Annotated in this window: 57 protein-coding genes (1 of these 57 only partly in view); 21 read left to right on the top strand and 36 right to left on the bottom strand. The window is 70.5% G+C overall.

Annotation, left to right across the window (positions count from 1 at the left end):
- The 4 genes in view from ACZ4TV_RS01935 to ACZ4TV_RS01950 are tightly spaced (at most 14 nt apart) and all read right to left on the bottom strand, a layout consistent with a single transcriptional unit that may run on beyond the window.
- On the bottom strand, positions 1-1286 hold the 5' portion of the coding sequence (locus ACZ4TV_RS01935) for an NADH-quinone oxidoreductase subunit D (RefSeq protein ID WP_468129597.1). 58 nt of this gene lie to the left of the window's left edge; only the first 1286 of its 1344 coding nucleotides appear in the window; its start codon is at positions 1284-1286; its stop codon lies beyond the left edge, outside the window.
- Positions 1286-2020, bottom strand: coding sequence for an NADH-quinone oxidoreductase subunit C (locus ACZ4TV_RS01940; protein ID WP_468129599.1), 735 nt, complete (start codon positions 2018-2020; stop codon positions 1286-1288). The genes ACZ4TV_RS01935 and ACZ4TV_RS01940 overlap by 1 nt, the downstream gene beginning before the upstream one ends.
- A complete protein-coding gene (locus tag ACZ4TV_RS01945) occupies positions 2017-2571 on the bottom strand; it encodes a NuoB/complex I 20 kDa subunit family protein (protein WP_328300246.1) in 555 nt (184 codons plus the stop codon). Before ACZ4TV_RS01945 ends, ACZ4TV_RS01940 begins: the two co-directional genes overlap by 4 nt.
- 14 nt (positions 2572-2585) lie before the next feature.
- Positions 2586-2945 carry an NADH-quinone oxidoreductase subunit A gene (locus tag ACZ4TV_RS01950; protein ID WP_468129602.1) on the bottom strand — a complete coding sequence of 120 codons (360 nt, stop codon included), beginning with the start codon at positions 2943-2945 and terminating at the stop codon, positions 2586-2588.
- Between the two features lie 781 nt (positions 2946-3726).
- Here ACZ4TV_RS01950 and ACZ4TV_RS01955 point away from each other — a divergent pair.
- Complete coding sequence (locus ACZ4TV_RS01955) at positions 3727-4566, top strand: C40 family peptidase (RefSeq protein WP_468129604.1); 840 nt, start codon at positions 3727-3729, stop codon at positions 4564-4566.
- A gap of 106 nt (positions 4567-4672) precedes the next feature.
- Here ACZ4TV_RS01955 and ACZ4TV_RS01960 read toward each other — a convergent pair whose 3' ends face one another.
- Positions 4673-5644 carry a hypothetical protein gene (locus ACZ4TV_RS01960; RefSeq protein ID WP_468129606.1) on the bottom strand — a complete coding sequence of 324 codons (972 nt, stop codon included), beginning with the start codon at positions 5642-5644 and terminating at the stop codon, positions 4673-4675.
- Between the two features lie 54 nt (positions 5645-5698).
- Positions 5699-6112, bottom strand: coding sequence for a peptidase inhibitor family I36 protein (locus ACZ4TV_RS01965; protein WP_468129608.1), 414 nt, complete (start codon positions 6110-6112; stop codon positions 5699-5701).
- A 247-nt stretch (positions 6113-6359) separates the two neighbouring features.
- Between ACZ4TV_RS01965 and ACZ4TV_RS01970 the strand changes: the two genes are divergently transcribed.
- From ACZ4TV_RS01970 to ACZ4TV_RS01990, 5 genes are read left to right on the top strand one after another with little or no spacing between them, the layout of a single operon-like run.
- Positions 6360-6848: a hypothetical protein gene (locus ACZ4TV_RS01970; protein WP_468129610.1), complete on the top strand. Its 489-nt coding sequence runs from the start codon at positions 6360-6362 to the stop codon at positions 6846-6848.
- A complete protein-coding gene (locus ACZ4TV_RS01975; protein ID WP_468129612.1) occupies positions 6845-8428 on the top strand; it encodes a peptidoglycan-binding domain-containing protein in 1584 nt (527 codons plus the stop codon). Before ACZ4TV_RS01970 ends, ACZ4TV_RS01975 begins: the two co-directional genes overlap by 4 nt.
- Positions 8425-9144, top strand: a complete 720-nt coding sequence (locus ACZ4TV_RS01980; protein ID WP_468129614.1) for an ABC transporter ATP-binding protein — start codon at positions 8425-8427, stop codon at positions 9142-9144. Before ACZ4TV_RS01975 ends, ACZ4TV_RS01980 begins: the two co-directional genes overlap by 4 nt.
- Complete coding sequence (locus ACZ4TV_RS01985) at positions 9141-10364, top strand: ABC transporter permease (protein WP_468129616.1); 1224 nt, start codon at positions 9141-9143, stop codon at positions 10362-10364. The genes ACZ4TV_RS01980 and ACZ4TV_RS01985 overlap by 4 nt, the downstream gene beginning before the upstream one ends.
- A gap of 46 nt (positions 10365-10410) precedes the next feature.
- Positions 10411-10713 (top strand): hypothetical protein, encoded by a 303-nt coding sequence (locus ACZ4TV_RS01990; protein ID WP_468129618.1) that lies wholly within the window; start codon positions 10411-10413, stop codon positions 10711-10713.
- A gap of 78 nt (positions 10714-10791) precedes the next feature.
- Here ACZ4TV_RS01990 and ACZ4TV_RS01995 read toward each other — a convergent pair whose 3' ends face one another.
- Positions 10792-12075, bottom strand: coding sequence for a geranylgeranyl reductase family protein (locus ACZ4TV_RS01995; RefSeq protein WP_468129620.1), 1284 nt, complete (start codon positions 12073-12075; stop codon positions 10792-10794).
- Positions 12076-12173: 98 nt separating this feature from the next.
- Here ACZ4TV_RS01995 and ACZ4TV_RS02000 point away from each other — a divergent pair, with 98 nt between their 5' ends.
- Positions 12174-12710, top strand: a complete 537-nt coding sequence (locus ACZ4TV_RS02000) for a GNAT family N-acetyltransferase (RefSeq protein ID WP_468129622.1) — start codon at positions 12174-12176, stop codon at positions 12708-12710.
- 71 nt (positions 12711-12781) lie between these two features.
- Here the strand turns inward: ACZ4TV_RS02000 and ACZ4TV_RS02005 are convergent, their stop codons facing one another.
- Together ACZ4TV_RS02005 and ACZ4TV_RS02010 are read right to left on the bottom strand one after the other, a co-directional pair.
- Complete coding sequence (locus tag ACZ4TV_RS02005; RefSeq protein ID WP_468129624.1) at positions 12782-13693, bottom strand: glutaminase; 912 nt, start codon at positions 13691-13693, stop codon at positions 12782-12784.
- A gap of 4 nt (positions 13694-13697) precedes the next feature.
- A complete protein-coding gene (locus ACZ4TV_RS02010) occupies positions 13698-14390 on the bottom strand; it encodes a demethylmenaquinone methyltransferase (protein WP_468129626.1) in 693 nt (230 codons plus the stop codon).
- Between the two features lie 281 nt (positions 14391-14671).
- Between ACZ4TV_RS02010 and ACZ4TV_RS02015 the strand changes: the two genes are divergently transcribed.
- Positions 14672-15580 carry a DUF3152 domain-containing protein gene (locus ACZ4TV_RS02015; protein WP_468129628.1) on the top strand — a complete coding sequence of 303 codons (909 nt, stop codon included), beginning with the start codon at positions 14672-14674 and terminating at the stop codon, positions 15578-15580.
- A 51-nt stretch (positions 15581-15631) separates the two neighbouring features.
- On the top strand, positions 15632-16060 hold the full coding sequence (locus ACZ4TV_RS02020) for a response regulator transcription factor (RefSeq protein WP_468129630.1): 429 nt from the start codon (positions 15632-15634) through the stop codon (positions 16058-16060).
- 16 nt (positions 16061-16076) lie between these two features.
- On the opposite strand, the gene ACZ4TV_RS02025 is transcribed toward ACZ4TV_RS02020, so the two are convergent.
- The 13 genes from ACZ4TV_RS02025 to ACZ4TV_RS02085 form a co-directional block, all read right to left on the bottom strand.
- The gene (locus tag ACZ4TV_RS02025) at positions 16077-16721 is read right to left on the bottom strand and encodes an imidazolonepropionase-like domain-containing protein (protein ID WP_468129632.1); all 645 of its coding nucleotides are present in this window, start codon (positions 16719-16721) and stop codon (positions 16077-16079) included.
- Between the two features lie 13 nt (positions 16722-16734).
- The gene (mqnC, locus tag ACZ4TV_RS02030) at positions 16735-17934 is read right to left on the bottom strand and encodes a cyclic dehypoxanthinyl futalosine synthase (RefSeq protein WP_468129634.1); all 1200 of its coding nucleotides are present in this window, start codon (positions 17932-17934) and stop codon (positions 16735-16737) included.
- Positions 17935-18039: 105 nt separating this feature from the next.
- Positions 18040-18825 (bottom strand): prepilin peptidase, encoded by a 786-nt coding sequence (locus tag ACZ4TV_RS02035; RefSeq protein WP_468129636.1) that lies wholly within the window; start codon positions 18823-18825, stop codon positions 18040-18042.
- 3 nt (positions 18826-18828) lie between these two features.
- Positions 18829-21813 carry a BTAD domain-containing putative transcriptional regulator gene (locus ACZ4TV_RS02040; protein WP_468129638.1) on the bottom strand — a complete coding sequence of 995 codons (2985 nt, stop codon included), beginning with the start codon at positions 21811-21813 and terminating at the stop codon, positions 18829-18831.
- A 48-nt stretch (positions 21814-21861) separates the two neighbouring features.
- The gene (locus ACZ4TV_RS02045) at positions 21862-22326 is read right to left on the bottom strand and encodes a pilus assembly protein TadG-related protein (protein WP_468129640.1); all 465 of its coding nucleotides are present in this window, start codon (positions 22324-22326) and stop codon (positions 21862-21864) included.
- Entirely contained in the window at positions 22323-22754 is a 432-nt protein-coding gene (locus ACZ4TV_RS02050) for a TadE/TadG family type IV pilus assembly protein (RefSeq protein ID WP_468129642.1), read from the bottom strand. The genes ACZ4TV_RS02045 and ACZ4TV_RS02050 overlap by 4 nt, the downstream gene beginning before the upstream one ends.
- A gap of 7 nt (positions 22755-22761) precedes the next feature.
- Positions 22762-23139, bottom strand: coding sequence for a TadE family protein (locus ACZ4TV_RS02055; protein ID WP_468129912.1), 378 nt, complete (start codon positions 23137-23139; stop codon positions 22762-22764).
- 105 nt (positions 23140-23244) lie between these two features.
- Positions 23245-23490 (bottom strand): hypothetical protein, encoded by a 246-nt coding sequence (locus ACZ4TV_RS02060; protein ID WP_468129644.1) that lies wholly within the window; start codon positions 23488-23490, stop codon positions 23245-23247.
- A gap of 50 nt (positions 23491-23540) precedes the next feature.
- The gene (locus ACZ4TV_RS02065) at positions 23541-24476 is read right to left on the bottom strand and encodes a type II secretion system F family protein (protein WP_468129646.1); all 936 of its coding nucleotides are present in this window, start codon (positions 24474-24476) and stop codon (positions 23541-23543) included.
- Complete coding sequence (locus ACZ4TV_RS02070) at positions 24473-25414, bottom strand: type II secretion system F family protein (RefSeq protein WP_468129648.1); 942 nt, start codon at positions 25412-25414, stop codon at positions 24473-24475. The genes ACZ4TV_RS02065 and ACZ4TV_RS02070 overlap by 4 nt, the downstream gene beginning before the upstream one ends.
- A 7-nt stretch (positions 25415-25421) precedes the next feature.
- The gene (locus ACZ4TV_RS02075) at positions 25422-26729 is read right to left on the bottom strand and encodes a CpaF family protein (protein WP_468129650.1); all 1308 of its coding nucleotides are present in this window, start codon (positions 26727-26729) and stop codon (positions 25422-25424) included.
- Positions 26726-27664, bottom strand: a complete 939-nt coding sequence (locus ACZ4TV_RS02080; protein ID WP_468129652.1) for a hypothetical protein — start codon at positions 27662-27664, stop codon at positions 26726-26728. The genes ACZ4TV_RS02075 and ACZ4TV_RS02080 overlap by 4 nt, the downstream gene beginning before the upstream one ends.
- A gap of 27 nt (positions 27665-27691) precedes the next feature.
- The gene (locus tag ACZ4TV_RS02085) at positions 27692-28408 is read right to left on the bottom strand and encodes a CpaB family protein (protein ID WP_468129654.1); all 717 of its coding nucleotides are present in this window, start codon (positions 28406-28408) and stop codon (positions 27692-27694) included.
- A gap of 252 nt (positions 28409-28660) precedes the next feature.
- Between ACZ4TV_RS02085 and ACZ4TV_RS02090 the strand changes: the two genes are divergently transcribed.
- The 3 genes from ACZ4TV_RS02090 to ACZ4TV_RS02100 all read left to right on the top strand — a co-directional run bounded on the left by ACZ4TV_RS02090 (position 28661) and on the right by ACZ4TV_RS02100 (position 30760).
- Positions 28661-28969 carry a hypothetical protein gene (locus ACZ4TV_RS02090; RefSeq protein ID WP_468129656.1) on the top strand — a complete coding sequence of 103 codons (309 nt, stop codon included), beginning with the start codon at positions 28661-28663 and terminating at the stop codon, positions 28967-28969.
- Positions 28970-29069: 100 nt separating this feature from the next.
- Positions 29070-29726 carry a hypothetical protein gene (locus ACZ4TV_RS02095; RefSeq protein WP_468129658.1) on the top strand — a complete coding sequence of 219 codons (657 nt, stop codon included), beginning with the start codon at positions 29070-29072 and terminating at the stop codon, positions 29724-29726.
- Positions 29714-30760, top strand: coding sequence for a hypothetical protein (locus ACZ4TV_RS02100; protein ID WP_468129660.1), 1047 nt, complete (start codon positions 29714-29716; stop codon positions 30758-30760). Before ACZ4TV_RS02095 ends, ACZ4TV_RS02100 begins: the two co-directional genes overlap by 13 nt.
- Positions 30761-30837: 77 nt before the next feature.
- Here the strand turns inward: ACZ4TV_RS02100 and ACZ4TV_RS02105 are convergent, their stop codons facing one another.
- The 6 genes from ACZ4TV_RS02105 to ACZ4TV_RS02130 all read right to left on the bottom strand — a co-directional run bounded on the left by ACZ4TV_RS02105 (position 30838) and on the right by ACZ4TV_RS02130 (position 36678).
- Positions 30838-31629 (bottom strand): hypothetical protein, encoded by a 792-nt coding sequence (locus ACZ4TV_RS02105; protein WP_468129662.1) that lies wholly within the window; start codon positions 31627-31629, stop codon positions 30838-30840.
- Positions 31630-31666: 37 nt separating this feature from the next.
- Positions 31667-32257, bottom strand: coding sequence for a hypothetical protein (locus ACZ4TV_RS02110; protein ID WP_468129664.1), 591 nt, complete (start codon positions 32255-32257; stop codon positions 31667-31669).
- Positions 32258-32347: 90 nt separating this feature from the next.
- Entirely contained in the window at positions 32348-33565 is a 1218-nt protein-coding gene (locus tag ACZ4TV_RS02115) for a mucin-2 (RefSeq protein ID WP_468129666.1), read from the bottom strand.
- Between the two features lie 96 nt (positions 33566-33661).
- A complete protein-coding gene (locus ACZ4TV_RS02120; RefSeq protein ID WP_468129668.1) occupies positions 33662-34012 on the bottom strand; it encodes a hypothetical protein in 351 nt (116 codons plus the stop codon).
- Positions 34009-34368, bottom strand: coding sequence for a hypothetical protein (locus ACZ4TV_RS02125; RefSeq protein ID WP_468129670.1), 360 nt, complete (start codon positions 34366-34368; stop codon positions 34009-34011). Before ACZ4TV_RS02125 ends, ACZ4TV_RS02120 begins: the two co-directional genes overlap by 4 nt.
- A gap of 117 nt (positions 34369-34485) precedes the next feature.
- Complete coding sequence (locus ACZ4TV_RS02130; protein WP_468129672.1) at positions 34486-36678, bottom strand: alpha/beta hydrolase; 2193 nt, start codon at positions 36676-36678, stop codon at positions 34486-34488.
- Between the two features lie 102 nt (positions 36679-36780).
- Between ACZ4TV_RS02130 and ACZ4TV_RS02135 the strand changes: the two genes are divergently transcribed.
- Positions 36781-37002 (top strand): hypothetical protein, encoded by a 222-nt coding sequence (locus ACZ4TV_RS02135; RefSeq protein WP_468129674.1) that lies wholly within the window; start codon positions 36781-36783, stop codon positions 37000-37002.
- Between the two features lie 5 nt (positions 37003-37007).
- Here the strand turns inward: ACZ4TV_RS02135 and ACZ4TV_RS02140 are convergent, their stop codons facing one another.
- The gene (locus ACZ4TV_RS02140; RefSeq protein ID WP_468129676.1) at positions 37008-37514 is read right to left on the bottom strand and encodes a hypothetical protein; all 507 of its coding nucleotides are present in this window, start codon (positions 37512-37514) and stop codon (positions 37008-37010) included.
- A gap of 275 nt (positions 37515-37789) precedes the next feature.
- Here ACZ4TV_RS02140 and ACZ4TV_RS02145 point away from each other — a divergent pair, with 275 nt between their 5' ends.
- Positions 37790-38050, top strand: coding sequence for a WXG100 family type VII secretion target (locus tag ACZ4TV_RS02145; RefSeq protein ID WP_214955193.1), 261 nt, complete (start codon positions 37790-37792; stop codon positions 38048-38050).
- Positions 38051-38134: 84 nt separating this feature from the next.
- Here ACZ4TV_RS02145 and ACZ4TV_RS02150 read toward each other — a convergent pair whose 3' ends face one another.
- The gene (locus tag ACZ4TV_RS02150) at positions 38135-38395 is read right to left on the bottom strand and encodes a hypothetical protein (protein WP_468129678.1); all 261 of its coding nucleotides are present in this window, start codon (positions 38393-38395) and stop codon (positions 38135-38137) included.
- 157 nt (positions 38396-38552) lie between these two features.
- Here ACZ4TV_RS02150 and ACZ4TV_RS02155 point away from each other — a divergent pair, with 157 nt between their 5' ends.
- Genes ACZ4TV_RS02155 through ACZ4TV_RS02165 form a run of 3 tightly spaced genes read left to right on the top strand, consistent with a single transcriptional unit; the run spans position 38553 to position 40810 of the window.
- On the top strand, positions 38553-39245 hold the full coding sequence (locus ACZ4TV_RS02155) for a hypothetical protein (RefSeq protein WP_468129680.1): 693 nt from the start codon (positions 38553-38555) through the stop codon (positions 39243-39245).
- Positions 39233-40243, top strand: a complete 1011-nt coding sequence (locus ACZ4TV_RS02160) for a hypothetical protein (protein ID WP_468129682.1) — start codon at positions 39233-39235, stop codon at positions 40241-40243. Before ACZ4TV_RS02155 ends, ACZ4TV_RS02160 begins: the two co-directional genes overlap by 13 nt.
- A gap of 42 nt (positions 40244-40285) precedes the next feature.
- Entirely contained in the window at positions 40286-40810 is a 525-nt protein-coding gene (locus ACZ4TV_RS02165) for a hypothetical protein (protein WP_468129684.1), read from the top strand.
- Positions 40811-40856: 46 nt separating this feature from the next.
- Here the strand turns inward: ACZ4TV_RS02165 and ACZ4TV_RS02170 are convergent, their stop codons facing one another.
- Positions 40857-41603 (bottom strand): hypothetical protein, encoded by a 747-nt coding sequence (locus ACZ4TV_RS02170; protein ID WP_468129686.1) that lies wholly within the window; start codon positions 41601-41603, stop codon positions 40857-40859.
- Positions 41604-41686: 83 nt separating this feature from the next.
- On the opposite strand from ACZ4TV_RS02170, the gene ACZ4TV_RS02175 reads away from it, so the two are divergent.
- Positions 41687-43078, top strand: a complete 1392-nt coding sequence (locus ACZ4TV_RS02175) for a PE-PGRS family protein (protein ID WP_468129688.1) — start codon at positions 41687-41689, stop codon at positions 43076-43078.
- A 72-nt stretch (positions 43079-43150) separates the two neighbouring features.
- Here the strand turns inward: ACZ4TV_RS02175 and ACZ4TV_RS02180 are convergent, their stop codons facing one another.
- The 3 genes from ACZ4TV_RS02180 to ACZ4TV_RS02190 all read right to left on the bottom strand — a co-directional run bounded on the left by ACZ4TV_RS02180 (position 43151) and on the right by ACZ4TV_RS02190 (position 49772).
- On the bottom strand, positions 43151-44002 hold the full coding sequence (locus ACZ4TV_RS02180) for a hypothetical protein (protein WP_468129689.1): 852 nt from the start codon (positions 44000-44002) through the stop codon (positions 43151-43153).
- Positions 44003-44259: 257 nt separating this feature from the next.
- Positions 44260-48708 (bottom strand): FtsK/SpoIIIE domain-containing protein, encoded by a 4449-nt coding sequence (locus ACZ4TV_RS02185; RefSeq protein WP_468129691.1) that lies wholly within the window; start codon positions 48706-48708, stop codon positions 44260-44262.
- 200 nt (positions 48709-48908) lie between these two features.
- Positions 48909-49772 carry a menaquinone biosynthetic enzyme MqnA/MqnD family protein gene (locus ACZ4TV_RS02190; protein ID WP_468129693.1) on the bottom strand — a complete coding sequence of 288 codons (864 nt, stop codon included), beginning with the start codon at positions 49770-49772 and terminating at the stop codon, positions 48909-48911.
- A 237-nt stretch (positions 49773-50009) separates the two neighbouring features.
- On the opposite strand from ACZ4TV_RS02190, the gene ACZ4TV_RS02195 reads away from it, so the two are divergent.
- Entirely contained in the window at positions 50010-50213 is a 204-nt protein-coding gene (locus ACZ4TV_RS02195; protein ID WP_030012116.1) for a cold-shock protein, read from the top strand.
- A 160-nt stretch (positions 50214-50373) separates the two neighbouring features.
- Here the strand turns inward: ACZ4TV_RS02195 and ACZ4TV_RS02200 are convergent, their stop codons facing one another.
- Positions 50374-52035, bottom strand: a complete 1662-nt coding sequence (locus ACZ4TV_RS02200) for a lytic transglycosylase domain-containing protein (RefSeq protein WP_468129695.1) — start codon at positions 52033-52035, stop codon at positions 50374-50376.
- Positions 52036-52335: 300 nt separating this feature from the next.
- Between ACZ4TV_RS02200 and ACZ4TV_RS02205 the strand changes: the two genes are divergently transcribed.
- The gene (locus ACZ4TV_RS02205) at positions 52336-52947 is read left to right on the top strand and encodes a dihydrofolate reductase family protein (protein ID WP_468129697.1); all 612 of its coding nucleotides are present in this window, start codon (positions 52336-52338) and stop codon (positions 52945-52947) included.
- A 32-nt stretch (positions 52948-52979) separates the two neighbouring features.
- On the top strand, positions 52980-53492 hold the full coding sequence (locus ACZ4TV_RS02210; RefSeq protein WP_468129699.1) for a hypothetical protein: 513 nt from the start codon (positions 52980-52982) through the stop codon (positions 53490-53492).
- Positions 53493-53579: 87 nt separating this feature from the next.
- Here the strand turns inward: ACZ4TV_RS02210 and ACZ4TV_RS02215 are convergent, their stop codons facing one another.
- Entirely contained in the window at positions 53580-54614 is a 1035-nt protein-coding gene (locus ACZ4TV_RS02215) for a S1C family serine protease (protein ID WP_468129701.1), read from the bottom strand.
- Positions 54615-54748: the final 134 nt, after the last annotated feature.

Below are 54748 nucleotides of genomic sequence, written 5' to 3' on the forward strand. Positions count from 1 at the left end.
GCGAACATGCCGCCCTCGCACATCGCGGCCATGGCCTGCAGGTTGGTGAAGGACGGGTCGCGGAAGTGGACCCGGTAGGGGCGGGTTCCGCCGTCGGAGACGACGTGGACGCCGAGCTCGCCCTTGGGTGACTCGACGGCCGCGTACGCCTGCCCGGCCGGCACCCGGAAGCCCTCGGTCACCAGCTTGAAGTGGTGGATGAGGGCCTCCATGGAGGTGCCCATGATGGTGCGGATGTGGTCGAGCGAGTTGCCGAGCCCGTCCGGGCCCATCGCCAGCTGCGCCGGCCAGGCGATCTTCTTGTCGGCGACCATCACCGGTCCCGGCTCCAGGCGCTCCAGGCACTGCTCGACGATCCGCAGCGACTGGCGCATCTCCTCCAGGCGGATCAGGAACCGCCCGTAGGAGTCGCAGGTCTCGGTGGTCGGCACGTCGAAGTCGTAGGTCTCGTAGCCGCAGTACGGGTCCGACTTGCGCAGGTCGTGCGGCAGGCCGGCGGAGCGCAGGATCGGGCCGGTGGCGCCGAGCGCCATGCAGCCGGTGAGGTCGAGGTAGCCGACGTCCTGCATGCGGGCCTTGAAGATCGGGTTGCCGGTGGCGAGCTTGTCGTACTCCGGCAGGTTCCTCTTCATGGTCTTGACGAACTCGCGCAGCTGATCGACGGTGCCCGGGGGCAGGTCCTGCGCGAGGCCGCCGGGGCGGACGAACGCGTGGTTCATGCGCAGCCCGGTGATCAGCTCGAAGATGTCGAGGACCAGCTCGCGGTCGCGGAAGCCGTAGATCATGATCGTCGTCGCGCCCAGCTCCATGCCGCCGGTGGCGATGGCCACCAGGTGGGAGGAGATCCGGTTGAGCTCCATCAGCAGCACGCGGATGACGGTGGCGCGGTCCGGGATCTTGTCGGTGATGCCGAGCAGCTTCTCGACGCCGAGGCAGTACGCCGTCTCGTTGAAGAACGGCGTCAGGTAGTCCATGCGCGTCACGAAGGTGGTGCCCTGCGTCCAGTTCCGGTATTCGAGGTTCTTCTCGATGCCGGTGTGCAGGTAGCCGATCCCGCAGCGGGCCTCGGTGACCGTCTCGCCGTCGATCTCCAGGATCAGGCGGAGCACCCCGTGCGTGGACGGGTGCTGCGGGCCCATGTTGACGACGATCCGCTCGTCGTCCGCCTTGGCCGCGGACTGGACGATCTCGTCCCAGTCGCCGCCGGTGACGGTGTAGACGGTGCCCTCGGTCGTCTCGCGCGCGGCGGCGGGATCCGAAGCGGAGGCGTGGTTCGAAGTGGACATCAGCTGTACGACCTCCGCTGGTCGGGAGCCGGGATCTGGGCGCCCTTGTACTCGATGGGGATGCCGCCGAGCGGGTAGTCCTTGCGCTGCGGGAAGCCCTGCCAGTCGTCCGGCATCATGATCCGGGTGAGGGCCGGGTGCCCGTCGAAGATCAGGCCGAAGAAGTCGTACGTCTCGCGCTCGTGCCAGTCGTTGGTCGGATAGACGGAGACGAGCGACGGGACGTGCGGGTCGCTGTCCGGGACGGACACCTCCAGCCGCAGGATCCGGCCGTGGGTGAGCGAGCGCAGGTGGTAGACGGCGTGCAGCTCGCGGCCCTTGTCGCCGGGGAAGTGCACTCCCGAGACGCCGGTGCAGAGCTCGAAGCGCAGGGCCGGGTCGTCGCGCAGGGTGCGGGCGACGCGTACGAGGTGCTCGCGCGCGATGTGGAGCGTGAGCTCCGCGCGGTCCACGACCACCTTCTCGATCGCGTGCTCCGGGACCAGGTCCTGCTCTTCCAGGGCGCCTTCGAGCTCGTCCACGACCTCGTCGAAGTACGAGCCGTACGGGCGGGTGGCGGGTCCTGGCAGGCGTACGGAGCGTACGAGCCCGCTGTAGCCGGAGGTGTCGCCTCCGTTACTGGCGCCGAACATGCCGCGCTGGACGCGGATCTGCTCGCCGTGGTCACCGCGCTGGCCGGGCAGGTTCTGCGCGCTGAGTTCCTTGTCGGGGTTGGGTTCGCGGGTCTCACTCACCGGAGCAGCCCCTTCATCTCGATGGTGGGGAGGGCCTTGAGGGCCGCCTCCTCCGCCTCACGGGCCGCTTCTTCCCGGTTCACGCCGAGCTTGGAGCCCTGGATCTTCTGGTGGAGCTTGAGGATCGCGTCCAACAGCATCTCGGGGCGCGGCGGGCAGCCGGGCAGGTAGATGTCCACCGGGACGATGTGGTCGACGCCCTGGACGATCGCGTAGTTGTTGAACATTCCGCCCGACGATGCGCAAACCCCCATGGAGATCACCCATTTGGGAGCGGGCATCTGGTCGTACACCTGCCGCAGTACGGGCGCCATCTTCTGGCTGACCCGTCCGGCCACGATCATCAGATCGGCCTGGCGCGGGGAGCCGCGGAAGACCTCCATGCCGAAGCGGGCCAGGTCGTACCGGCCCGCTCCGGTGGTCATCATCTCGATGGCGCAGCAGGCCAGGCCGAAGGTCGCGGGGAAGACTGATGCCTTGCGCACCCAGCCCGCGGCCTGTTCGACGGTGGTCAGCAGAAAGCCGCTCGGCAGCTTCTCTTCCAGTCCCATGGGAAATCAGCCCCTCAGTCCCATTCCAGGCCGCCGCGGCGCCAGACGTAGGCGTAGGCGACGAAGACGGTGAGCACGAAGAGCAGCATCTCGACGAGCCCGAAGATCCCCAGGGCGTCGAAGGTGACGGCCCAGGGGTAGAGGAAGACGACCTCGATATCGAAGATGATGAAGAGCATCGCCGTCAGGTAGTACTTGATCGGGAAGCGGCCGCCGCCGGCCGGCATCGGTGTCGGCTCGATGCCGCACTCGTAGGCTTCGAGCTTTGCCCGGTTGTAGCGTTTTGGGCCGATCAGCGTGGCCATGACCACGGAGAAGATCGCAAACCCTGCGCCGAGGGCGCCGAGCACGAGGATGGGCGCGTACGCATTCACGCTCCTCGCTCCTTCCAGTCGTCCTTGACCGTTGGACCGCTGCACCGGCGCCGCGCCCCGCCTCGCGAAGATCACGCTTTTGATCGAGCGCTTGCATGTGAGGCAGTTCACAAGCCGGACTGCTGCGCATCCTATGCCCGCTCGTCTGTGATCTGCGACACGGGTTGCAACACCGAGTTTGTGATCTCCACCACCTGCCGAACGATCATGAAGTCCAATGAGTGGTGATCTTCATACGCGAAGCATCCACATGATCACCAAAGGTGACATCCGACCCCGTTACCGCAGGTGGGAGGCGCGCCGCCTTATCAAACGATGGCCTTTGCAGGCAAATTGGCGAGACGGGCGCGGCGGTGATAAGGGGATCCGCGTCGCCCGGTCGGGGGAGCCCACGTGTACGGAGGTGGACACGGGGCAGGAGCGGGTCCGGCGACCTCCGTGATCGCGTGCATCCGTTCACGAACCTCTCGGCTCCTTCACAGGAAGATCACGGCCGGACCACAGCGTCCGCATGACGTGATGCTCCTGTGACCTGCACCACTCTGAATCGAAGCTTCCGAAACAGGGCTTGGCCATCTGTGCGGAGTGATGGTAGGTCGAGGATCAATACGGACTTATTGCAGAAACCCCGTGATCACAGCCTTGTGAAGCCCTGTCCGTTTCGCCCGTTACGGCGTCAATAAGTGGCCTGGCGTGCCCGGTTAGGGCCCCTTCGCGCGCAACTGTGGCGCAAGCCACGTTTCTTGAAGGGAACCCCGCACCCCTGATAGCGGTTGTCCTCATGTCCCACACCGCTCACATACCCAGCCACCGGAAGCCCCGCCGCAGCGCCTCGAAGCTCGCGGTCCGCGCCGGAGTTGCCGGTGGCGTCCTCAGCACCCTGGCCATGGCCGGCACCGCGAGCGCGTCCCCCGCCGAGCCCGTGGCCGAGACGACGCTCGAAATGCCGGTCCTCGACCTGGACCTGGCCGCCGACGTCTCCTCCGCCGTCCTCACGGCCGCCGAGAACACCCGCCTGGCCGCCGTCGAGGGCGAACTGACCGCCCAGGAGGAGAGCGCCCGCACCGGCGCCGCCGCCGAGGCGAAGCAGGCCAAGGAAGAGGCCCAGAAGAAGGCCGACGCCGAGAAGAAGGCGAAGGAGGAGGCGGACCGCAAGGCCGAGGCCGAGCGCGCCACCCGCGCCTCCGCCCGTACCACTCTGGCCGGCACCTCGGCCTCCGGCTCCGGCAGCTCCCAGGGCACGGGCACCGTGACCGCCCCGGCCACCGGTTCCGCCGCCGCCATCGTCAACTTCGCCCGCGCACAGGTCGGCAAGGCGTACGTCATGGGCGGCACCGGTCCGTCCTCGTTCGACTGCTCCGGCCTCGTCCAGGCCGCCTACCGCCAGGCCGGCATCTCCCTGCCGCGCATGTCCCAGGCGCAGTCCTCGGCCGGCAGGTCCGTCTCCCTGAGCGCCCTGCAGCCGGGCGACATCCTGTACTGGGGCTCCAAGGGCAGCGCGTACCACGTCGCCGTCTACGTCGGCGGCGGCAAGTTCGTCGGCGCGCAGAACCCCAGCACGGGCATCGTCGAGCGCAGCCTGAGCTACGACAGGCCGACGGGCGCCGTCCGCGTCCTCTGAGCACCGCTCGGTCGCGGCAACAGACACGGCTGAGGGCCGGTACTCCCCCGCTCGGGGGCGGAGTACCGGCCCTTCGGCGCGCCGCCGGGGATGACGTCGCCGGCGGTCAGGAGAACGATGCGGCGAGCTTCAGGCGTGCGTCGCGCTGCTTCTTGTACAGGGCGAGGGTCTCGGCGTGCTCCTCGACGAGCTGCTTCTGGTACGCCTCCTCGGCGGCCGCCCAGATCCCGACGAGGTTCACCTCGCGCTTGCACGCCACGTCCTTGGTGGCGACCGCGACCGCCCTGGGACCGGCCTTGTCGTTCTGCAGGCCCAGCTTCTCGATCACCTCGTACGGGGTCTTGACGCCGCTGTACCCAGCCTTGGCCATGCATTGCGACCACTTCGCGAGCACGTCCCCGACCCTGGAGTCCTCCTGCGCCCGGGTGTGCGCCTCCGAGGCGAGGCCGAAGGGGAGCAGCAGGTCCACACTGTCCTTCGTCGGCGCGTAGAGCTTGCGGTAACCCTCCCGCTGGCAGCCGCCCGCAGGCACCTTCTGCCCGCCCACGGTGAGACGACTGTCCGCCGTCCGGGCCTCCTCGTCACTCACCGGGCCCGGGTCGGCCTGACCCTTGTCCTCGGGGTGCTGCCCGAACAGGACGGTGGACGCGCTGTCGCTGAGCTGCGGCACCGACGGTCGCGGCGTGCGCTCCCGCCCCGCGTCCGGGGCGTACCCGTACGTCGCCGCATACGCGGGATCGACGATCCCGAAGAGGTTCCGATGCCGGTCCTCCTTCGAGGTGGCGCCGTCCGCAGCCGGCTTTGACGGCTGCTCGTAGGAGAACCCGAAGCGGGCCATGCACTGGGCGGTCAGTCGGTGCTGCGCGGCGTCCATCCGCCCGCGCTCGCCGTCCGTGTCCGTGTACGCGTCCATCGGGAGCGAGAGCGAGATCGTGGCGGGGTTCACGGCGACAGGGCCGAGGGCGGGTTCGCCGCCGCTCTTGCCCTTCGCCCCACCGGCTTCCGCGCACCCCGCCAGGAGGGTCGCTGCCAGCAGGGCGGCTGCCGCGGTGGACCGGCGGCGCTGTGCGGATGGCATCTGGTGGGTTCCTTCGGTACGGGGGCGTTCCTACTGACCTGCGGGTCCGAAGGCCTACTGAACGTAGAACCGCGACGAACTGATCTTGTTCTTGAAGTTGCTGGACGCATTACCGATGTGACCGATGGGGATGGAGCCCTTAATTCCGCCGTAGTTCCAGTCCGTGTAGACATGCCACCCGAATGCGTCACGGTTCCAGTAGGACTCCGTGTTGTCGTTCACCCCGCTCGTGCGACCGTGGCAACCGGTCGGACCGTAGAACTTGTTGTCCGTGAAGGTCTCATCGTCGTTGTTGTAGTCGAAGACGCAGCCGCCGCGGTCGACCAAGTAGTAAAGCCCCATCTCGTACTGCTCGAGATAGCCGTCATGCACGGACGCCGAGGCGGGGGCGGCCGTTGCCACCAGCAGAGCGGCCGCGATGGCCGCAGGGGCGGCCGCGAGACGCAGTCCGCGCAGGTTCTTGTTCATTCGCACATTCCCCACCGTAGAAATAGACAGCACGGGATTCCCCGACTGCCTGAGGTCAAGCGGGATTTAAACCCAGACGACATGCGCACACAAGGAGCAATCTCAGCCTATGGGAAGTCAAAAAGCCGCCACGGGGCGGGGGTTGTAGCGAAAGGAAACTCTCTCTAGGATCACGAACCGCGTTCACAAGCATTCCCATCATGCGGACGCTCCCATTCCACATTCCCACCCCGAGGGAAGCGCCAGCATGCGCAAGTACGCCACCGCCCTGTTTTTCGCCGCCTCCCTCGCACTCACCGCCTGTTCGGGCGATGGCGAGCCCAAGGCCAGTGACAGCCCCCCGCCCACCGCGGCGGACATCGCTTACCACGACTGCCTGAAGGGACAGGGAATCAAGATCGTCCACCTGGACTACGGGGCTCCCCGGGTGGACAAGGAGGATCCGTCCGCGAAGAACCTCTCCGCGGCCCAGGAGGCGTGCAAGGACAAGCTCCCGCCGGAGCCCCCTCCCGTGCAGGCCGCCCCGAAGGCACTCGACGCCGCCCGCAAGGAGACCGCTTGCATGCGCGCGGAGGGCGTCACCTGGTATCCGGAGCCGGACCCCGTGACCGCCGAGTTCGACGACAAGGGGCTCACCGTCGAGCAGCGGGGCGAGCTCAGGACCAAGCACCGCGACGCCCTGCTGAAGTGCAAGGGGAAGGCCGAGGGTGCGCCCGACGGCGTGGTCGGCGGATGAACGAGCTGCAGGACGTCGTGGAAGACGTGAGCAAGGACGCCCAGGACGACACGGCTGCCGTCATGGCAGCCGCGCCCGCATCCTCCACGCTCCACCGGGGACGGCGGGTGGTGCTCGCGGTCGTCGCCGGGGCCGCGTTGATGGCGATCGGCGGTCTGCTGGCCACCACGCTGGTGAAGTCCCCGGCGCAGGTGGCCGCGGAGACCGGACCGCCGGCGCAGGGGGCGCTGACGGCGGAGGTCGAGCAGCGGGTTCTCGCGCAGAATGTGGTGATGCGCGGGACCGTGGTCGCCGACCAGAGCGTCGAGGTGGCCCCGCAGCCCCGCGCCGGCGACGGCACGGGCCCGCCCGTCGTGACCAAGCTCCCGCTCCGGGCAGGAGACGCGGTGGGGGCCGGGCAACTGCTGGCGGAGGTCTCCGGGCGACCCGTCTTCACGCTCAAGGGGACCCTGCCCGTCTACCGCGACCTCAAGCCGGGTGCCACCGGAGACGACGTGGCCCAGTTGCAGCAGGCGCTACGGGACCTCGGGCACGGCACCGGCACCGACGCGAAGGGCGTCTTCGGGCCGGGGACCAAGGCCGCCCTCGCCGCACGCTACAAGGCCATCGGGTACGACCCGCTGCCCGCTGTGGCGGACGGCGGGGACGCGCTCAAGGCCGCGCGGGAGGCCGTACGGTCGGCAGAGTGGGCCCTGGAGGATGCCCAGGCCCCCCGCGGGGGCGAGGCGACGACTCCCGGAGCCACCGCCGCCGCCTCCGCCTCCCCGGGCACGACGAACGGCGGCAAGACCGACGGCGGATCCAGCGGATCCAGCGGATCCGGCGACACCGGCGACTCCGCCCGGGCCGTCACGCGCGCCCGCCAGGCGCTCACCGACGCCCAGGCCAAGCTGGCGACGGCAGAGGCCGCCGACGGGCCGATGCTGCCCGCCGCCGAGACCGTGTTCGTCGCGGCCTTTCCCGCCCGGGTCAGCGGTGTCGGCGGCCGAGTCGGCGGCCCCGTGTCCGGATCGGTGCTCACCCTCTCCGCCGGGGAACTCGTCGTCGAGGCCTACCTCAAGGAGGACAAGAAGCAGCTGCTGCGCGCCGGCATGGCCGTGGTGATCTCTTCCGAGGTCGCCGGCACCGACGTCCGGGCCAAGGTCGCCCTGGTCGCCACCGAGCGGTCCACCGGCCGGCCGTCCGGACAGCAGTCCGACCCGAACGGCCAGAACGGCCAGCGTGAAGGCCGGGACGGCAGCCAGGGCAAGGGCGGTGGAGCCGATCTCGGCTACCGGATGGTGGTCCGCGCCGACCAGCCGCTGGCCGCCGGTTTCGCCGGGCAGGACGTCCGGCTGACCATCGAGTCCGCCGCCACCGACGGCGAGGCGCTCGTGGTACCGGTGACCGCCGTTTCCGCGAGCCCGGACGGCCGGACCCTCGTCACCGCGGTGGCCGACGACGGCACGCAGCGGCGTATCGCGGTCCGGACCGGCACCAGCGGCGACGGCTACGTGGCCGTGACCCCCGTCCGGCCCGGCGACCTCACCGCCGGTACCAAGGTCGTCATCGGTGCTGCCCCCAAGAGGACGGGCAGGTGAGGTTCCCCCGCCCGCGCCGCCCCCGAGGGGACGAGGTCCCGGAGCCCGACGCCCCCGTCATCGAGTTCCGCGGGGTCGGCCTCACCTATCCCGGTCCGCCGCCCGTCGCGGCCCTGCACCCCTGTGAACTGGTCGTCGGACGCGGAGAGTTCATCACTGTCGTCGGGCCGTCCGGCTCCGGGAAGTCCACCTTCCTCAACGTCGCCGGACTGCTCGACTCCCCCACCAGCGGCCGCTACCTCCTCGACGGCATCGACACCGCCGCGCTCCCCGACCGGGAGCGCACCGCCCTGCGCGGCCGCCGGATCGGCTTCGTCTTCCAGTCCTTCCACCTCCTCCCCCACCGGTCCGCCCTGGAGAACGTCACCCTCGCCATGCTCTACACCGGAACACCGCGCGCGCAGCGCCTCGTACGGGCCCGCGAGGCACTGGACCAGGTCGGTCTCGGGCACCGCGCCGACGCCGTGCCGGGGCGGCTCTCCGGCGGCGAACGCCAGCGGGTGGCCATCGCCCGCGCCCTCGTCGGACGGCCCTCGCTCCTCCTGTGCGACGAGCCGACCGGCAATCTCGACTCCGCCAACGCCACCTCCGTCCTCGGGCTGCTCGACGAACTGCACGGCTCCGGTATGACCGTGCTCGTCATCACCCACGACCCCGAGGTAGCCCGGCGCGGCGCCCGGACCGTCACCATCCGCGACGGGCGGCTGCGTACGTGAGCACCGTCCAGCCGACCCGGCTGTCCGTGCGCGACGCCCTGGCCGAGGCCGTCGCCGGCATGCTGCGCCGCCCCGGCCGGTCCGTGCTCACCGCCCTGGGCACCGTCCTCGGCGTCGGCAGCTTCGTGGCCGTGCTCGGCCTCACCGCCACCATCTCCTCGCAGATCGACGGTCGGTTCAACGTCCTGACCGCCACCGAGGTGACCATCGAGGACGTCGCCTCCCAGCAGGGCGAGTTCACCGGACTGGGCTTCCCCTCCGACGCCGAGCAGCGGCTGCGCGCGGTCGCGGGCATCGAGCACGCCGGGGTGCTGTGGACGGTGCGGCTGGATCCGGGGACGTCCCTCAGCTCCCTGCCATCCGGCGACGGCGGCGCCTCCACCACCGGCACGTCCGTGGTCGCGGCCTCCCCCGGGGCCGTCGCCGCTCTGGTACCCACGCTCCAAGAGGGCCGGCTCTACGACGATTTCGCCGAGCAGAGCGGACAGCGCGTCGTCGTCATCGGCGGCGGACTCGCCGCTCGCCTCGGGATCACCACCCTGGCCACCCGACCCGCGCTCTACATCGGTCGGGAGCCCTTCACCGTGGCGGGCATCATCTCCGACGTGGAACGCAAGCCGGAGAACCTGCTGTCCGTGCTCGTGCCCCGAGCCACCGCCGAGCAGCTGTGGGGGCCTCCCCCTCCCGGCGGCGCGACCATGCTGATCGCCACCGAGCTCGGCGCCGCCCGCCAGGTCGCCGATCTCGCCCCGCTCGCGCTGCGCCCCGACCACCCCGAGTACCTCAAGGCCGTCCCGCCCCCCGACCCACGGACGCTGCGCTCCGGTGTCACCTCCGACCTGAGCGCGCTCTTCCTGCTGCTCGCCGGGATCTGCCTGGTCATCGGCGCGGTCGGAATCGCCAACACCACTCTCGTCGCCGTGCTGGAGCGGACCGGGGAGATCGGACTGCGTCGTGCGCTCGGCGGCCGGGGGCGGCACGTCTCGGCCCAGTTCCTCACCGAGTCCGCGGCGCTGGGCGCGCTCGGCGGCCTGGTCGGCACGTCGCTGGGCGAACTGACCGTGGTCGCCGTCAGCGTCGCCCGCGACTGGACCCCGGTGATCCACCCGGCCACCGTCGCCGCGGCGCCGCTCGTCGGTCTGGTCACCGGGCTGCTGGCCGGGCTGTATCCAGCCTGGCGGGCAGCCCGTATCGAACCGGCCGAGGCCCTGCGAAGATAGCCGCGGCACACCCTGACCGTCCGACGACCCTGGAGGTGGTGGTCCCGTGAAGCCGAAGTCGTACGAGGACCACGGCACCGGCGACCCCACCGCCGTCCCGGCCGCGCTCGGGCTCGGCCTGCTCGCCGTCGCGGGCTGGCTGCTGACGACCACCCGCCCCTGGCAGAAGCCGGGGCACGCCCTCGCGCTGGGGCTCGGCTGGACCGCCTCGGGGACGCTGCTGGTGTGCGGGCTCGTGCTGCTGGCGCGGTGCGTGCGTACCGTGCACGGCCGGCCGGACGCCCACACCAGAACCGACACCGGAACCGACAGCGGAACCGACACCGACGCGAGCACGCACGGCAGCTGAGGGAGCGGCTCCCCCGCAAGTGCTGTGGCCGGAAAGGTGAACCTTGCCGGTCACAGCACTCGGAGGCCGCCGCCCGGTTCAGGCCTTCGGGGCCACCTTTGACAGGCCGTTGATGATGCGGTCCATCGCGTCGCCGCCCGTCGGGTCGGTCAGGTTGGCCAGCATCTTCAGCGTGAACTTCATCAGCACCGGGTGGGTCAGGCCGCGCTGCGTGGCGACCTTCATGACCTTCGGGTTGCCGATCAGCTTCACGAAGGCGCGGCCCAGCGTGTAGTAGCCGCCGTAGGTCTCCTTGAGCACCTTCGGGTAGTTGTGCAGCGCCAGCTCGCGCTGCGCCGGGGTGGCCCGGGCCTGTGCCTGCACGATGACGTCGGCCGCGATCTGGCCCGACTCCATGGCGTACGCGATGCCCTCGCCGTTGAACGGGTTGACGAGCCCGCCCGCGTCACCGACGAGCAGCAGGCCCTTGGTGTAGTGCGGCTGCCGGTTGAAGGCCATCGGCAGGGCCGCGCCGCGGATCGGCTGGGTCATGTTCTCGGGGGTGTAGCCCCAGTCCGCCGGCATCGAGGCGCACCAGGCCTTGAGGACCTCGCGCCAGTCCAGCTCCTTGAAGGCGGAGGAGGAGTTGAGGATGCCGAGGCCGACGTTGGACGTGCCGTCGCCCATGCCGAAGATCCAGCCGTAGCCGGGCAGCAGCCGGTCCTGGGGGCCGCGCCGGTCCCACAGCTCCAGCCAGGACTCCAGGTAGTCGTCGTCGTGCCGCGGCGAGGTGAAGTACGTACGCACGGCGACGCCCATCGGGCGGTCCTCGCGCCGGTGCAGGCCCATCGCCAGGGACAGCCGGGAGGAGTTGCCGTCGGCCGCGACGACCAGCGGGGCGTGGAAGGTGACCGGGGTCTTCTCCTCGCCCAGCTTCGCCTGCACGCCCGTGATGTGGCCGGTGCGCGGGTCGCGTACGGGCTCGCCGACGGTGCAGCGCTCGTACAGCCGGGCGCCGGCCTTCTGCGCCTGGCGGGCCAGGGTCTCGTCGAAGTCGTCGCGCTTGCGGACGAGTCCGTAATCCGGGAAGGAGGCCAGTTCCGGCCAGTCCAGCTGGAGCCGCTGGCCGCCGCCGATGATCCGCAGGCCCTTGTTCCGCAGCCAGCCGGCCTCTTCGGAGATGTCGATTCCCATCGCCACCAGCTGCTTGGTGGCACGCGGGGTCAGTCCGTCGCCGCAGACCTTCTCGCGCGGGAACGCCGTCTTCTCCAGGAGCAGGACGTCCAATCCGGCCTTGGCGAGGTAGTAGGCGGTGGTCGAGCCGGCGGGCCCGGCCCCGACGACGATCACGTCCGCGGAGTGTTCGGAGAGGAGCTCGGTCACTGCGGGGTCTCCCGAAGGCTCGATAAAGGGTGCCCAACGGCACCGGACATGTGCAGTCTATGCAGCGAGAGAGAACGCGATCAGAAGGGCCACCCACGTTGACAAGCTCGCCGACCTCGCCGACCCGGCCGCTCCCCGCCGTACAGCTCCGCGTGCCCACCGACGAGGACGCGCACGCCTGGCACCAGGTGTTCGCCGACCCCGACGTCATGGAGTTCCTCGGCGGTCCCGCGGAGCTGTCCGCGTACGAGGAGTTCACCGCGCGCCAGCGCATGCACGACGCCCAGCTCGGCTACTGCCTGTGGACCCTGCTGGACGGGGAGGGCGCGGTGATCGGCTTCACCGGCGCGCAGCCGTGGCCCCGGGAGAAGGAGTGGGGGCCGGTCGGGGAGATCGAGATCGGCTGGCGGCTGGGGCGCTCCGCGTGGGGGCAGGGCTACGCGTACGCCGCTGCGCTGGCCACGCTGGAGCGGGTCCGCGAGGCGGGTGTGCCGTCCGTGGTGGCGATGATCGACGCCCGCAACGCCCGGTCCGTCGCGGTCGCGGAGCGGCTCGGGATGGAGCTGGCCGAGGAGTTCACCACCCCGGCAGGCAACCCGGCCCGCCGCTACGCGCTCTCCTTGGGCCGGGGCTGAGGAAGGGGCGTGGGCGTACGGGTCCACGCGGGTACGGGGCCGCGCGCGTGGCCCCCGTACGCCCCCGCCCCCTAGAACACCGAAAGGCCCGTCAGGGTCGTGAAGCGGTCCAGGGCCGCCACGCCCGCCACCGAGTTGCCGCGGGCGTCCAGGCCCGGGCTCCATACCGCGAGGGTGCACTGGCCCGGGACCACGGCGACGATGCCCCCGCCCACGCCGCTCTTGCCGGGCAGGCCGACGCGGTAGGCGAACTCGCCCGCCGCGTCGTACGTCCCGCAGGTCAGCATCACCGCGTTGATCTGCTTCGCCTCGCTGCGCGTGAGCAGCCGCGTGCCGTCCGCCCGGAGCCCGTGCCGGGCCAGGAAGCGCCCGGCGCGGGCCAGGTCGGCGCAGCTCATCTCGATCGAGCACTGCCAGAAGTAGTGCTCCAGCAGCGCGGGCACCGGATTGTCGATGTTCCCGTACGAGGCCATGAAGTGGGCCACGGCCGCGTTGCGGTCGCCGTGCTCCTGCTCGGAGGCCGCGACGTCGGCGTCGAAGCCTATGCCCGGGTTCTGGCTCTCCTGCCGCAGGAACTCCAGCAGTTCGCTGCTCGCGTCGCCCGTCAGGGTCTGGAGCCGGTCGGTGACCACGAGGGCGCCCGCGTTGATGAACGGATTGCGTGGAATGCCGTTCTCGTACTCCAGCTGCACGAGGGAGTTGAACGGGTTGCCGGAGGGTTCCCGGCCGACCCGCTCCCACAGGCTGTCGCCGCCCTCGGCCAGGGCCAGGGCGAGCGCGAAGACCTTGGTGATGGACTGGGTGGAGAAGGGGACCCGCCAGTCCCCCACCCCGAAGACGTTGCCGTCGAGGTCGGCGACGGCCATCCCGAACTGCCGCGGGTCCACGGCGGCGAGCGCCGGGATGTACTCGGCGGGCGTGCCGGCGCCCACCAGCGGGGCGGTGTCCGCCGCGATCCGCTCCAGCAGGGCTTGGTAGTCCACCGGGTCAGGCCTTGGTACCCCGGTGCAGCGCGACGATGCCGCCGCTGAGGTTGCGCCACGCGACCTTGGACCAGCCGGCCTTCTGCAGCAGGGCGGCGAGCGCGGGCTGGTCGGGCCATGCGCGGATGGACTCCGCGAGGTACACGTACGCGTCGGGGTTGGACGACACGGCGCGGGCCACGGGCGGCAGGGCGCGCATCAGGTACTCGGTGTAGACGGTACGGAAGGGCGCCCACGTGGGCTGCGAGAACTCGCAGATGACGACCTGGCCGCCGGGCTTGGTCACCCGGTACAGCTCGCGCAGGGCCGCGTCGGTGTCCTGGACGTTGCGCAGGCCGAAGGAGATCGTCACGGTGTCGAAGACGCCGTCCTTGAACGGCAGCTTCGTCGCGTCACCGGCGGTCAGCGGCAGCCAGGAGTTCTTCTTCTTGCCCTCCAGCAGCATGCCCAGCGAGAAGTCGCAGGGGACGACGTACGCGCCGGTGGCGGCGAAGGGCAGCGAGGAGGTCGCGGTCCCGGCGGCCAGGTCCAGGACCGTCTGCCCGGGGCGAGCGCCGACCGCCTTGGCGACCTCCTTGCGCCACAGCCGGGCCTGGCCGAGGGAGAGGACGTCGTTCGTGAGGTCGTAGTTCGCAGCGACTCCGTCGAACATGGAGGCGACTTCGTGCGGCTGCTTGTCCAGGGAAGCGCGTGTCACTGGCGTTGGCCCCTCGGTGTGCGGTGCGATGCGGATCGGCGTATACCGCCCCATCCTCTCAGGCCTGCCCATCCTCTCAGGCCCGCCCACCCGCTGCGGCGCCGGCTCCGCCCGGGCGGCGCCGGCGGGGCTGTCCCTCACAACTGGTCCGAAGGACAGTTACGCCCGGCCCCCGCCGCCGCGTTCACTGGGCGGGTGCGGCCCGGTGAGGGTCACCCACCGGATCAGGGCCCGAGTCGTGGCCGGTCCGGCAGTGGCCGCCGCGAACAGAAGGCTTCACGATGCCGGCAGGCCATTCCACCGGTCGTTCCCGCCGCAGCGGCCCGCGCGCCAGGCGCCGGGCCGAGCGGCGCAGGCGGCTGCGGCGCACGATCCTCCTCGGCTCGGCGGCGCTGGTCGCGGTCTCGGCGACCGCGTACGCGCTGATGCCCCAGGACGAGTCCGCCACGGTCGCCGGGGGCCGGAGCGCGGTCCAGCCCGAGCCGCAGGACGGGGAGTCCGCGGGGGGCGCCGGGGACCCGGTCCCGCAGGGTGGCAAGCGCTCCCCCGCGCCGGCGAATTCCTCCGCCGCGCCCTCGCAGCAGCCGCCGGGCTCGCCCGCGCCGTCCGCCAGCGCCCCCGCGAAGCCCGCCCGGCCGGGCGTCTTCACGGCTTCCACCGCCTCCGGCACGGCGCAGGGCAAGGGGCCCGCGCTCCGCTGGCGGATCGAGGTCGAGGAGGGCAGCGGGGTCGACCCGGACTCGGCCGCCCGCGCCGTCGAGACGATCCTCGGGGATCCGCGCGGCTGGACCAGGGATCCGGCGTACGGTTTCCAGCTCGTCGGAGCCGGCCAGCCGGTGGACTTCACCGTCAAGATCGCGACGCCCACGACCACCGACCGCCTGTGCGAGGTGGTGACCCCGGAGCTCATCGGCGAGACGAACTGCCGGGCCGGCCACACCGTCGTGGTGAACCTCAAGCGCTGGCAGGAGGGTTCGCCGCAGTTCAGCGGCCCGGTGGAGGAGTACCGGGCGTTGATCGTCAACCACGAGGTGGGCCACGAGATCGGCCGCGAGCACGAGACCTGCCCGGGCCCGGGCAAGCCCGCACCTGCGATGATGCAGCAGATCAAGGGCCTGCTCGGTTGCACGTCCAATGCCTGGCCGTACGACGCCAGTGGAACTTATCTGTCCGGTCCGCGCGTCCCTTAAGCGGGAGAGCCGGCCACAGGACGGGCCGGCCGGGGGCTAGGAGTGGAAACCGTGCGCGTCGTCAGCTTCAGCGTCCCCGCGTGGTTTCCCTCGTACGAGGAGCCGGGCCGGCCGCAGGTGACGCGCGAGGACCACCCGGCCGGGGTCCAGCCGGGCAAGGTCCAGCCCGGCAGGGTCCAGCCGGCCGAGGCGCTGCTCACCGAGCAGGAGTCGGCCGTGTTCCTGTGCCTGGCCACCGGCGCCTCCAACCGCGAACTCGCCGTCGAGCTGCAACTGTCCGTCAGCACGGTCAAGTTCCACGTGGTGAACATACGGGCCAAGCTGGGCGGGATCAGCCGCCTGCAGGCCTGCCTGCTGGCGGCCCTCGCCCGGGAGGACACCCGGCGCGGCGAGGACACCGGGCGCACCGAGGACACCGGGCGGCCGAGCGGGGACGCGGGATCCAGCGGGGACACCGGGCCGAGCGACGGCACCGGATAGAGCCAGAGCGCCCCGCTCAGCGGCGGCGGTGCAGCAGCCGGCCCCCGATGACCGTGGCCACGCACGTGGTCGCCCCCCGCTCCAGCAACTCGGCCTCGTCCGCCACCGCGAAGACCACGAAGCGGGCCGGCACGCCCGGCTCCAAGGCCCCGTGGAAGGCCTGTCCGACCGTGTCCCGCCCCGCGAACGGATCCAGCGCGGGCGCTCCCTCGTAGGGGGCCGACGGCAGGATCGTGAGCCCCGAGCGGACCACCGCCGTGCGCACCGCCGCGCTCGTGAAGCGGCCGCACACCGCCACCACCCCGCGGGCGAGGAGCCGCTGGGTGCCCCGGCGGGCGCTGTTGCCCCACCGCGACTCGGTCATCTTCAGGGCCTCCAGCGCGGCCTCCCCGCTGATCGGGTCGGCGCCGAGCTCGGTGACCTCGTAGGGGTCGTCCGGGTAGTACGTCCGCTCCAGCAGCTCGTCCGCCCCGCGCACCTCCAGCCCCGGGGTGAGCACCCCGGGCCAGCGCCGGGTCCGGGCGTGCGGACAGGCCGCGCCGAGGTCCGCGTACGGCCCCACGCGGGCGATCCGGTCGCCCTCGACGAGGACGGCGCCGCCCGGCAGCGGTGCGGACCCCGGCCCGGCGACGAGGAGTTCGGCGGTGTGCAGCGTCAGCATCGGTTCGAACGCGTCAGTTCGTGGAGATGAGCTTCAGCTCGGGGTGCGCCGTGCCGCCTTCGATGGCGGTGGAGGAGATGTGCGAGACGACGCGGTCGTCGACCGGGTCGTTCGCCGGGTCGTCGTGCACCAGGAGGTGCTCGTACGTCGTCGCGCGCTGCGCCGGGGTGCGGCCCGCCTTGCGGATGAGGTCGATGATCTCCTGGCGGTTGGAGCGGTGCTTGGCACCGGCCGAGGAGACGACGTTCTCCTCCAGCATGATCGAGCCGAGGTCGTCCGCGCCGTAGTGCAGCGAGAGCTGGCCCGCCTCCTTGCCGACGGTCAGCCAGGAGCCCTGGATGTGGGCGATGTTGTCGAGGAAGAGGCGCGCGATCGCGATCATGCGCAGGTACTCGAAGATCGTCGCCTGGGTGCGGCCCTTGAGGTGGTTGTTCTCGGGCTGGTAGGTGTACGGGATGAAGGCGCGGAAGCCGCCCGTACGGTCCTGCGTGTCCCGGATCATCGCGATGTGCTCGATGCGCTCGGCGTTGGTCTCGCCGGTGCCCATCAGCATGGTGGAGGTGGATTCCACGCCCAGCTCGTGGGCGATCTCCATGATCTCCAGCCAGCGCTCTCCGGACTCCTTGAGCGGGGCGATCGCCTTGCGCGGCCGCTCCGGCAGCAGTTCGGCGCCGGCGCCCGCGAAGGAGTCCAGGCCGGCCGCGTGGATGCGGCGGATGGCCTCCTCGGCGCTCACGCCCGAGATGCGGGCCATGTGCTCGACCTCGGACGCGCCGAGGGAGTGGATGACCAGCTGCGGGAAGGCCTTCTTGATGGCGGAGAAGTGGTGCTCGTAGTACTCGACGCCGTAGTCCGGGTGGTGCCCGCCCTGGAACATGATCTGCGTGCCGCCGAGCTCTACGGTCTCCGCGCAGCGGCGCAGGATGTCGTCGAGGTCGCGGGACCAGCCCTTCTTCGCGTCCTTGGGGGCCGCGTAGAAGGCGCAGAACTTGCACGCCGTGACACACACGTTGGTGTAGTTGATGTTCCGCTCGATGATGTACGTCGCGATGTGCTCGCTGCCGGCGTAGCGGCGGCGGCGCACCGCGTCGGCCGCCTGGCCGAGCGCGTGCAGCGGCGCGTGGCGGTAGAGGTCGAGCGCCTCTTCCTTGGTGATCCGGCCCCCTGCGGCGGCGCGGTCGAGGACAGACTGGAGAACGGCCTGGTCGGTCACCGGTGCGTCACCTTTCGGCGGTGTGTCTGTGTCAAGGTCCGGACCGATCCAGCCTACGCCAGGGCTCGGACACGTTTCGGGCACACCCCCCGGAGAACCCTCGGCTCAGCCGAGCGCGCCGTAGACCACGCCCGCCAGCGCCCCGGCGAGCATGAAGGGGCCGAAGGGCATCGCGGTCTTGCGGCCGGCCCGGCGCAGCAGCATCAGGCCGAGGCCGTGGACCGCGCCGGCGAGGAAGGCCGCGAAGGTCCCGGCGAGCAGCACGGGCCAGCCGTACCAGCCCAGGACCTGGCCCAGTGTGAGCGCCAGCTTGACGTCACCGAAGCCCATGCCGCGGGGGTTGATGAGGAAGAGCGTGAAGTACCAGCCTCCGAGGGAGAGACCGCCGAGCAGGGCCGTCGGCCACGAGCCGGCCGTCCCGGGGAGCAGCGCGGCCAGGCCGAGGCCGGCCGCCGTCGCGGCCGCCAGTGGCAGCGTGAGGACGTCGGGCAGCCGGAACACCGCCCGGTCGACGAGGGCGAGCAGGACACCGAAGGGCGTGAGGGCCAGCCACACGAGCAGTTCGGGGCGGGCGCCCACGGCCGCGGCGAGGGCCGTGCAGGCCGACGCGACGAGGAGCACCACGACCGGGGCGGGTGCGTAGGCCCTGGGGTGCGCCCCGGTGTGCGCCGCCCCGGTGTGCGCAACGGTGTGCGCGCCGCAGGGCAGGCACACCCCGCGGCCGAGCCATCCTCCGGCCGGGCCCGTCAACGGGTGCCCGGACGGGCACCGCGTACGCCACGCGTCTTCGAGGCCGACGGAGAGCCGGTACGCGGCGCGCGGCACGAGGAGGCCGGTGGCGGCGCCCCACGCGGCGGCGCCGGCGGACACGAGCGCCTCCGTGACGTCCATCCGTCAGCCCGCCGCCGCGCTGTCGCCCCGCCAGGTGGGCAGCAGCTCGTCGAGGAGGGCCGTCGTACGCGGCGGCAGGCCCCGGCCGCCGCCGAGTTCGGCGGCGCGCGTGGTCAGCGAGGCGGCGAGGGAGGTCAGGCGCCCCATGTCACCGGTGGCGTGGGTGGCCCGCAGGAGCTCGTTCCACAGCCGCTCGTCGGAGGGCGACACGGCCAGGGCGCTGGAGAGCGCGGCAATGGCCTGCTCGGGCTGGTGGTTGGCCAGCTGGTGCTCGGTGAGGGCCAGGGCGACATCGGTGACCAGCAGCGGCAGCTGCGCGTCGATGATCTCGTGGGAGAGCCATCCGTACCGTCCCGCGGGGCGGTCCGGGAGCAGGCCGCCCCGTACGAGGTTCAGCGCGTCGCTCAGCAGACGCTCGCGGATGCCGGCGTTCCGGGCGCCGCGGCCCTGCGTGGCCTCGTGGTGCAGTGACCGCACCACGTCGAGGTCGCAGACGACGGAACGGGCCAGGCTGAGCCGGCCGGCGGCCCCCTCAAGGAGCCGGGCAGTGCCGTCGGGTTCAAAACCGAGCCACTCCCGCAGCCGCTCGATCAGCGCGTCCCGGACGTCGTCGGTCACACCGCGGGGCCACAGCGCGGCGGCGAGCACCCGTGGGTTGACGCCTTCGCGGTGCAGCAGGAGCATCGCCAGCGCCTCGTGCATCAGGGCCGAGCGGTCGGGATCCGGGGACTCCAGGCCGATGACCTCGAACGGGCCCATGAGCCGGGCGTAGACCGCCGGGCGGCCCTGCTCGGTGACGTCCACGAGGAACGGCGGAGCACCCGGGTCCGGGTTCGGGTCGTGCCCGGCCTCGCCGTCGGCTTCCCGGAAGAGCTGTACGACGGCCTCGTGCTGGGCCCGCGGCAGCGTCTGGGCCTGGATTTCGAGGCCCAGCACCGGGGCGAGCAGCCGGCCGTCGGAGGTGACCTCCAGCTCCCAGACCGCGCCGGGGAGGTTGTTCGTGGCCGTACCGACGAGGTAGCCGATGCCGAGACGGGCCGCGCCCGTACCCAGTGCCGTGAGCTCGGCGGCCTGGGCTTCGGTCGGTTCGGCGGCGAGCAGCACGAGGTGCGGCGCCCACCGGTTGTTCTGCGCGTGGCCGCTGCGGCCGGTGAGGACGGAGTCGTGGCCCGCCGCGCCCAGCGCGCCGGCCCGCTGCCGGGTCTCGGCCTCCATGACGGGCAACAGGTCCTCGATCGTGGGCAGGTGGCGCAGCCGGGAGGGGGCCAGCGCGCTGAGCTCCTCACCGAAGCCGACCAGGGTGATCGCCAACCGGTCCGACCAGCCGTTGGTGGCGAGTTCGGCGGCGATGGAGGACATGACCGCGGCCCTGTCCTCGGGGCCGCCGGTCAGGGTGACCACGCCCGGTACGGATTCCAGGTTCAGCAGCAGCCGGTTCCCGTCGACGGTGCCGAGGCTGACCAGCCCGGGGTACGGGGCCGCCGTGTCGCTGGCCGGGGCGGAGTCGGCGGCGGTCTCGTCCAGCCGCCACACCGTCTGGTCCTGGCCCAGCTGCCACGGCGCGGGCGGGGTGGCCTCCCCGTCGCCGAGCTGGAGGTGGATCTCGCCGCCGACCAGCCAGGCCGCGTACACGGTCGGCAGCGGGCGGGAGGCGGCGGTGAGTGCCTCGGACAAGCCGCGCAGGGAGCGGTCGAGGCGGCGTACGGCCTCGGGGTCGGCGCCGACGAACAGCGCGTCCTGCACGTTGGCGGCTTCACCCGTGGGGACGGGCGGCGGCGTGGCGCCGCGGCCGGTGACCGCGCCCATCGCGGACTGCCACAGGGCGGTACGGCGACGGCGGCCGAGCGCGGCCAGCAGGCCCGCGGCCAGCAGCGGGGACGCGAGGAGGGCCTCGGGGAGGCCGAAGGAGGAGTCGTCGGCGGCCGTCGCGTGCGCCTGGTCGCCGGCTTCGGCGGCTTCGGCGGCAGCGGCGGAGCCCTTCGCGGCGTCGGCGTGGCCGCCCGCGGCCCCCGACTTGTCCTGCGTGGCCCAGTCCCGGGGAAGGACGATCTGCGTGGTGTCGGTGTCCACGGCCCCCGGGGAGGCGGCCGCGCCCTTCTCGGCCGTGTGGCCCGAGGGCAGCGGGTGGTCGCCACTCTTGGCGTACTCCTCGATCTGCCCGCGCACCTTCTCGGACACCTGCGGCGCCTCGTCCGGCATCTCCACGAGATCGCCGCCGTACGCGTCCGCGGGCATCTCCATGATCCAGCCGGGCCGGATCAGACTGGCCTTCGACAGCTTCTCGCCGTCGGGCTGCACCCGGTCCTTGTTGAGCTCGTAGATCTCGGAGTAGCGGCGGCCGTCACCCAGGTGCCGCTCCGAGATCTCCCACAGCGAGTCGTGGTGGCGGCCCTGCGGAGGCTGGATCCGGTAGAACTTCGTACCGTCCTCCTTGGCCTGCTCCGCCGCCTTCCGGTCGGACTCCGCCTGCTCCGCGGCCTGCTCCTGGGCCGCCTGCTGCGCCTGCTGCCCGGGGGTCTGCTGCGCGGACGCCGTCACGCCCGGGCGGTGCTGGTCCTCCAGGGACTGGCCGAGCTGCGACAGACCGGGGGCGAAGCTCGCCGCTCCGGCGGTCACCAGGAGCAGGGCCGCGACCAGTTGCCGGGCGAGGGCCTGGCTCGCCCCGGCGGCGGGCACGCGCGCCGGCATCCCGAACCCGGACACGGCGGCCTTGACCTCGACCAGGACGCACGCCGTGAACTGTGCCCAGGCCAGCCACACGACCACGGACAGCACGTAGATGAAGGTGTCGACGGTGATCTGCTGCTGGAGCATGTCCAGCGACGGCACCTCGTCGGGGAACGGCCACCCGATCTGGGACGCGAGCGCCACGGGGACGCCGAGCACCAGGGCGGCCAGCGCCAGGAACGCGAGGAACGCCTTGACGAAGTCGCCGAAGGTCCGTCGTGGTCTCGGTGCGGCGCTCGTACGGGAGGTTCTGCGTGCCATGGCGGCTTCCTGTGTGGAGAGGTGCGGTGGGTGGGACGGGTGGGCGGACTATCCGGTCAGGGACTCGGCGATCGCTCTGCCGCGTACCGTGACCGGTCCGCGGTGGTACAGGCCGAGCACGGGTCGGTAGGTGAGCTGGATCTCGACCTGGACCTGCTGTGCGTTGGCGGCGACACAGCCGGACGCCATCCGGTCGGGGAGGGACATCTCCGCCTGCGTGGTGAATTGGCGCACCCGGGCGTCGCAGTTCTGGTACCTGATCGGGGCGCCGCCCGTGCCCGCGTAGAGGGCGGCACGGTCGATGTCCTGCGCGGCGTACCGCGCGGCCTGCTCGGCGATGTCCGCCGCCCGCTCGCGCTGGGAGATCGCCATGCCGCCGTCGACGACGAAGGCGGCCAGGGCCAGGAAGAGGATGCTGAAGATGATCAGGGCGCCGGCGCCGGAACCGCGGTCGTCCAGGGCAGCCCCGCGCGCCGCGAGGCGGGCCCGCAGCCCGTCCAGGAGGCTTCTCATGCCGCCCTCCGGTAAGGGTCGAGCGGCGAGGTGGCCTTGCCGCTGAGCCGGGTCGGGACGTCGAGGCCGAGCATGGCGAGGCCGCGGATCTCGCAGGCGACCTCCACCGTGAAGAACCCGCCGGGTTCGAAGCCCGCGCTGGTCTTCGTCACCGTCACCGGGCCCGAGCAGACATCGTCCAGATCGGCCTCCGCCGCCCTGCGGGCCTCGGCCATCGCGGTGTTCTGGTCCCGCTGGATGGAACCGGCCCGGGCCGCGTCGCGCGCGGCGCCGTCGACCGCCCCGCGCCCGTTCGCCAGCTGGCCGAAGGCGACGAGGACCAGGATGAAGAGGAAGAAGACGGGGGCGATGATGACCACCTCGATGGTGGAGATCCCCCGGTCTCCGGCCACGCGGTCACGTGCCCACTGCTCTGTCCGCACGGTCAACGGACCGTCACCCCCCGTCCTGCACGAAACGCTCGACCGGCCCGCTCGACTGCGCGTGGATGGTCAGGTTGAGCCCGGGCACGATGCTCGGCGCCTGGGCCGTGATCTCGACGCGCACAGTGTTCGGCGCCGGCTGGTCGGTCACCACGACCGGCCTGAGGACCAGCTGCGGCCCGAGCTGCTCGATGTAGCTGTTCACCGTGGCACGCGCCTTGCCCTGCCAGCCGCCCGGGTTGGCGTCCGCGCTGGCCCGCGCCTCGCGGGCACCGGCCTGGGCCGCTGCCTGCGCCACCTGGTCCGCGAAGGAGTACATGGCGAACTGGACCGCCGCGAAGATCATGAAGAACAGCAGCGGGGTGAGGAAGACGAACTCGATCGCGGACATGCCGGAGTCGCCCCGGGCGGAGGCGGCCTCCGTCCTGCGGCGTACGGCGCCGCGCAGCCGGGCTGCGCAGCGGGTCACGGCTTCGGTCACGGGAAGGGACTGCTGCTAGCAGGTCTTGGACTGGTTGGCGCCCGCGATGCAGTCGCCGACCTTGTCGGCGCCCTCGCTGAGCGCGGTGTTGAGGATCGCCGCGACGACGCCGACGATCGCCACGACGACGGCCGAGATGATCACCCACTCGACGGCGGACGCGCCGCGTTCCGCCTCGCCCGAGCGGGCGCGCTGCACACGGCCCTGCAGGAAGGTGACCAGGAAGTCGAGAGCCGGGTGGCTACTGCGGAATCCGTTCATGGTGGGGGAGGTCCTCTCGAGGAATGGGAAAACGGAAGGGGGTCGGGAGGTCAGGCGCCCTGGAACACGCGCATCGCCGCCGGGTAGATCAGGAAGACGAGGAAGCCGGCGCAGAGCAGGAGCTGGGCCACGAGCATCGACTGCGACTTCTCGCCCGCGCTGCCCTCGATCTCGGCCATCTCGCGGTGCCGCATCGTTTCGGCGCGGGAGGCCAGGGAGTCCCGTACCTTCGCGCCGTCCTCCGCGACGAGTCCGAGCGCGCTCGCCAGGTCCTTCAGCTCCTCGACGCCCAGCTCCTCGCCGAGCGTGCCGAGCGCCTGCCACTGGCTGGTACCGGTGATCCGGGCGTCCGCCAGGGTGTTGCGGATGCGTCGCAGCGCCCAGCCGTCGCTGATCTCGGCAGCGGCCATGAGCGCCTCGGGCAGACCGCGGCCGCCCGCGAGGTTCATCGCGACCAGGTCGAGGTAGGCCCCGATGACACGCCTCAGGTCACGGCGCCGCTCCGCCGCGTCCCGTCGTACCTCCAGGTCGGGGAGGAAGAAGAAGACGGCTCCGAAGACCAGCGCCATCCAGACCGGGATGACGGGTCCGCTGCCGAGGCCGAGCTGCCAGACGATCGCGAAGAGGAACGGGCCGAAGAACAGGCCGGCCGCCCCCAGCAGGATCTTCGTCGCCAGGAAGTTCTCCCAGCTGCGCTCCAGAACGTTCAGGTCGGCCCGCAGGGACCGCTGTTCCCAGCCCTGCTGCCGGTAGAAGTCGGCGATCCGGACGCCGATACCGGCCCGGAGCGTGCCGAGCCGCCCGGAGTCCTCGTTCTGTTGGGCCGCGCGCGAGGGCGACTCGTACAGCGCGCCGCGCGCCCGCATCGCGTCGATCCGGGCCACGGTCGCCACCGCGCCGCTCTTCGAGGGCACCAGGGCCCGTACGAGCGCGTAGATGCCGAGACCGAGGATCGCCCCGATCACGACGGGAAGGGTGAGGTTCACCTCGGACCGACCTCCTCACGTTCGGACGGGGGCTGCACGAAGCGCACCGGCTGTGCGTCGTGGACCAGGAAGCGTTCGGGCGTCTCGATCGTGGACAGCTTGCGCAACCACCAGAAGCCCAGGGCGAACAGGCCGCACACGCAGGCCAGGACCATCTGGCCCACGGGCGAGTTGTACGGGGACACGAAGTCCGGGTTGAAGATCGACAGGCCGATGACGAAGGACACGCTGACGCCGACGACGATCTGCACGCTGCGCCGGGTGCTGGAGCGCTGGGCCATCACCCGCTGGCGCATGTCGACCTCCTCGCGGGCGGACTTGGCCAGCGCGCCCAGTACCTGGCGCAGACCGGGTCCCCGGAGGCGGGCGTTGAGGATCAGCGCGGCGACGATGATGTCGGCGGACGCGTCGTTGATCTCGTCGGCGAGGTGCTGGAGCGCGTCCGGCAGCGGCATACGGGCCCGCAGCCGGTCGACCAGCGTGTCCAGGTGGGGGCGCAGGGCAGGGGCCGCGGCGCGGGCGGACGCGGGGATGGCCTGTTCCAGGCCGACCGCCCCGGCGATGGTGTCGCGCAGCGACTCGGTCCAGGACGCGAGGGCCTCGACGCGACGCATCGCGGTCCGCTCCTCGGCGGCGCCGCCGAAGAGGCGGTCCCAGAAGAACACGAGCACACCGGTGGCGATGCCCGCCACCGCCCAGCGGGTCAGCAGCAGGATGGCCAGGCCGGCGCCGACCGCGAGGGAGCCGCGCCGGCCGGCGAACCGGGCCAGTTCGGCGAAGCGCTCGCGCGAACTGGCCTTCTCGTGTTCCGCCTTGACCGGGAGGCCGCGGATCGCGGCGGTGAGCAGGGCCAGCCCGCCGCCGACGACCAGGCCGCACAGGAGCGCGTACAGGACGGGCAGCGAGAAGAGGCCGCCCATGGAGGTGATGCCGTTCATGTCCGCCTCACCCCCAGGATCCGCTGGGGCGGTAGCCGAAGGGAACGAGCTCCTCGATGCAGGAGATCGGTGCGTGCGGGACGACCCGGCCGTCGGCGGTCTCCGCGAAGACCTCGCTGGAGAGCACCCGGCCGTCGACCCCGTTCACCTCACGCACGGAGGTGACCACGCGGCGGAGCCTGCCGCCGCTCTGGAAGGCGTTGCGACGCTCGACGAAGACCACGAAGTTGATGGCTCCGGCCACCAGCATCTGACTGGCCTCGATGGGCAGCCGTTCGGCCGCCTGGAGCGCGTAGGTGGAGATGCGGCTGAAGACCTCGCTGGAGCTGTTGGCGTGGATCGTGGAGAGGGAGCCGTCGTTGCCCTGCGACATCGCGTTGAGCATGGTGACGATCTCGTCGCCGAGGACCTCGCCGACGATGACCCGGGACGGGTTCATGCGCAGCGAGCGGCGGACCAGCTCGGACATCATGATGGCGCCCTGGCCCTCGGAGTTGGGCAGCCGCTCCTCGAAGGCCACGACGTTGGGGTGCAGCTCCGTGAAGGTGTCGAGGCCCAGCTCCAGGGCCCGTTCCACGGTGATCAGTCGTTCGCTCGGCGGGATCTCGTTGGCGAGCGCGCGCAGCAGCGTGGTCTTTCCGGCGTTGGTCGCGCCCGCGATCATGATGTTCTTGCGGGCACGGACCGCGCAGGACAGGAAGTGGCCCAGCTCGGGGGTGAGCGTGCCGTTGCCCACCAGGTCCGACATGAAGACCTTGCCCATGCGGGCCCGCCGGATGGAGAGCGAGGGCCGCCGGGTCACGTCCATGACGGCGGACAGGCGGGAGCCGTCGGGCAGCCGCAGGTCGAGCTGGGGGTTGGCCGAGTCGAAGGGGCGCGAGGAGAGGCCGGAGTAGGCACCGAGGACCTGGATCAGCTCGATGAGTTCCTCGTCGGACTCGGCGACGGGATCGACGCGGACCTCGTTGCCGTTCGCGTATCCGACGAAGACCTGGTCGCAGCCGTTGATGTCGATGTTCTCGACTTCGGGGTCGTCGAGCAGGGGCTGCAGCCGGCCGACGCCGAAGAGCGCGGCGTGCACGGCGGAGGCGAACTGTTCCTCGGTCTCCGCGTCGAAGGGGGTACGGCCGGCGTTGATCTCGCCGCGCGCGTACTCCTCCAGTATCTGGGCGATGACGGCGCGGGCGTATTGCCGCTCGTCCTCGCCCGACATCTGGGGGAAGCCCGACAGCTGGTCCACCCGGCGCTGTTCGGCGATGCGGTCGCCCGCCTCCTGCCGGAACCGCTTGACGAGCTGATGGTCGACGGCGCTCATCGGACCGTGCCCGGGACGGGTCCGGAGGCGGGACCGCGGTGGTCGGCCGGACCACCGTGGCCGCCGGGACCACCGTGGCCGCTGAGACCACCGTGGCCACCCGGACCGCCGTGGCCGCCGGGACCGGTGGGAACGGCCCACGCGGCCCCGTACTGCTGGTTCAGATCGAAGGAGATCTGCCGGGCGGACCGGATCAGCAGGGACTTGTCCAGCCGGCCTCGCCGACGCCCGGCCAGCTGCTCCGCCCCCGTGGGGTCGTACGCGAGGGTGCCCATGACGCGGACGCCCGAACGCGACGCGACCAGCATGTCGTTGACCTGGTTGGACACCTTCGACGAGTCCTTGGGCTCGGCCACCAGCAGCACCCCCAGGAGCGGGGTGCCGGGCTGTGCGGGACCGCGCTGCTGGCCGTGCAGCCGCGCGGAAAGGGCCAGGGCCCTGTCCCGCACACGGGCGATGCTCTCGGGCTGCGTGCGGGCCACCAGCAGCACCAGGCTCGCGTGGGCGAACAACTCCAGCGCGGGGCCGTCACCGGCGATCCGCCCGCAGTCGGCGATGACGTCCGCGGGCGCGTGCGGGGACTCCGCGAGCGTGGCGAAGGCGCGGCCCAGCAGGGACCACTGGCCGACGAGGCCCGCGGACTGCTCGGACGAGCCGAGCCCGACGAGTACGTCGAGGCCGCCGGACATGGTCTGCGCGTGGTCCCAGAGCTGGTCCGCGGCGAGGCCGCGACGCGCGGTCGCGGCGATCGACAGCATGCCGGTGTTGGGGTTGAGCGGTCCGCCGTGGGCTGCCGAGCCGCGGTAGACGAGGTCTCCGCCCGCTGCGTCCGTCTCCGCGAGCAGCGCGCGACGCGGCCAGACGGCCGCGAGCGCAACGGCCGTGGTGGTCACGCCGGGTGACCCCTTGTCGGCGGCGAGTGCGATGAGCGCCATTTCTTCTGCTTCCTGTGCGCTCGTGAATCAGCCGGAGGCCGACGGGATCAGCACCAGGGCGACCTGGCCGGCCGCGGCCGCCTGGGTCAGTGGCGCGATCTCGTTGGCGCTGACCATGACGGTGACGGGCAGGTTCCCGCTGCCGATGGTGTCCTTGTCGCCGACGACGACGTCGTTGACCCTGGCGTCCTTCACCAGCAACGTGTTGGCCTCGGCGGCGGCGCCCGAGCCGTTGCCCGCGGGCTTGGCGGCATCGGAGCTCACGCGGTAGGCGGAGACACGGTCGCCGACCTTGATTCCGGCGGGGTACTGGCCCTCCTTGAGGGAGAGTCCGACGTACGCCTTGCCGTCCGGCAGGCCCTTGCCCTCCGAGAACATCTCGCCGACCGCGATGGTGCCCTTGACGAGCGTGTTCTTCGCCTGGAGCTTCATCAGCGCTTCCCGCTGCTCCCAGCGGATGTAGTTGACGGCGGAGTCGTCCGCCACCATCACGGGCGTCACGTTGTCCTTGGTGACGGACTTGCCCGCGGGGATGTCGGCCGAGATCCGCACGACCTCGATGCGCTCACCTGCCCGCAGGACGAGCACGGTGGCCCCGAGGGCTCCGACGAGGATGAGCAGAACCGCCAACGCGGCCAGCGCCGGCTTGCGTTCGCGTCCCGTAGAGGGCAGTCGCTCGCCGGCGCCCTGAGCGGACCCGGGACCCCTGTGGTTCGCCGCGCCCGAACGTTCCTGGACCTTCACTCCAACGCTCCCCCGTGCACTGCGACAGACAAAACCGGTCATTCAAGAACAGAACGTCGCCTGTTGATGAGCTGACCGGACTATTAAAAAGTAAGGTGATCGCACGGTAGCAGTAGCACATAGGCACCTCAAGGCGAGTCCGCCGCCGGGGGGACACCACGCTCATAAATGAGTACGCGTACTCAGACAACGTTCCCTCCCTGCGGGGAGGATGGGGGCCACGACCGCCGCCACGAGCCGGAGGAGCCCGCGATGCACACCCCGTCAACCGGCCCGCCCCGGCCACGCGTCCGCCCCCACGGAGCCTGGTACGCCGCACCGGCGACACTGCTCCTCGCCGCCCTCGCCCTCGCGGGAATCGGCGTGACGACAGGCCTGTTGCTCACCGCGGGCAAGCACTTCGTGTGCGACGCCACCACAGAATGTGCGCAGACTCCTCACGAATCGGGCTACCAGCCCCCCGCCTGGCCGCACGGGCCCTTCATCGCCGCGGCGGTGTGCGCGTGCGTCGCAGGCGTCACATTCCTCGCAATCCTGGTCGCCCGGCGGCGCACCCGCTGATCTCCTCGGGATCCACGCGCGTTCGCCCTGGCGAAACCATTCTCCACACGGGTAGCGTCGTACAGCTTCAGATGACCCCCGCCCCACCAGGAGCCGCCCAGTGAACCGCCGCACTTTGCCCGTTGCAGTCGCCGCAACGGCAACTGCCCTGCTGCTGACCGCATGCGGCGGGGGCAACGACAAGGGCAACGACAAGGGCAACAGCAAGATCGCCGGAGCGGAGGAGAGCGGCGCTCCGGCATCCGCGTCGCCGAGCGTGAGCCCGTCCAACACGGTGGAGCGCCCGAAGATCACGCTGCCCGCGGACTACAAGAACGAGTTCGAAGGCTGGACCACGGGCGATCCCGTGAAGGACGCCGTCCTGACGGACGTCACCCACCGCATCAACGCGACCGACGCGGCCATCGCGAGCGATGAGGCCGAGCCGCCCGCCATCCCGTTCTACTACCAGCGCGACGCACTGATCGGCGCATCCAAGTGGATCGCCGACTACAAGAGGGACGGCCTCACCGTCACCGGGACGATGCGCTTCTTCAATCCGAAGGTCGAGATCCTCAGCGACAAGTCCGCTGCCGTCACGTACTGCTCGGACGACACCAAGGCCTTCAACAAGGACCGCAAGACAGGCAAGGTGAACATGAGTTCATCGAGCAACCCCTACGTCACGTTCAGCACCAGGCTGGACAAGAACGACAAGGGGGTCTGGCAGACGACCAGGCTCGATTCCAAGAGGGGGGACAAGACATGCGCACCGTGACCGCTGCCGGCCGGTGGGTGATGGTCGGGATCACCGCTACGGCGGTGGCTCTCATACCGACCGCCGCAATGGCCGGAACCGAACGGCCCGGAGGTGAGCAGGGCGGCACCCAGACCGGAGGCGGACTGAAGGGAAGCACGCTCACGTCGGTGATCACGACCACCGGCGACAAGAAGCAACCCGGCACGAAGACCGGAGGCTTCACCGCGGCCAACAACTGGACCCCGCCGGCCTGCTGGTACGAGCCGCGGACGCCCGCCCAGCTCAAGACGTACATCGAGGCCCTCTACAACGAGACGGTGAACTACCCCGGCCAGATGCCCCACGCCGGCAGGGCCGTGGCGGAGTTCAAGAAGATGTACGAGGACGGCGAGTACAAGAACTACAACCTCGACAAGGCCGACCAGGGTGCCTTCTGGGTCGGCGTCCGGGCAGAGGGCCGCGAGCTCGAGCCGGCCGCGCAGGCGTGCAATGAACTGCCCCGCTGGGTCGAGAAGGGCGTCACTCCTCCGCTCCAGAACGCCGTCACGCCGGCGATGCTCGCGCAGATCGCCTACGGCGAGATCCAGCTGCCGACGACCAAGGTCAATCTGGCGCCCGCGAACAACACCAAGGTCAACCTGGGTACGTGGGCCTGGCTCGACAAGGCCGTCTTCGAGGAGAAGAGCGTGACCGCCACGCTCAACGCGGGTGGGGTGACCATCACGGCCACCGCCACCGCCACACCGGCGTCCGTCCTCCTGAAGCCCGGGACGAAGGACGCCACGCTCCACCCCGGCGGCGGCGAGTGCGCGTTCAACCCGGGCGGCGGGGCCGGCGCCCCCTTCACCGCCGGTTCCGAGAACCAGACCCCGCCCTGCGGGGTCACGTACCTGCGCTCCTCGGGCAACGGGACGTTCCCGCTCCAGGCCACCGTCACCTGGACGGCTTCCTGGAAGGGCAGCAACGGCACGGGAGACGTACTCCCCTCCGGCTACATGGAGGGCGAGCCCCAGAACGTGACGGTCCAGGAAATCCAGGCCGTCAACCGCTGACCGACCGCTGCTGCCACCGCCCGCCGGGGAGACCCATGCCCCGGCGGGCGGAGGCACGGCATCCGCACCCTCGCGGGTCAGCCGAGTTCCGAGCCCTCCGGAAGGAGGTCGGCGATCGCCTGCCACAGCTCCTTGGCGTTGGTACGGCGAACCCGCAGCGGGCTCTCCAGGGTGACCTCACCCTCGCGTACGGGCTCTGCGGGCAGCTCGCGAACCCAGTAGCCCGCCATGCCGCAGTCCCAGACCGCCAGGCCCTTGAAGGTCGGCTCGGGGTTCTCGACGTGGGCGTTCTTCCACACCACCGTCATCCGCCACATGCAGTTGAGCTGCGCGAGCACCTCGACCAGCCGCGCCGGGGCGCCGGTCTGCCGTACGACCTCGTCGGTGTCCACGCTCCCCCGGCTGGCCTCCATGCGCACCATCAGCGCGTCGAGCTCACCGGTCGTCGAGGTGATCACCTCGGTGAAGTCCAGGCCGTCCAGGACGTCGTCGTGCAGGTCGACACTCCGGGCCAGGGCCGGGACGAGCAGGGGCGCCTCCACCGGGAGGTACTCGGACTCGGTCTCACCTGGCCAGCCCTCGTGCACGAAGACGAAGTCGTTGCCGATCACCGCGCCGCTCTCCAGGACGCCCTGGGGACCGGTTATCTCGGTACGGACGATGACGCGCGGCGCCAGCAGGGTGGAGACGAGCGGGTAGAGGTCCCCGATGATGGATCCGTCTTCGCCGACTATTCCGGCCGCGCGGAGTTCGTCCAGCGCGGTATCGAGCTCGCCGGGGACCTCGCTCTCTTCGACGAGGATGCCGAGCACGCTGATGTGCGAGTCCGCGAGGCGCAGCCGGCGGCGGGCTGCATCGATCGAAGGCATTTCAATTCCTTTGAGAAAACAAAATGGTTCGGGAAGATCAGAAGTCGGGCAGATCCATACGGCTCAGGAAACGGCCGGGCCCGGAATACAGAGCGCCGCCGAAGGTGAGATTCCGGGTGTACATGCTCTGCAGAGCCACCGCCAGGGCGACGTCGACGTTGTCGATGTCGCCCTGTGCCACGCCCGAGATGGTCCGCGGGTGTCTCCACTCCGAACGGGTCGTGGTGACGGTGGCACCGTCCCGTATGAGGATGTGCCGGCGCTTCCCGTCGAGTACCTGGTAGCGGTAGTCACGCCCGTAGACGTTGATGCGCAGCGCGCGTCCTCGCCGCGTCACGGCGAAGCGCCGTCGCTTGAAGACCGCCGGCCACTCGTTGACGGTCATCTCCATCATTGCCATCCGCAGGTGATGACGGAAGCCGACCCCGGCGAAGGTGACGGTCGGGAACTGCTCTCCCCAGGCCGCGGAGAGCAGGGTGCTGTGCACCTGGGAGGTCACCTTGATCGGAAATTTCATCTCGATCAGCCCAAACCCGGGCACGTCTCCGGACCACGCGTGCGTCACCACGCGATCGATGTATCCCTCGGCGGGTCCTCGATAGGTGAGTTCGAACGGGATGTTGTGCATTCGGCGCCCCTCGGTCGAATGGGTCGAGTTTACTGCCCGGCCATTTCGCGGGCCCCGCCGCGGTTGCGGCGGCGGCCGGGATCGGCGCCCTCAGTCGAACGGGTTGTATTTGCTGACCAGCTTCTTGGCCCCGTCGGCCAGCCTGCCTGCGCCCTTGGAGATGGCCTCGCCGGCCTTCCCCGCCGCGTCGGCCACCTTGCCCGGCCATTGCTTGACCGTATCCCAGTTGTCGACAATCGAGGCCACGCCGTAGACGACGCCGGTCACCACGACGGCACCAATCGTGATGGGGTTCGGAGCGATCATCGCCGCGGTCAGCGAGGCGTTGAAACCGACCTCCGCGACGTCCGCGACGTAGCCGGCCCCGTCCCTCTTGAAGGCCTCGACCGGGTTGCCCTTCTGGTACAGCTCGAAGGCCCCCACACCGGTCGCGGCGGCGCTGCCCAAGACACCCGCCCCGCGCCAGAAGCCGGCGGTCTTCAGCATGGCCCCGGAGCCCGCGCCGAACCGCGCGAGGGCGCCTCCGCCCATCGCCCCTTCCAGGCGCGCCGCCGGGCCCGCCACCTTGAGGAGGTTGGCTTCCCACGCCCAGTTCTTGCCGACGAGCGCGGCGTACGAGTTGTTGCCCGCCAGGAAGTTGAGCAACGGGGGCGGGATCAGCCGGCCGATCCGGGCGCCCTGCCGGGCCAGCGCCATGGTGCCCGTCGAGCCCTGCCCGCGCAGCATCTGCGCGAGGAAGGTGCCCGGGGCCTTCAGATTCTTGGCGTCCGGCCCCCAGTATTTCTTGAGGTCCCAGATCCCCTTGCCCGCCTTGAACAGGGCGCCGGGGGCGGTCGAGATGAAGTTCACCAGGTCGTAGTAGTCGGCGACGACCTCGCCCATGTTCTTGTCACCGGTGATCTTCGCGACGGCGTCGCTCTTCATCCGGTTCTGCCACTCGGTGTACGTCTCGTGCGGCTTGCGCTTCACCCAGTCGAACTTGCCGTCGTCGGCCAGCGAGGCCGCGCCCGCCAGGATCGCCAACTGCGGGTTGAGCGCCAGCAGTGCCGCGTCCTCGGCAGAGAAGCCGGCCCACAGGAAGCCGCCCGTCGGGTCGCCGTTCTCCGCACGCAGGATGCCGGCCCGCTTGCGCAGGTCCGGCGCGGTTTCGGTGGTCCAGGTCTGGATCGGCCTCAGAGGGCCGAGCTTCGCCGTGACGCCGAGCGACGCGGCGCGCGTGAACGCCTCGGCGATCTTGTCCTGTGATCCGCCCCGGCCGTCCAGCAGCTTCGCGAGCTGCTCGAGGTCCTGCGGATTGGCTTTCCTCATCGGCGAACTCCCCCGTGCGAACATCCGTGCAGTCCTACAAACTGCCCAGCATATAGGCGAGTTCGAGCCAACTCGACCCGGGGGCCCGGTCCCGCGTCACCGCGGCGGCGTCACGCTCCCGGTGAACGTCAGCCCACGGTTCGACGCGTACAGGCGGCCCCGCCCCACGCCCGCCTTGAAGACCCGGGCGGACCGGTCGTCGCTGTCCGTCGCCTCGGGAGCCACCCGCCAGCCGCGTCCCGCCAGGTACTCCGTACTCGCTCGCAGCAGTGCGCCGTTGGACGCCGTCTCCTGCGGGTCCCAGCCCGCGATGCGGGCGGAGTCCCCGTCGAACTCGTCGTCCGGGTACACGGCTCGCGGCGAGGCCGCCCTGATCGCGGCCCGGATCTCGGCGGCCAGGACCGCCGCCGGGGCGGTCTCCCGGCCGGACTCCGGCGTGCCGGTCACGCGTCACCCTCCAGCACGCCGGCGAACGAGATCGCGGGAGGCTGGACGGCGAAGGAGCCACTGCCCAGGCCGGGCAGGACGGCGTACAGCGCGGGGCCGACGGAGGGGGCGGAGAGGCCGGAGGACGAGCCGCTCCCGCCCTCGCCCTCGCTCTCGCTCTCGCTCTCGCTCTCCTGGATCGTCCAGCCGGCCTCGCCCAGCGCCGCCACGAGGGCGGCCGTCAGGTCCTCGGACGACCGGGTCTCGGACTCGTCGAAGGCGGTGACCGAGACGGCCTCCGGTGCCACCGGCGAGGGCAGGTCCATCAGCGTGGCGTCCGCGAGGACCGTCTTGAGAACCGCCCTCGCCTCCTTCACCAGCCGACGCCGCTCCCTCTGGGCCCGTCCGTCGTCATGTCCGTTGTCCTGCCCCATGCGCTGTCCCACCAGTCCTTCCCGATTCCCCGCACACCCCCGCACGCCCCCGCCATGAGCCTAGCCAAAGACGAACTTGACCACGCTCTTCCCGATGTCCTTGCCCTTGTCGAGCGCCGCGCCACCGGTGTTGGCCGCGGACCTGGCGATGTCGCCGCCCTTGTCCACGATCGTGTTCTTGGCGTCGTTCAGGCCCCCGGCTATGTCGGGCACCTTGTCGTAGATCTTGTCCATCGCGCCGTTCGAGATCTTCCAGATGTCCCCGGCGTTCTCGCCCGCCCTCCAGGGCCGCACGAAGGTGTCACCGAGCTCCAGGGCGACGTTCCCGCCGTCCTTGAAGAGCCCTCCCGTCAGGTCCTTGGTGTCGTTGAAGATCTGGGCGCCGTCCTTGCCCAGTTCCGTCCCCAGTTCCTTGACGTGCCCGCCGATCTCGGTGGCCCCCTGCTCGACGATGTCGCCGAACTGCTGGACGTTGTTCGCGATCCGGTCGATCTCCAGGAGCTTGACCACCGGCCACGTGGTCACCTGCAGCAGCTTCTCCGAGGCGATCTCCGCCGCCTTGCCCGCCGCGGCGGCGACGAAGTCCGGCGCGCCCTTGTCCTTCGCCGCCTGGTACGCCTGCTTGTACGCGATGTTGCCGGCGAGGTCGTTGATCTTGCCGAACAGCTGGTCCGGCGGCACGCGGTCCCACATGTTGTGCTTGCCCAGCACGGAGTGGACCTCGACCAGGAGGTCCTTCACCCCCATGCGTCCCGCGAAGTGCGCCTGCACCGCCGCGTCGAGGTCGCCGCCCATCTTCACCACGACGTCCGGCGGGATCTTCCCGTGGAGGAAGCCGACCAGCTCTCGCGCCTCGGCCGCGCCGACCTGCTCGTCGTCGAGGGAGGTGTTCGTGCGGGACAGGGGCTTGGCGTCGCCGCCGAAGAAGATCCGGTGCATGTTGGCCAGCGACCCGGTCTTCGAGTTGTAGTACTGCGAATGGCCACTCGCGCCGTCGGTCGCGAGGCGGGTGATGTCCTTGAAGTCCGCCGGGTCCTTGCCGTGCCCCTGCGTGTACGACACCCAGTCCCCGGGCGCGCGCATCGCGTAGAACTTGGTGTTCGGCATCTTGAAGTCGGCGACGGAGTTGATGTTGGGGCCGAGGCCCGGACTGCCCATGAAGGTGACGTTGTCCACGTTGGTCAGACCCGCCTGCAGCGCCTTGCTCGTGACCAGCGTCCCGTAGCTGTGGGCGAAGATGTCCAGCCCGGCGTTCGGCTTCAGGTTGACGGATATGCCTTGGCGGAAGGCATTCAGGGCCGTGCCGCCCGCGAAGGCCTTGGCCGGGTCCACGGAGTCGCCGAGCTCCGGGGTGTCGTAGCCGAGCCAGCTGACCACGGCCGTACCCGGCTGCTCGACTCCGTTCTCATCGGCGACGAGCTGGTACCCGCCGTCCGAGAAACCATTGAAGTTGTCGAGACGATTGGTAATGCCCGGAACCCGGAAAGCGACATTGTCCGCGTTCTCCAGGTCACCCACCACTTCGGCGATCCGACCGTCCGGGAAGGGTGTCGCCTTGGCATCGGCCGTCGAGCCGAAGTGAGGATCGAAGACCAGGAACTGCCGCGGAACCTCGACCTGTATCTTCTGGCCGGTGTTCGGGTCGAGGGTGGTTTTGACGCGCGGGTTCATGAAGCTCCGCAGCGTGTCCACACGCTCCTTGGTGCGCTTGTACGCGGCGTCGGTGGGCTTGAGCGTCGCCAGGTAGGCGGCTTCCTTGGTGTATTCCGACTGGATCGTCAGCCGGTTCGCTGCGAAGCGGACATTGACCGGGACTCCGTCCAAGTTCCCGACGAGCAACGGATCCGTGGTCGCGAGCGCCGCCTGCTGTGCGGGGGAGAGCTTGGCGAAGTAGTCCTTGACCGCCTGGGCACGCTGCTGCGGAGTGCCGTTCTTCTGCTCTGCGAGAAGTGCCTTCAGGTCGGTCTGGAGCTTCTTGCCCGCATCCGGGTCGCCGGCCACGCCCGGGGGCAGCCCGAACGCCGCGAGAGTGTCGAAGGGCGATTCCGAGGGGGACCGCATGATCTTCGCCCGGCGCCGCAGGTCTTTGGCCGTGTCCCCGAGCCAGGAGGCGATCGCGGGCAGACCGGCCACGAGTCCACCGGCTTCAAGTGCGGTTGCTCTGCTCTTCAGTTGGGGGATCGCGCCGGCCTTGCTGTCCAGCGATTTCGCCAGCCGGTCGAGCATCTCTGGATCCGCGAAAACCATGGCCATGGCCGCGTATCGTAGTACTGCGAACGATTGTATGACCAGCGAAACGATCAACTAGGCAGAGATACGGGGCGATTTGCCATGGGGGCGAACGATGCGGTCGATTTGCGCAAGTTGGCCGCCGACATCAGGGTCTTGCTCGACGAGTCCATAGAGATCGCGGCGGACCGCAACGCCAAGCCGGGTGAGCAGTGGCAGGGGCCCACCGCGACCAGCGTTCGCGGGGAACTCGCCACGCGCAAGACGCGCCTGGGCACGATGGCCGCCGACTTGGAGAAGGAGGCCGGCAACCGGAAGGAGAAGACCTCCCCGAGCCAGCCCAACTGACCTTCTCACTCCTTCATGTACTGCGGGTTCCGGAGGCAGTCCGTCACGATGACGGCGGAGAGCTTGGGGATGACCGCACCCGATGTCGTCTTGAACGGGTACGCGATGACCATGACGGTTCCGGCGCCGGGCTTTTCCACGTACTTGATCACCCCGTCCGGCTTGCCGACAGGCGTGCTGTCCTGCCGCTGACCCACCTTCCAGCCGCCCTGGCTTGTGAGCCGGGTCACGACGCCGCTCGCCAGCTCCTCCGGCGAACGGCCGTCAGAGGCCACTCCGGTCAGGTCGACATCGAACGTGGACTTGACCTTGCTGGCGTCCTTCCCGTCGGTGAAGTCCGGACCACCGCAGTCCGCGTTGCTCCGCAAGCCCTCCTGGGGCTCGACCCCTGGCATGGCCGGCTTCATCGCCTCCCGGACGCCAGGGAGCATGGCCTCCAGGGCGTCCTGGTAGGTGAGACCGCTCTCGTCGCCCTTCTTCGGCCCCGATCCCGACCCGGAACCGGGCAGCATCGAGCAACCGGAGAGCGCCGCCGCCACGAGGACGGAGCACGAGATCTTCCGAATCTTCCGAATGGTTCCGATACGCAACTCTTCGCCACCGCCCTGGTTCCGTCGGTCACCGGCACCCGGTCGAGGCAGTGCGGGGCCGCCCCTCTGGTCCCTACGGGCTCAGCATAGTCACGGATGCGCGTTCGGAAGGGGGATCCATTTCGCATAGGGTTGCGATAGCGTCCGTTGATGCGAACGGAACGTCCGTCGTTCACAGTTACACGGGGAGGGCCGCCATGGATCGTGGCGCAGATATCAAGCAGCTCAGGGAACTGGCCAAGCTGTTCAGCAACAAGGCCGGCGACCTGCAGACGCTGATCAACAACCTGAACTCTTCGACCTCCGGTAGCACCGGCTACTGGAAGGGTCCGAAGTCGGACCAGTTCCGCCAGGAGTGGGAGACCGCTCGTGGAACGTTCACCAAGTGGGTCGACACCCTCAACGACGCCAGCAAGTCGGCGTCCACCAGCGCCGACAACATCGAGCGCGCCACCTGATCGGTCCTGCGGACCGTCAGGCACATACAGCGGCGGGGCGTCCATCGTGAACAGATGGGCGCCCCGCCGTCCGTGGGTCGTGGGTCACGGCTTGGGCTTCTGAAGCTCCTTCGCCGCATCCGAGCTCTGCTGGGCCTCTTCGCGGAGCGACTTCGCCACTGTGCCGCACGTCGCGTGCCAGGTGCTCAACTTGCCCCGCACGTCCGTGGCGTTCGGACCTTCCCAGGTCTTCATCTTTCCCGTGCTGAAGTTGCGCGGTTGCTCCATCATCTTCTCGATGTGGTCGGCGAGCGACCTCAGAGCGCCAGCGCGCTGGTTGAGTTCTTGGATGTCCGGGTTACCCATGGCAGCCTCCCCCGCTGTCTCGACAACCGTCCCAGCATATCGATGGGACGGGTCCGGCCGAGCCGTCCCCCCGAGGGCTTCTTGCGGTTCGTGAACGCCCTCCCGACCGTCGGAGCTGTCAGGGGGCATGACTACGCTGCCACTGTCCGATCAACCTATGACCGAGTCGCAACAGACGTTACGGATGTCAACTATGCATGCGCGAACCCGGGTCGGCCTCGGCCTCCTTGCGGCCACGCTCTCCCTGACGATGACGGCGTGTGGCGGAGACGCCAAGCCGACGGCGAACGACAAGATCCCCGGTGCGGACAGCAACCCGTCCGTCTCCGCTTCGGCCTCTCCCAGCCCCTCCGCGCCAGGCAGCGCTGACCGCCCTAAGATCAGCCTGCCGGCAGACGATGTGCTCGTTTTCGAAGGCGAGAGCAGCGGCGATCCGAAGGTGGACGCGGTTCTTCGCGATAACGCCGAACACGTACGCGCGGTCGATGACGCGATCGCCCGCCGGGACCCCAAGTCTGAGGCGCTGGCGTTTTACACCAAGGACGCGGCGCTGGTGGATTCGACCACCTGGATCAACGGCTTCCTGAAGGACGGGAAGACGGTGACCGGCACGGTCAGGTACTTCTCCCGGAGGGTCACCTTCCTCAAGGACGGCGCCGCGGCAGTCACCTACTGCGCCGATGAGACGAAGGGTTACACGAAAGACGTGAAGACGGGCAAAGTCGACATGACCCCCGCCACCAAGAACTCCTACGTCTTCTACAACGAACGCCTTGAGCAGAACGACAAGGGTGTCTGGCAGACCGCCAAGACGGTCTCGGAGCGAGGATTCCAGGGATGTCAGCCGTGATGGTCAGGAGGGCAGCGGCCCTGCTCCTCCTGGGTGGGTTCGCCGTGACCCTGACCGTACCTGAGGCGCATGCGGACCGCGGCGGCAGCAGCAAGGGCGGTCAGAGCGGCCAGAACATCACGGCCGAGACGAAGATCCAGGTCACCTCTCCGGGCCAGACCGGCCCCGCCAAAACTGGCACGCTGAGCTCCGAAGACGGCAACTGGACGCCCCCGGCCTGCTGGTACGAGCCCGCCTTCTCCCCGAAGGAGATCGAGTCCACGGTCAAGGCCATCAACGGCCTGCCCCTGTTCGGTAGCGCGTTCGCCGCGATGCTCAACGGCTACTACAAGGACGGCACGCCCTACAAGGACTACAACCTGGACAAACAGGGCCAGGGCATGTTCTGGGCGTCGGTGGTCAACCCGAAGCGCAAGGACGACCCGGCGGCCGCTTCCTGCGACAAGCTGCCCTTCTGGGTGCCCAACGGCCAGACTCCCCCGGAGCCGCTCGCCGTCAGCCCCAAGGTCCTCGCCGAGTACGCGTACGACGAGCTGCGGCTGCCCGACGCTCGGATCACCATGAAGCCGGGCGACAAGTCCGTTGTGAACCTGCCCACATGGACCTGGCTCGACAAGTCGACGTTCAAGGCCGTCTCCGTGACGGCGAGCATCCCGAACTCCGGCCTGTCGGCGACCACCACCGCCACTCCGGTGTCGCTCCGCCTCGATCCCGGTACGCCCGACGCCCAGCTCCACCCGGCGGGCGGCGTGTGCGCCATCGCCGCGGACGGCAGTATCGGAGCCCCGTTCAGTCAGGACAAGGCGAACCAGGCCCCGCCCTGCGGCGTCACGTACCTCCGCTCCACCACCGGCACCGGCCCGTACAAGCTCCGGGCGACGGTGACCTGGAAGGTCGAGTGGAGGAGCAGCACCGGCCAGGGCGGCCAGCTCCCCAGCGGGACCTTCGGCACGACCCAGGACGTGACGGTCCAGGAGATCCAGGCCATCAACCGGTAATCGTCAGCTCCCCGACCACCCGAGACGAACTGAGGGACCCGTATGTACGTCGAGAAGCTCCCCAAGACCTGGTCCGCCCTGTGCATCGGCCTCTACCTGGCAGGTGTCGCCGCCATGGGCGTGGACTCGATCCCCCAGGACACCGGGGCCTGGCTCGCCGTCTCGGCGCTCTTCCTGCTGCTCCTGCTGCCCTGCCTCGGCGTACCGATCTCGAAGCGCATCTACAACCGCATTCGAATCGACCCCTCGAAGGACTCCCTGCGCGTCGGCCGTGAGCGGTTCGCGCTCTCGGCCATCCATCCGGGGTCCGTCCAGGTGGCCCTCCAGCAGGCAGTGCCGGGGATGGCCACCCGCTACGCCGTGTCGGCATCGACCATCGACGCGATCCCCGGCCTGCGGGAAACGGAGTGGAACGTGCCGCGGCTCGTCGGGGGCGGCTGGGCCGTCCCGATGGGCATGGACACCCTCGTGCTCACCACCCGCGACGGCAAGGGACTCAAGATCGCCACCCACGACCGGACGGCATTCCTGACGGCCCTGGCCCAGGCGACCGGCGCCGCCTACTGAGACCGCTCCGCTGAGCGGTGGGCAGGAAACTGTTCACCGCTCAGCGCTACGGCGCGGAAGTGCCCGGGGCCGTGTCCTCCGCCGGCTTGCGGTTGCCGTCGCGGAGGACAGCGAGGGCGAAGCCCAGCCGACGGTCCAGCCAGGGCGCCTCGATGGCGTACCAGCGCGCACCAAACTGGCTCTCGGACGTGATCACGGTGGTGTCCCCCGAGCGCCAGGTGGCCGGCTTGGGGGGCGGAACGTCACCCTCGCTGGCACCTCCCAGTGTGACCACCGACTCCAGCACGAGATACGGGACTTTGATCACCTGGAAAGCGGCCCGCCCTCCGACATCCGCGGCCGTACCCTCGGCCCAGTGGTAGCGTGCCGCGATCTCGGGGTGCTCGGGCGTCTGGAGCCACCAGCCGTGTTGCACCGACCGCTTGGCGACCGGAGTCCGCACCACCGCCCCCAGCTCCACGCCCTCCGCGTCCAGGACCTGGTACCGGCCCGAAGCCTCCGCATCCGGCAGGACCGAACACACCGGCGTGCCGGCGGCGTCGGGGGTCGCGTACAGCCGGAAGCCCTTCGCCCGCTGCGAGGCCCCGCGCTCGGCCGGGACCACGTACAGGAACGGGGTCCGCTCCGCGTCGCCCGCCACCCAGGTGAACGCGCGGACGGCCAGCGGCCCCTCTCCCCGCTTCGCCGTCCGCAGGGCGTTCCGCGTGACCGTCCCGACAGTGAACTTGGAAATCCGCTCCCAAGGCCCCGGATCGACAGCGGGCTGGGCCTGCTTCCTCTTCCCGAACACCATGAAATTCCCTCCCGTTAAGCCTCGTCGGCCCATCTTGCCGCATACGATCAGCTGATCGACAGCATGCTCTCGGGGGAGGCACCATGCGAAAGGCCAATCCGAACGATCTCGATCAGCTCGCCAAGCTGATCGACGGTCGGGGCGGGTTACGGGACAAGGTGGACGAGGCGTTCATCCGCGCCGCGTCGCTGGGCGTGACCAGCAAGCTGGGGGCTCTCAAGCCGCTCCGCGCCTGGGCGAACGACACTGCGCCGGACCTCCGCAAGAGGGCTACCATCGCCCGGCTGGAGGACGGCGATCCGCAGGCCGGCCTGCTCTGGGCCGGGTTCTCGCCGGAGGAGCTGCGGAACTACCAGGGGGACGGGCTGACACCCGATCTCTTCCTGCTGGCCAACTCGGTGGCCGCCAGCGACGATCCGAAGGCGTACGACTTCAAGCGCAAACCCGAGGAGACCGTCAACGACTACATCGAACGGCTCTCGGCACACGCCCTGGAGCAGATACCGGGCATGCCGCTACACGAAGAGACGATCGCCACCCTGGTCGGCATCTTCGGTGACTGGCACAGCGTCGCCATGGCCGCCGGTGTGATCACCATCTCGGGCACCTCGCTGACCCGCGTGGTCATCGGCAACCACGTGAACACCACGTCCGGCAGAGCCTTGCGAATCCGGATCGGGACCATGCTGCGGTCCTCGAACGTGGGACTCGTCCGGTGGAGCGGCAACAAGTTCATCAGGTGGTCGCCACCCATCCGGTCCGTCGCCGCACCCGGCTCCTGGTTGCCCTCGCAGCTCGGAGGCGCGTTCGCGAACAGCGCGACCTACCAGGACGCCGCGCGCGTCCCAGGCACCACGAACGTGCGCGGCGACCTGTACGGCAGGGGCTGGGACCGCTTCCGCGCCCTCCCCTTCATGCAGGGTTCCAAGGCCAACGCCGCCATCGACTTCTTCGTCGGCTCCGACACGGCCGCCAGGGTCTTCGGCGGGACAACCCACTCCGGGCAGGCCGTGACCCGTGCGGGCCAGGCGAACCTGTTCCGTGTCGCCGGGAACGCGGCCGCGCTCCAGCGGGGGGTGAATGCCGTCCCGGGAGCGCCCGCCGGATCCCCGTTCCGGGCGGGCCTGGGTGCGGCCGCGAAGACGGCGGGGTTCCTGCGCGGCGCCGGCGTGGTCGGCGGCGTCGCCGCCACCGGCTTCAGCCTGTGGAACGCCATCGACAAGGATCACGGCAAGGCGTGGAAGGAGAACAAGGCCAAGTACATCGGCGACTGGGCCGAGGTCGGCTTCAACGCCTCGCTGACGGCCGCGATGATCGCCCCGAACCCCATCACGATCGGCGCGGCGGTGGTCACGGGTGTCATCTACGGCGGCGCGAAGATCGTCGAGAACTGGGACACCATCAAGGGCGGCGCCAAGAAGGCCGCGAACTGGGTTGGAGACAAGGCAAAGAAGCTCAACCCGTTCAATTGGTGAGCCGGGGCGGGGCGGGCGGGCAGGGGCCGGACAACGGTCCCCGCCCACCTGCCCGCCCGCCCGCCCGCCGGCTCAGCCCTCCAGGTACAGGTCTTCCTTGTCCGGCAGCAGATCGGTCAGCTTGTCCCAGATCTCGCCCGGCATGGAGCGTACGACCGTCAGGGTGCTCTCCGGAGTGACCTGGCCCGGCATGATGGGCTCTTCCGGGGTCTCCCGGATCCAGTAACCCAGCGGACCGCAATCCCAGGCGGCCAGGGCCCGGATCATGCCGGCGCGCTCGCCCTCGTGGCGGCCGTCCCAGGCGGTGGTCACCCTCCAGGTCGCGTTGAGCGCGAGGACCAGGTCCAGGAACTGCTCCAGTGGCGGGCCGGTCAGCGCGGGGTCCGCCCCGGTCGCCGCCCGGCGGGCCAGGTCGCGGACCTCCGTCCCGGCTGCGGTGGCCCCGCCTTCCGCCGCCTCGTTGAGCGCCACGAACACCGCGTCCAGAGTGCCCATGGTGGTCTCGATCCGGGTCACCTCGGGGGGCTCGACGTCCGGCTCGCCGCGCCGCAGGTTGATCTTGCGGGAGAGCTCCCACATGAGCATGCCGGGCTCGACCGGGACGTACTCGGCCTCGTCCTCGCCCGGCCATGAGTCGAAGGAGACGACCGCCTCGGGACCCACCACGATCCCGTGGTCGACGGGGCCGTGCTCCCCGGTGATCTCGACCTGGACCATCGTCAGGGGGTTGGCCAGGGTGCCCAGCAACTCCCTGAGTACGGGCGCCAGTTCCCCCTCGTCCCCCACTAGGCCGATGCCCTGGAGCTCACCCAGGGATTCCGTCAGATCCTCGGGTGGCGTCTCACCGTCCACCAGGTGGGCGAGGACCGCGATGTGCCGGCCGGCCAGCCGGAAGCGGGCGCGGGAGCTGTCGTAGGAAGGCATCTGGTGGCTCACTTCCGGGAGTTCTGGACGAAGTTCGCTTCCTCGTGGGCCTGGTGGGCCTCGTCGCGGGGTGCCCGCCCTCGCATGCGCCCCTGCGTGTCCGGTCTCTCCATCACAGCCTCCCCCGCTGTCGATCAATGACGGGATCAGCATACGAACCTACTGCGGCCGGAGGGCGTCGATCCGGTGCGCGCGCCGAGAAGGCGGCGGGGCGCCCACCGGACCCGGCGGGCGCCCCCATGTCTCAGCCCGGTGCCTCAGCCCCGCATCACGCCCTGCACCGGCTTGAAGGAGCCGCCCGACGCGAGCAGGCCGCTGCCCGGCGAGCCGCCGCCCGTGTTCGACGGCAGCCGGATGCCGAACATCTCTCCGTCCTGCGAACTCTGCGGGGTCAGCAGCAGCCCGTTGCGCGACTTGCGCGCCGCGGTCACGAAACCCCGGTACTGCGACGACAGGGCGTCCGTCGTGCCGGCCGTCAGCAGGCCGAGGCCGCCGTCCGCACCCTTGCGCAGCAGGGCTTCCAGTGCCTCGTCCAGCCGGGTGTCGTAGAGCAGTTCGGCGTCGTCGGCGACCACCACGTACGGGCGCCCTTCCGCCTGCTCCGTCAGTTCCGTCAGGTCCTCCTCGCGGCTCTCCGCATTCAGCACGCCCAGGACGCCCGGGCGCCCTTCCAGGTCCCGCAGCGGCGAGCGCCGCGGGGTGATGAGGACCAGCGGGGTGCCCGCCGCCAGGAGGGACTCGGCCGCGCACACCAGGGCCGTCGAGCGGCCGGACTTCGGGGGACCCGCGATCACGAAGCCGGGGCCGGACTCCTCCAGGTCGATGCCGAGCGGAGCCAGTTCGTCCCCGCCCACCGCGAGCAGCGCCCAGAGCGGCGACGGCGGGGTGAACTCCGGGTCCAGGGCGAGCGCCTGCTCGGCCGTGATCCGCGCGGGCAGGGCGTCGACCCGCAGCGGGCGGCGGTGCGTCGGGACGCGGCCGTACCGGGCCTGCACCTCCTCCGTGATCTCCCGCAGCATCCGCACCTGGGCCTGGCCCGACGGGTCCGGGTCGAGCAGGGCGATCTGCGTCTCGTCGATGCCGGTGTCGGTGATGCGCAGCGCGCGGCCCGGGCCCATGTTCTTCGGGACCTCGCGGACGTTGAGGCCGGCCACGGCGTAGTCGTTGGGGTCGGCGAAGCGCAGGATCAGCCGGTCCTGGAACGCGGAGGCCACCATGCCGCTGAGGCCGCTACGGTCGGCCGTCATGACCACCTTGAGGCCCACCGCCGAACCCTCGCGGAAGATCCGCTGGGCCATTTCGATCAGCTGGCCGTAGTTGTAGGCCTCGAAGGCGGAGAAGAAGCCCTCCCAGCTGTCCAGCAGCAGGACCATCCACGGAAGGCGGTCCTCCGGAGCGGCCGCCGCCCGCTGTTCGGCCGCGCTCGACGCCCCTTGCATGGCGAGCAGCTGCTGGCGCCTGTTGATCTCCTTCAGCAGGCGGTCGATGAGCCGCCGCACCCGGTCGGGCTCGTCACGGTTGACCACCGCGCCGACGTGCGGAAGCCGTACGAGGGGCAGCAGGGCGTTCGACCCGCAGTCGATCCCGTACACGTGGACGTCGCCCGGGTCGGTGCCGCGGGCCAGCGCTCCGGCCAGGGTGCGCAGGGCCGTGGACCGCCCCGAGCGGGCTCCGCCGGCGAACATGGTGTGCTCGCCGCCCACCAGGTCGAGTCCGAACGCCGCGCGGGCCTGCTGCGCCGGCAGGTCGGTGAGCGCGTATCCGATCGGCGGGACGTCCCCGTGCGTGCGGGCGGGCGCCGTGGGCAGGTCGTCCAGCGTCACGTGCTCGGGCAGCGGGTCCAGCCACGGGCTGCGCGGCGCCGGGAAGCCCATGGCCTCCGAGCCCGCCCGGACGGCGTCGACGAGCACGGCGAGGTCGGTGACCATCGTGCCGTCGTCGCTCGTGTCGGCCGCCCTGGGCAGCGGGCGGCTGTACGAGGCCCAGGTGAGCGGGACCAGGTTCGCCTTCGGGCCGCTGTTCCCGGTGGCCGGCCGCCGGCCACCGATACGGGCGGACTGCACGCCCACCAGGGACTGCGCGCCGGAGCGGACGAACATGCGTCCCGGCGTCGACTTGGCGATGGCGCCGGAGTCCGGGGCGTCGATGACGTCCTGGGACTCGGTGCCGTCGGTCACGCGCAGCGCGATGCGGAGGTTGGTGTTGGCCCGGATGTCCGCGCTGACCACACCGGCCGGGCGCTGCGTCGCGAGGATCAGGTGCACGCCGAGCGAACGGCCTCGGCGCGCGATGTCGACGAGACCGGCGATGAAGTCGGGGAGCTCGGCGACCAGCGAGGCGAACTCGTCGATGACCAGCACCAGGCGGGGCATCGGCTCCAGCTCGGGGCGCAGCTTGCGGGTGTCGTTGTAGTCCTCGATGTCCTTGGTGCCCGCGTTGAACAGGATCGTCTCGCGGTGGTGGAGTTCGGCGGCGAGCGAGGCCAGGGCCCGTTCGGTCAGGTGGGCGTCGAGGTCGCTGACCATGCCGACGGTGTGCGGGAGGCGGGCGCAGTCCATGAAGGCGCTACCGCCCTTGTAGTCGATGAGGACGAAGTTGAGGGCGTCCGGACGGTTGGCCACGGCCAGCGACGCGATGATCGTCTGGAGCAGCTCGGACTTGCCCGCGCCGGTCGTACCGGCGACGAGGGCGTGCGGCCCGTCGCGCCGGATGTCCAGGGTGAAGGTTCCGTCGGCGGCGACACCGACGGGCGCCGCCGTGGTCGAGCCTCCGGCCCGCCAGATCTTCTCGATGTCGGAGCCCGTGGGGTCGGGCATGCCGAGGAGGTTCAGCAGCCGGGCCGCCGTCGGCAGGGATCCGCCCGCGTCGTCGCGGCTCACGTCACGCACCGGCGCGAGGGAACGGGCGAGCAGCTCGCACCACTCGGGCCCGACCTGGTCGGCCAGCACCTCGCCGACGGCCTCCAGCCCGCTGCCGTGCAGCCGCACCCGGGTCGGCGATTCGAAGTTCCACGCGACGACCGCCGAGCACTCCTCGGGCAGCACCCGCTGGTCCTCGTCCACGCAGAGCGCGAAGATCCCGTACGTCGGCCCCTCCTGGAGCAGCTGCGGCACTCCGGGGACCCGGCGCAGGAGCCGCGCCCCGTCGAGCACCAGCAGGACGAAGGGGTCCGGGGCCATGCCGCCGCTCATCGAGCTGTGGTCCTCCCGGGCGGCCTTGCGCCGGGCCAGCTCGTTGAGAAGCTCGGTCACGCGGCGGGTGACGGCCTCGGAGTCGGATCCGACCAGAGCGACGCAGTCCTGCCCGAGCTGGGGCGAGGTGTGCGGGAGCCAGTGGGCCCACGCCCAGTCGGCGCCCGCCTCGCGTACGGAGGACAGCACGACCAGCGAGAGGTCGCGGGGGCTGTGCAGCACGGCGGCCTGGACGGCGAGCCAGCGCACGGTGGCCAGGGCACGCGGGCGGTCGCCGGCGACACCGACGACACGGAGTTCGGCGAACGGCAGGGTGACCGGTACGTCGTCCACCAGCGGCGGTTCCGGCCTGTCCTCGGCGTACCCGCCCCGGGCCATGGCCAGCTCGACGTCGGCCGGCAGGACGCCGACGCCCACCCGCAGCTGGAGCGCGTCCACGTCGGTGATCCGGCGCTCCCACAGGCGGCGGCGCGGTCCGGTGGCGAACAGCAGGATCTCCGCCGGGTCGGGACTGTCCGCCCGCCGGTACGCCTGATCCTGCTTGCCGAGCCGGACCAGCTCGGCCTCGTAGGCGGCGACGTCCTTCTTGTACTGCTTCATCGAGGTCTTGTTCTTCTTCTTGCCCTCGCGGTTGTCGCTGATCCACTGCCCGAGCATCATGATCGGGGTCATCGCGCAGAAGAGCAGCATGTAGATCTGCTTGGTGACCGCGAACATCACCAGTCCGAAGATCATCGGGGTGAAGGCCGCGATCATCTGGAAGCGGGCCCGCTCCGACTTGGACGGCAGGACGGGGACGACCACCCGCGGCCGCGGGCGCAGCGGCGACAGCCGGGGCGGGCGGTTGTAGGCGAGCCCGCCTTCGCCGGTGGCGGAGAGGTGCGCGTCCGGCTCGCCGACCCGGTCGAGGACGAACAGCGAGTCCCCGGCCCGTACGAAGGTGCCCAGCGGCCAGTCCTGCTGCCCCTCGGCCTGCTCCCCGTCCAGCAGGACCCCCGCACCCTCCTGGGCCTGGAGGGTGGCGTTCCCCTTGACGTCGATGGTCACGCGCACGGCGACGGGGGCCAGCGCGCCGTCCGCCACCGGCATCGTGCAGGTGGGGGCGGACCCGATGGTCGCCGTACCGACGCCCAGGCGGACCACGCGGCCCGCGGCCGGACCGCCCGCGACCCGCAGCTCGTAGTACCCGGCGGGCTCGCCCCTGCGCAGCAGCGGGCCGATCGCGTCGTCCACGGAGACCCGCATGCCGTCGCGCAGGATCCCCGCGGCCGGCGTGCCCGGCTCGCAGCGCTGCCCGTCGGCCCAGAGGGTCGGTCCGGCCGGCACCTGCGGCGCGAAGCCGGCGTGCAGCGGTACGACCACCTCGCGCAGCCCGCCGCTCTGCCCGGGGTGGGCGACGCCGAAGGCCGACGCCACCGCCTCCGCCACGTCCCGGGCCGTCGCCGTCTCGTCCGCGTTGATCACGACGTCCTGCGGGGGTATGCCCCCCTGTACGACCGTCACCAGGACTCGCATGACCTGTCCCCTCACCGCCGGCGCGTGCCGCGCCCGCCCACCCGCTGCGTCCTCGCTGATCAACCGAGGCTAGCCGCTGGGCGCAGGGGCGGGAACAGCCGCCCCCTGGGGACCTCTCCCATTCACCCCGCGCATTCCGGCGCGTCCGCCGGAAACGCGGAATGGACGGCAATTCCCGGTAAACCCCTCGGCGTTACCGGTCAGCGTTCCGTGGCCACCGCGCTCAGGAGTTCCACGGCGACGTCCGCGGCATAACCCGTCGTGGGTCCCGTACGGCGCGCGAATTCCCGTACGCCGGCCAGCTGCTGCGGACCGAAGCGGAAGTCGAGCGTCGTGAAGTAGCGCTCCAGCAGCTCCGCGTCGAAGGCCTCCCAGCGGGCCGCCTGCTCGGCGACCTTGGCGACCTCCTCCAGGGAGACGTCCCGGGAGGCGAGGAAGGCCTCGTGGATCTCGCGCACGACGGCGGGCTCGCGGGCGAGGTAGTCCTTGCGGGCGGCCCAGACGGCGAAGACGAACGGCAGTCCGGTCCACTCCTTCCACATGTGCCCCAGGTCGTGCACGGTCAGCCCGAGCCGCGGCGCGTCGTGGAGCGAGGCGCGCAGCGCGGCGTCCCCGATCAGTACGGCCGCGTCGGCCTCCTGCATCATCACGCTCAGGTCGGGCGGGCAGGTGTAGTAGTCGGGCCGGACCCCGTACTGCTCGGAAAGCAGCAGCTGAGCGAGGCGTACGGACGTCCGGGAGGTCGAGCCGAGGGCGACGCGGGCTCCGTCGAGCTGCTCCAGCGGGACCTGCGAGACGATCACGCAGGACATGACGGGGCCGTCGCAGCCGACCGCGATGTCGGGGAAGGCGACGAGCTGGTCGGCGTTGCGGAGGAACTCCACCAGGGTGATCGGGGCGATGTCCAGGTCCCCCTGGACGAGGCGCTCACTGAGCTTCTCGGGGGAGTCCTTGGTCAGCTCCAGGTCCAGCAGCGTGCCGGTTCTGGCGAGCCCCCAGTAGAGGGGCAGGCAGTTCAGGAACTGAATGTGGCCGACGCGGGGCCGGCTGCGGTAGACGTCCACATCGGGAGACTAGTCCCCGGGTCCGCGTCAGCCTTCCGGTGGGTCTCAAACGTCCGGGTGACGTGATCTTTCCCTCTGGTCTCGGCCGCAGGGTGCGTGCTAGGCTCGTCGCAAGTTGCAGTTTGGTTTCCCTTGCAGTACGAGGCCTGCGGAGAATGTGACCCGCAGGCTTTTGTAGTTTTCAGACTTCTTAGCAGGTTCTGGAGCAGGGCGACCCTTTGGCCCATAGGAGGGCTCATGGCTACCGGAACCGTGAAGTGGTTCAACGCTGAAAAGGGCTTCGGCTTCATCGCCCAGGACGGCGGCGGCCCGGATGTCTTCGTCCACTACTCCGCGATCAACGCCTCTGGCTTCCGCTCCCTTGAGGAGAACCAGACGGTGAACTTCGACGTCACGCAGGGTCCGAAGGGCCCGCAGGCGGAGAACGTCACCCCGGCCTAGTCGCCTGGGCCAACCTCAATCGCGGGTTGGAAATGCAGTACCCAAGGAGCCCTGTCCCCTCTGCGCGAGCAGAACGGCAGGGCTCCTGCCTTTTCCCTCCCGGGGTGGGGGGCGGCTGCGTATGCGGGAACCCGGGCCTACGGGCCCGCCTGGGCCGGGGTCAGGGGCTGGCCGGGGGGGCGGTCAGGGTGGAGGGGGTGATCTTGAGGTCCAGGATCAGGACCACGTTCTCCGGGGTGATCAGGCGCAGGTGGTACGTCCCCGGGGCGAGGTCCGCGTCGGTGAAGAGCTCCGGCAGGGTGATCTTGCCGTCGGCGCCGCTGGGGGCCAGGTCCAGGGTGGTCAGCTTCTCGCCGTCCTCGCCCTTGAAGTACGGGCCCTTCGCGGTCGCCGGGTCCACCGGGACCCACGTGCCGTCTGCGTCCTTGCGTACGAGGCCTGCGGTGGCCTTGGTGCCCGCCACCGGCTTGCCGGCGGCCGTGGCGAAGACCTCCACGCCCTTGATGCTCGTACCGGCGACCGCCTCCAGCGGCTTCGCGTCGTCCGCGCGCGCCAGCAGGTCCGCGACCGTCACCGTGACCTTGCCTTCGAACCGCACGGTCAGCTCTGCCGCGGTGGAGTAGGCCGAGACCCGCAGCGTGAACGCGCCGGCCTTGGGGCCCGCCTTGAGCCCGGGCGCGGCGGCGATGCCGTCGGCGCCCGCCTTGACCACCAGGGAGTCCGCCGAGCCGAAGCGGGTGCCGCCGGTGGTGTCCCCCTCGACCGCGAAGACCACCTCCTGGCCGACGGCGGGCTTGCCGTCGCTGAGCAGCACCTTGACCCGCGGGACCTGGGTGAAGGCCGCCCCGGCCTCGGCCGTGAGCCCGGGGCCGTCGAGCAGCGTCAGCTGGTGCAGGTGCGGCGCCGGCTTGCTCGGGGTCGGGGTGGGCGTGGGGGTGGGCGTCGGGGTCGGCGTGGGTGTCGGCGTGGGGGTGGGCGTCGGAGCCGGCGTGACCGGCTTCTGCGGGGCCGGCGTGGGCAGGGTGCCCGGCGACTGCGGCGGGTAGTTCCCGGCGGGCGGGTTCGGCACCTCGGCGACGCCGCCGTTCTGGTACTGCCGCATGAAGCCGAGCACGGTGTTCACGTACTCGCGGGAGTTGTTGTAGCTGAGGATCGCCGCGTCGAGCTTGGCCGCGTTCGACAGGTCCCGGTCGCCCGCGCACAGGTAGAGACCCGCGCCCAGCGCCGCGTCGTAGATGTTGTTGGGGTCGCGCTTGGCGTCGCCGTTGCCGTCGGCGCCCCAGGTGGCCCAGGTGGAGGGGATGAACTGCATCGGGCCGATCGCCCGGTCGTACTCGGTGTCCGCGTCCCACTCGCCCTTGTCGGTGTCGCGGATCTCGGCGAAGCCGTTGCCGTCGAGGCGGGGGCCGCGGATCGGCTTCTCGGTGTAGCCGTCGGCCTTGAGCCCGTAGCCGGAGGCGTGGACGGACTCGACCCGGCCGATGCCGGCCAGCAGTTGCCAGGGCAGCTTGCAGCCGGGCAGCGCGGCCCCCACCGAGAGCTCGGCGCGGTGGTAGGCGTCGAGGGCGGTCGCGGGTATCCCGCTGGCCCCGTCCTGCGCCCCCGCCCCGGCGGGCGGCGGGTCGGCGACGACGTCGGGCAGATCCAGCCGGCCGTCACCACGGTCGGTGGCCTGCGGACTGTCCGGGGTGGGCTCGGACTCTCCCGCGTCGGCGGTCGACGGATTGGTCACGACCGCGGCGGTGGTCAGGCTGGCCGCGAGCGCGGCCGTGCACAGGACCTTGCGCGAGGTGTTGACGAGGTGGCGGTGAAGCGGCTTCACAGTGCGGCGATCCCCCCAAGGAGCGTGAATATCCACTGTCTATCAGGTATTCGAACTCGACTCGCCGTCCCCCCGGCAGATGTGACGCACCATTCGTCTCGCCTTCACCGGGTCTCCTGACCGAACGGACAAAGGCCCCAACTCCCTGCCCGAAATACCCCCGTGCCCACCCATTCCACATGACCGCACCCGGTCCTGTGACCCACATCACGCATGCAAGATCAAGGAGGGGCGATGACTTCCGGGAAGCACGGCAGTCTTTCTTGCGTACACACCGACCGAAGAAGAGGAACGCATCCCATGCGCATCGTCATCAGCGAGTTCATCAGCCTTGACGGCGTCGTTCAGGCCCCGGGCGGCCAGGGCGAGGACAACGACGGCGGCTTCGCCCACGGCGGCTGGTCGCACCCCTTCTTCGACCCGGAGGTGGTGGGCGGCGCCTTCACCGACGTGATGGAGAAGGCCGAGGCCCTGCTGTTCGGGCGCCGCACGTGGCAGACGATGGCCGGGGCGTGGCCCGAGCGCGCCGGCGACCCGTTCGCCGACCGGATGAACTCCCTCCCGAAGTACGTCGTGTCGCAGACCCTGGGCGATGACGAGCTGACGTGGAACAACACGACGCGGATCACCGGCGACAAGGCCGTCGCCCGCATCCGGGAGCTGCGCGAGAGCGACGGCGGCGACCTGGTGGTCATGGGCAGCCCCACCCTCGTACGCGCCCTGCTGAGCGAGGGCCTGGTCGACGAGCTCCGGCTCATGATCATGCCGGTGCTCCTCGGGGGCGGTAAGTCGATCTTCCCGGCCGACGGCGGACTGCGCACGCTCGAACTGGCCTCCACGACCGTCAGCGCAGCGGGCGTGCACGTGTGCACCTACCGCCCGGTCGCCGGCGCGGGCTCGAATCCGGCGTGAGTTCGCATGAGCCGGGCCGCTAGTTTGACGCCATGATCACTCAGATAGTGACGCTCGTCGGCGTCCTCGTCGGTGCCCTGACCTCGTTCCTGGCCACGACCATGGCCGAGCGCGCCCGGCACCACCGGACCATGGCGACGCGCTGGGACGAGCGCAAGCTCAACACGTACATCGAGTACGCGTCCTGCGTGAAGGAGATATCCGGCACCGCGAAACGAGCCCGGCTGGCGGCGGAGGGAACGGACACCCGGCAGGAGAACCTCGCCGCGATGGAGGCGGCGGAGCTGAAGAGGTCGGTGCTGTTCGAGACCCTCGTGCTGCTGGCGTCGCCGGCGGCGATCGAGGCCGCCCACGAGGTCAACGTCGCCCTGTGGAGGCAGGAGATAGCGACCCGCCGCGGCGACCAGTCACCGGCGGAGGACGATCTGGTGCCCTTGATGAACCGCTATCACGATGAGGCACGGATCGACCTGGGCATCCCCCGCAAGGCCTGGCGCGGGGAGCAAGAGGCCGCGGGTTCCGGTTCGGGTTCGGGCATGGCCTGATGGAACGCTGGTGCGGTGGTGGAACTCGACGCCGTGCTCCCCTGACCTGACCCGGTGGTGTGGGGAGCGTCGGCAGCGGTCGGAGCGTCAGGGCTTGCCTCCCAGCGTCAGCTCAGTGGACCACGCCTCTCCCGGCTTGCCCTGAGTGCTGTCGAAGGTGCCCGTGAAGACCCCTTCCACGGTCAGCTTCTGTTGGGCCGCCGAGGACTGGAGGATGTCGCACACCTCGGCTACCGATGTCACGGGACCGCCCTTGATTCCCTGGATTACATCGCCCTCTGCGATGCCGGCCTTGGCGGCTTGGGTTTCCGGAAGGACATCCCAGACGTACACCCCTTCGAGGTTCTTCTTCTCGAAGGCTTCGAAGGCCTTGAGTTGCGCGGCACCGTACTCCTCCACGGAGGCGGCGAGGGTGGGATCCGTCAGGTCCGCGAGCACCCACCCGACGTCATTCTTGTTGTCGCCCCCGGCCAGACCGTCGAGCTTGGGCCTCGCATGATCGCTGCTGATCGCGTAGCCCTGCCCCTCGACCACCATCGACCCTGCGGAACTCATGGTGTTGATGCCGACGACTTCACCCTTGGCGTTGAGCAGGGGCCCTCCCGAGTTGCCCGGATTCACTGTCGCGGAATGCTGGATCAAGGAGGGGAAGTTCGGAAGCGACGGGATCGGCGCGGAGTCTATGTCGGCCGATTGCACAGCGCCGGAGGTGAAGGTGACATCCTGTTTGGCGTCGGGGTCCGCCGCGGACACCGGATAACCGAGCGCGATGACCGTGTCGGTCGTCTCCACGTCCTCGCTCTTCCCGAACTTCAGTTCCTTCAGATCCTCTTGAGGCGACGCGATCTTGACCACGGCGAGATCCTCGCAAGGATCGGTGCCGAGCACCCGCACAGGAACCGGTGGCCGGTCCTCTATGGCCACCTTCAGGGCAGCTTGCCCCTCTACGACATGCGCGTTGGTGACGATGAGCCCCTCATCCGCGTTATAGATGAAACCGGAACCACCGGTGTCTTTCCCTATGACCTGCACAGTGGCCGGCTTGGCCTTCTCGTAGACCTCTTTGGGTGAGGGATCATCCTGTGCCCATGCCCCCGCAGGTCCCCACATGGTGATCGCCATGGCCAGACTGCAAGCGGCCACACCTCTGACTCTCGCTCTCATAAGGTCCCCTTCGGGCTGGGGCGGCCCCGGTCCCGCCCTGGGACCAGTGCTGGCCGGGAAGGATTTGCTGCACTTTCAGCGTAATCCCGGGC

The sequence above is a fragment of the Streptomyces sp. NPDC028910 genome (assembly GCF_055564955.1).

Bases quoted from the DNA above. Each gene is read 5' to 3' on its own strand.
- ACZ4TV_RS02140 (WP_468129676.1), bottom strand. From the start codon at position 37,514: ATGCTGCCCGGTTCCGGGTCGGGATCGGGGCCGAAGAAGGGCGACGAG.
- ACZ4TV_RS02215 (WP_468129701.1), bottom strand. From the start codon at position 54,614: ATGGCGATCACCATGTGGGGACCTGCGGGGGCATGGGCACAGGATGAT.
- ACZ4TV_RS02170 (WP_468129686.1), bottom strand. From the start codon at position 41,603: ATGGTGTTCGGGAAGAGGAAGCAGGCCCAGCCCGCTGTCGATCCGGGG.
- ACZ4TV_RS02040 (WP_468129638.1), bottom strand. From the start codon at position 21,813: ATGGCACGCAGAACCTCCCGTACGAGCGCCGCACCGAGACCACGACGG.
- ACZ4TV_RS01955 (WP_468129604.1), top strand. From the start codon at position 3,727: ATGTCCCACACCGCTCACATACCCAGCCACCGGAAGCCCCGCCGCAGC.
- ACZ4TV_RS01960 (WP_468129606.1), bottom strand. From the start codon at position 5,644: ATGCCATCCGCACAGCGCCGCCGGTCCACCGCGGCAGCCGCCCTGCTG.
- ACZ4TV_RS01945 (WP_328300246.1), bottom strand. From the start codon at position 2,571: ATGGGACTGGAAGAGAAGCTGCCGAGCGGCTTTCTGCTGACCACCGTC.
- ACZ4TV_RS01970 (WP_468129610.1), top strand. From the start codon at position 6,360: ATGCGCAAGTACGCCACCGCCCTGTTTTTCGCCGCCTCCCTCGCACTC.
- ACZ4TV_RS02015 (WP_468129628.1), top strand. From the start codon at position 14,672: ATGCCGGCAGGCCATTCCACCGGTCGTTCCCGCCGCAGCGGCCCGCGC.
- ACZ4TV_RS02130 (WP_468129672.1), bottom strand. From the start codon at position 36,678: ATGGCCATGGTTTTCGCGGATCCAGAGATGCTCGACCGGCTGGCGAAA.
- ACZ4TV_RS02045 (WP_468129640.1), bottom strand. From the start codon at position 22,326: ATGAGAAGCCTCCTGGACGGGCTGCGGGCCCGCCTCGCGGCGCGCGGG.
- ACZ4TV_RS02175 (WP_468129688.1), top strand. From the start codon at position 41,687: ATGCGAAAGGCCAATCCGAACGATCTCGATCAGCTCGCCAAGCTGATC.
- ACZ4TV_RS02025 (WP_468129632.1), bottom strand. From the start codon at position 16,721: ATGCTGACGCTGCACACCGCCGAACTCCTCGTCGCCGGGCCGGGGTCC.
- ACZ4TV_RS02205 (WP_468129697.1), top strand. From the start codon at position 52,336: ATGCGCATCGTCATCAGCGAGTTCATCAGCCTTGACGGCGTCGTTCAG.
- ACZ4TV_RS02155 (WP_468129680.1), top strand. From the start codon at position 38,553: ATGACCGAGTCGCAACAGACGTTACGGATGTCAACTATGCATGCGCGA.
- ACZ4TV_RS02080 (WP_468129652.1), bottom strand. From the start codon at position 27,664: ATGGCGCTCATCGCACTCGCCGCCGACAAGGGGTCACCCGGCGTGACC.
- ACZ4TV_RS01975 (WP_468129612.1), top strand. From the start codon at position 6,845: ATGAACGAGCTGCAGGACGTCGTGGAAGACGTGAGCAAGGACGCCCAG.
- ACZ4TV_RS02210 (WP_468129699.1), top strand. From the start codon at position 52,980: ATGATCACTCAGATAGTGACGCTCGTCGGCGTCCTCGTCGGTGCCCTG.
- ACZ4TV_RS02055 (WP_468129912.1), bottom strand. From the start codon at position 23,139: ATGTCCGCGATCGAGTTCGTCTTCCTCACCCCGCTGCTGTTCTTCATG.
- ACZ4TV_RS02165 (WP_468129684.1), top strand. From the start codon at position 40,286: ATGTACGTCGAGAAGCTCCCCAAGACCTGGTCCGCCCTGTGCATCGGC.
- ACZ4TV_RS02070 (WP_468129648.1), bottom strand. From the start codon at position 25,414: ATGAACGGCATCACCTCCATGGGCGGCCTCTTCTCGCTGCCCGTCCTG.
- ACZ4TV_RS02090 (WP_468129656.1), top strand. From the start codon at position 28,661: ATGCACACCCCGTCAACCGGCCCGCCCCGGCCACGCGTCCGCCCCCAC.
- ACZ4TV_RS02115 (WP_468129666.1), bottom strand. From the start codon at position 33,565: ATGAGGAAAGCCAATCCGCAGGACCTCGAGCAGCTCGCGAAGCTGCTG.
- ACZ4TV_RS02195 (WP_030012116.1), top strand. From the start codon at position 50,010: ATGGCTACCGGAACCGTGAAGTGGTTCAACGCTGAAAAGGGCTTCGGC.
- ACZ4TV_RS02160 (WP_468129682.1), top strand. From the start codon at position 39,233: ATGTCAGCCGTGATGGTCAGGAGGGCAGCGGCCCTGCTCCTCCTGGGT.
- ACZ4TV_RS02185 (WP_468129691.1), bottom strand. From the start codon at position 48,708: ATGCGAGTCCTGGTGACGGTCGTACAGGGGGGCATACCCCCGCAGGAC.
- ACZ4TV_RS02035 (WP_468129636.1), bottom strand. From the start codon at position 18,825: ATGGACGTCACGGAGGCGCTCGTGTCCGCCGGCGCCGCCGCGTGGGGC.
- ACZ4TV_RS02100 (WP_468129660.1), top strand. From the start codon at position 29,714: ATGCGCACCGTGACCGCTGCCGGCCGGTGGGTGATGGTCGGGATCACC.
- ACZ4TV_RS02105 (WP_468129662.1), bottom strand. From the start codon at position 31,629: ATGCCTTCGATCGATGCAGCCCGCCGCCGGCTGCGCCTCGCGGACTCG.
- ACZ4TV_RS01965 (WP_468129608.1), bottom strand. From the start codon at position 6,112: ATGAACAAGAACCTGCGCGGACTGCGTCTCGCGGCCGCCCCTGCGGCC.
- ACZ4TV_RS02060 (WP_468129644.1), bottom strand. From the start codon at position 23,490: ATGAACGGATTCCGCAGTAGCCACCCGGCTCTCGACTTCCTGGTCACC.
- ACZ4TV_RS02145 (WP_214955193.1), top strand. From the start codon at position 37,790: ATGGATCGTGGCGCAGATATCAAGCAGCTCAGGGAACTGGCCAAGCTG.
- ACZ4TV_RS02075 (WP_468129650.1), bottom strand. From the start codon at position 26,729: ATGAGCGCCGTCGACCATCAGCTCGTCAAGCGGTTCCGGCAGGAGGCG.
- ACZ4TV_RS02110 (WP_468129664.1), bottom strand. From the start codon at position 32,257: ATGCACAACATCCCGTTCGAACTCACCTATCGAGGACCCGCCGAGGGA.
- ACZ4TV_RS02180 (WP_468129689.1), bottom strand. From the start codon at position 44,002: ATGCCTTCCTACGACAGCTCCCGCGCCCGCTTCCGGCTGGCCGGCCGG.
- ACZ4TV_RS02150 (WP_468129678.1), bottom strand. From the start codon at position 38,395: ATGGGTAACCCGGACATCCAAGAACTCAACCAGCGCGCTGGCGCTCTG.